General features: G+C 68.6%; 55 protein-coding genes (2 of these 55 only partly in view). 21 read left to right on the top strand and 34 right to left on the bottom strand.

Annotation, left to right across the window (positions count from 1 at the left end; genetic code table 11):
- From flgL to flgB, 12 genes are all read right to left on the bottom strand, one after another.
- Positions 1-981, bottom strand: the 5' portion of a protein-coding gene (gene flgL / locus WS75_RS02760) for a flagellar hook-associated protein FlgL (protein ID WP_059679049.1). It extends 258 nt beyond the left edge of the window; 981 of the gene's 1,239 nt are visible here — the first part of the coding sequence; its start codon is at positions 979-981; its stop codon lies off the left edge, out of view.
- A gap of 23 nt (positions 982-1,004) precedes the next feature.
- The gene (gene flgK / locus WS75_RS02755) at positions 1,005-2,987 is read right to left on the bottom strand and encodes a flagellar hook-associated protein FlgK (RefSeq protein ID WP_059679048.1); all 1,983 of its coding nucleotides are present in this window, start codon (positions 2,985-2,987) and stop codon (positions 1,005-1,007) included.
- 195 nt (positions 2,988-3,182) lie between these two features.
- Positions 3,183-3,938, bottom strand: coding sequence for a flagellar brake protein (locus WS75_RS02750; protein WP_059679047.1), 756 nt, complete (start codon positions 3,936-3,938; stop codon positions 3,183-3,185).
- Positions 3,939-4,173: 235 nt separating this feature from the next.
- Complete coding sequence (gene flgJ, locus WS75_RS02745; protein WP_059679046.1) at positions 4,174-5,172, bottom strand: flagellar assembly peptidoglycan hydrolase FlgJ; 999 nt, start codon at positions 5,170-5,172, stop codon at positions 4,174-4,176.
- Complete coding sequence (locus tag WS75_RS02740; RefSeq protein ID WP_059679068.1) at positions 5,173-6,360, bottom strand: flagellar basal body P-ring protein FlgI; 1,188 nt, start codon at positions 6,358-6,360, stop codon at positions 5,173-5,175. It abuts the gene before it with no gap.
- 5 nt (positions 6,361-6,365) lie between these two features.
- A complete protein-coding gene (gene flgH / locus WS75_RS02735; RefSeq protein WP_059679045.1) occupies positions 6,366-7,055 on the bottom strand; it encodes a flagellar basal body L-ring protein FlgH in 690 nt (229 codons plus the stop codon).
- A 21-nt stretch (positions 7,056-7,076) separates the two neighbouring features.
- Complete coding sequence (flgG, locus tag WS75_RS02730; RefSeq protein WP_014895799.1) at positions 7,077-7,865, bottom strand: flagellar basal-body rod protein FlgG; 789 nt, start codon at positions 7,863-7,865, stop codon at positions 7,077-7,079.
- A 35-nt stretch (positions 7,866-7,900) separates the two neighbouring features.
- A complete protein-coding gene (gene flgF / locus WS75_RS02725) occupies positions 7,901-8,659 on the bottom strand; it encodes a flagellar basal-body rod protein FlgF (RefSeq protein WP_059679044.1) in 759 nt (252 codons plus the stop codon).
- A gap of 20 nt (positions 8,660-8,679) precedes the next feature.
- Complete coding sequence (flgE, locus tag WS75_RS02720) at positions 8,680-9,921, bottom strand: flagellar hook protein FlgE (RefSeq protein WP_059679043.1); 1,242 nt, start codon at positions 9,919-9,921, stop codon at positions 8,680-8,682.
- A 28-nt stretch (positions 9,922-9,949) separates the two neighbouring features.
- Positions 9,950-10,696 carry a flagellar hook assembly protein FlgD gene (gene flgD, locus WS75_RS02715; protein WP_059679042.1) on the bottom strand — a complete coding sequence of 249 codons (747 nt, stop codon included), beginning with the start codon at positions 10,694-10,696 and terminating at the stop codon, positions 9,950-9,952.
- A gap of 67 nt (positions 10,697-10,763) precedes the next feature.
- Entirely contained in the window at positions 10,764-11,189 is a 426-nt protein-coding gene (gene flgC, locus WS75_RS02710; protein ID WP_059448498.1) for a flagellar basal body rod protein FlgC, read from the bottom strand.
- Positions 11,190-11,227: 38 nt separating this feature from the next.
- Positions 11,228-11,716, bottom strand: a complete 489-nt coding sequence (gene flgB, locus WS75_RS02705; RefSeq protein ID WP_059448497.1) for a flagellar basal body rod protein FlgB — start codon at positions 11,714-11,716, stop codon at positions 11,228-11,230.
- A gap of 206 nt (positions 11,717-11,922) precedes the next feature.
- Between flgB and flgA the strand changes: the two genes are divergently transcribed.
- The 3 genes from flgA (at position 11,923) to WS75_RS02690 (ending at position 14,111) form a co-directional block, all read left to right on the top strand.
- A complete protein-coding gene (flgA, locus tag WS75_RS02700) occupies positions 11,923-13,134 on the top strand; it encodes a flagellar basal body P-ring formation chaperone FlgA (RefSeq protein ID WP_059679041.1) in 1,212 nt (403 codons plus the stop codon).
- A gap of 118 nt (positions 13,135-13,252) precedes the next feature.
- Positions 13,253-13,585, top strand: coding sequence for a flagellar biosynthesis anti-sigma factor FlgM (flgM, locus tag WS75_RS02695; RefSeq protein WP_059679040.1), 333 nt, complete (start codon positions 13,253-13,255; stop codon positions 13,583-13,585).
- Between the two features lie 85 nt (positions 13,586-13,670).
- Positions 13,671-14,111, top strand: a complete 441-nt coding sequence (locus WS75_RS02690) for a flagella synthesis protein FlgN (protein ID WP_059679039.1) — start codon at positions 13,671-13,673, stop codon at positions 14,109-14,111.
- 123 nt (positions 14,112-14,234) lie between these two features.
- On the opposite strand, the gene WS75_RS02685 is transcribed toward WS75_RS02690, so the two are convergent.
- Positions 14,235-16,085 (bottom strand): M24 family metallopeptidase, encoded by a 1,851-nt coding sequence (locus WS75_RS02685; protein ID WP_059679038.1) that lies wholly within the window; start codon positions 16,083-16,085, stop codon positions 14,235-14,237.
- Between the two features lie 454 nt (positions 16,086-16,539).
- On the opposite strand from WS75_RS02685, the gene WS75_RS02675 reads away from it, so the two are divergent.
- Positions 16,540-17,358, top strand: a complete 819-nt coding sequence (locus WS75_RS02675) for a helix-turn-helix domain-containing protein (protein WP_059679036.1) — start codon at positions 16,540-16,542, stop codon at positions 17,356-17,358.
- Between the two features lie 45 nt (positions 17,359-17,403).
- Here the strand turns inward: WS75_RS02675 and WS75_RS02670 are convergent, their stop codons facing one another.
- Genes WS75_RS02670 through WS75_RS02655 form a run of 4 tightly spaced genes read right to left on the bottom strand, consistent with a single transcriptional unit; the run spans position 17,404 to position 22,313 of the window.
- Positions 17,404-18,645, bottom strand: a complete 1,242-nt coding sequence (locus tag WS75_RS02670) for a multifunctional CCA addition/repair protein (RefSeq protein ID WP_059679035.1) — start codon at positions 18,643-18,645, stop codon at positions 17,404-17,406.
- Positions 18,642-19,289, bottom strand: a complete 648-nt coding sequence (locus WS75_RS02665) for a glutathione S-transferase family protein (RefSeq protein WP_059679034.1) — start codon at positions 19,287-19,289, stop codon at positions 18,642-18,644. Before WS75_RS02665 ends, WS75_RS02670 begins: the two co-directional genes overlap by 4 nt.
- 54 nt (positions 19,290-19,343) lie before the next feature.
- Positions 19,344-20,303 carry a complex I NDUFA9 subunit family protein gene (locus WS75_RS02660; protein WP_059679033.1) on the bottom strand — a complete coding sequence of 320 codons (960 nt, stop codon included), beginning with the start codon at positions 20,301-20,303 and terminating at the stop codon, positions 19,344-19,346.
- A gap of 57 nt (positions 20,304-20,360) precedes the next feature.
- The gene (locus WS75_RS02655) at positions 20,361-22,313 is read right to left on the bottom strand and encodes a lytic transglycosylase domain-containing protein (RefSeq protein ID WP_059679032.1); all 1,953 of its coding nucleotides are present in this window, start codon (positions 22,311-22,313) and stop codon (positions 20,361-20,363) included.
- Positions 22,314-22,321: 8 nt separating this feature from the next.
- Here WS75_RS02655 and WS75_RS02650 point away from each other — a divergent pair, with 8 nt between their 5' ends.
- Positions 22,322-22,930, top strand: coding sequence for a 5-formyltetrahydrofolate cyclo-ligase (locus WS75_RS02650; protein WP_059679031.1), 609 nt, complete (start codon positions 22,322-22,324; stop codon positions 22,928-22,930).
- A gap of 68 nt (positions 22,931-22,998) precedes the next feature.
- Here the strand turns inward: WS75_RS02650 and WS75_RS02645 are convergent, their stop codons facing one another.
- Complete coding sequence (locus tag WS75_RS02645; RefSeq protein WP_059679030.1) at positions 22,999-23,511, bottom strand: winged helix DNA-binding protein; 513 nt, start codon at positions 23,509-23,511, stop codon at positions 22,999-23,001.
- Between the two features lie 148 nt (positions 23,512-23,659).
- On the opposite strand from WS75_RS02645, the gene pxpB reads away from it, so the two are divergent.
- The 3 genes from pxpB to pxpA are packed head-to-tail and all read left to right on the top strand — an operon-like array spanning position 23,660 to position 26,200.
- Positions 23,660-24,316 carry a 5-oxoprolinase subunit PxpB gene (gene pxpB / locus WS75_RS02640; protein ID WP_059679029.1) on the top strand — a complete coding sequence of 219 codons (657 nt, stop codon included), beginning with the start codon at positions 23,660-23,662 and terminating at the stop codon, positions 24,314-24,316.
- Positions 24,313-25,380 carry a biotin-dependent carboxyltransferase family protein gene (locus WS75_RS02635; RefSeq protein WP_059679028.1) on the top strand — a complete coding sequence of 356 codons (1,068 nt, stop codon included), beginning with the start codon at positions 24,313-24,315 and terminating at the stop codon, positions 25,378-25,380. The genes pxpB and WS75_RS02635 overlap by 4 nt, the downstream gene beginning before the upstream one ends.
- 55 nt (positions 25,381-25,435) lie before the next feature.
- Entirely contained in the window at positions 25,436-26,200 is a 765-nt protein-coding gene (gene pxpA, locus WS75_RS02630) for a 5-oxoprolinase subunit PxpA (RefSeq protein ID WP_059679027.1), read from the top strand.
- Positions 26,201-26,768: 568 nt separating this feature from the next.
- Here the strand turns inward: pxpA and WS75_RS02625 are convergent.
- The 10 genes from WS75_RS02625 to WS75_RS02580 all read right to left on the bottom strand — a co-directional run bounded on the left by WS75_RS02625 (position 26,769) and on the right by WS75_RS02580 (position 38,097).
- The gene (locus tag WS75_RS02625) at positions 26,769-27,914 is read right to left on the bottom strand and encodes a TraB/GumN family protein (RefSeq protein WP_059679026.1); all 1,146 of its coding nucleotides are present in this window, start codon (positions 27,912-27,914) and stop codon (positions 26,769-26,771) included.
- The gene (locus tag WS75_RS02620) at positions 27,907-28,923 is read right to left on the bottom strand and encodes a peptide ABC transporter ATP-binding protein (RefSeq protein WP_059679025.1); all 1,017 of its coding nucleotides are present in this window, start codon (positions 28,921-28,923) and stop codon (positions 27,907-27,909) included. Before WS75_RS02620 ends, WS75_RS02625 begins: the two co-directional genes overlap by 8 nt.
- A complete protein-coding gene (locus tag WS75_RS02615) occupies positions 28,920-29,918 on the bottom strand; it encodes an ABC transporter ATP-binding protein (protein ID WP_059679024.1) in 999 nt (332 codons plus the stop codon). The genes WS75_RS02620 and WS75_RS02615 overlap by 4 nt, the downstream gene beginning before the upstream one ends.
- Positions 29,919-29,920: 2 nt before the next feature.
- Positions 29,921-30,838: an ABC transporter permease subunit gene (locus tag WS75_RS02610; RefSeq protein ID WP_059679023.1), complete on the bottom strand. Its 918-nt coding sequence runs from the start codon at positions 30,836-30,838 to the stop codon at positions 29,921-29,923.
- Between the two features lie 4 nt (positions 30,839-30,842).
- Positions 30,843-31,853: an ABC transporter permease subunit gene (locus WS75_RS02605; protein WP_039354802.1), complete on the bottom strand. Its 1,011-nt coding sequence runs from the start codon at positions 31,851-31,853 to the stop codon at positions 30,843-30,845.
- 110 nt (positions 31,854-31,963) lie between these two features.
- Entirely contained in the window at positions 31,964-33,592 is a 1,629-nt protein-coding gene (locus tag WS75_RS02600) for an ABC transporter substrate-binding protein (RefSeq protein ID WP_059679022.1), read from the bottom strand.
- A 312-nt stretch (positions 33,593-33,904) separates the two neighbouring features.
- On the bottom strand, positions 33,905-35,212 hold the full coding sequence (locus tag WS75_RS02595) for an MFS transporter (protein WP_059679021.1): 1,308 nt from the start codon (positions 35,210-35,212) through the stop codon (positions 33,905-33,907).
- A 187-nt stretch (positions 35,213-35,399) separates the two neighbouring features.
- On the bottom strand, positions 35,400-35,711 hold the full coding sequence (locus WS75_RS02590; RefSeq protein WP_059679020.1) for a high-potential iron-sulfur protein: 312 nt from the start codon (positions 35,709-35,711) through the stop codon (positions 35,400-35,402).
- Between the two features lie 173 nt (positions 35,712-35,884).
- Positions 35,885-36,994, bottom strand: a complete 1,110-nt coding sequence (locus tag WS75_RS02585; protein ID WP_059679019.1) for an NAD(P)/FAD-dependent oxidoreductase — start codon at positions 36,992-36,994, stop codon at positions 35,885-35,887.
- A gap of 122 nt (positions 36,995-37,116) precedes the next feature.
- Positions 37,117-38,097, bottom strand: coding sequence for an AAA family ATPase (locus WS75_RS02580; RefSeq protein ID WP_059679018.1), 981 nt, complete (start codon positions 38,095-38,097; stop codon positions 37,117-37,119).
- A gap of 228 nt (positions 38,098-38,325) precedes the next feature.
- Between WS75_RS02580 and WS75_RS02575 the strand changes: the two genes are divergently transcribed.
- The 9 genes from WS75_RS02575 to WS75_RS02535 all read left to right on the top strand — a co-directional run bounded on the left by WS75_RS02575 (position 38,326) and on the right by WS75_RS02535 (position 47,056).
- Complete coding sequence (locus tag WS75_RS02575; RefSeq protein WP_059679067.1) at positions 38,326-39,045, top strand: nitroreductase; 720 nt, start codon at positions 38,326-38,328, stop codon at positions 39,043-39,045.
- A gap of 146 nt (positions 39,046-39,191) precedes the next feature.
- Positions 39,192-39,680 carry a hypothetical protein gene (locus tag WS75_RS02570; protein ID WP_059679017.1) on the top strand — a complete coding sequence of 163 codons (489 nt, stop codon included), beginning with the start codon at positions 39,192-39,194 and terminating at the stop codon, positions 39,678-39,680.
- Between the two features lie 5 nt (positions 39,681-39,685).
- Complete coding sequence (locus WS75_RS02565) at positions 39,686-40,501, top strand: endonuclease/exonuclease/phosphatase family protein (RefSeq protein WP_059448471.1); 816 nt, start codon at positions 39,686-39,688, stop codon at positions 40,499-40,501.
- A 66-nt stretch (positions 40,502-40,567) separates the two neighbouring features.
- On the top strand, positions 40,568-41,215 hold the full coding sequence (locus tag WS75_RS02560) for a LysE family translocator (protein ID WP_059679016.1): 648 nt from the start codon (positions 40,568-40,570) through the stop codon (positions 41,213-41,215).
- A gap of 226 nt (positions 41,216-41,441) precedes the next feature.
- The gene (locus tag WS75_RS02555; RefSeq protein WP_059679015.1) at positions 41,442-42,212 is read left to right on the top strand and encodes a ferredoxin--NADP reductase; all 771 of its coding nucleotides are present in this window, start codon (positions 41,442-41,444) and stop codon (positions 42,210-42,212) included.
- A gap of 415 nt (positions 42,213-42,627) precedes the next feature.
- Entirely contained in the window at positions 42,628-43,443 is an 816-nt protein-coding gene (rqpS, locus tag WS75_RS02550; protein WP_059679014.1) for a quorum system sensor histidine kinase RqpS, read from the top strand.
- A gap of 7 nt (positions 43,444-43,450) precedes the next feature.
- A complete protein-coding gene (gene rqpR, locus WS75_RS02545; RefSeq protein WP_059448468.1) occupies positions 43,451-44,107 on the top strand; it encodes a response regulator transcription factor RqpR in 657 nt (218 codons plus the stop codon).
- A gap of 197 nt (positions 44,108-44,304) precedes the next feature.
- Positions 44,305-45,711, top strand: a complete 1,407-nt coding sequence (locus WS75_RS02540; protein WP_059679013.1) for an amino acid permease — start codon at positions 44,305-44,307, stop codon at positions 45,709-45,711.
- A 319-nt stretch (positions 45,712-46,030) separates the two neighbouring features.
- Positions 46,031-47,056, top strand: a complete 1,026-nt coding sequence (locus tag WS75_RS02535; RefSeq protein ID WP_059679012.1) for an XdhC family protein — start codon at positions 46,031-46,033, stop codon at positions 47,054-47,056.
- 80 nt (positions 47,057-47,136) lie between these two features.
- On the opposite strand, the gene WS75_RS02530 is transcribed toward WS75_RS02535, so the two are convergent.
- The 6 genes from WS75_RS02530 to fliE form a co-directional block, all read right to left on the bottom strand.
- Positions 47,137-47,871: a PepSY-associated TM helix domain-containing protein gene (locus tag WS75_RS02530; protein WP_059679011.1), complete on the bottom strand. Its 735-nt coding sequence runs from the start codon at positions 47,869-47,871 to the stop codon at positions 47,137-47,139.
- Between the two features lie 265 nt (positions 47,872-48,136).
- Positions 48,137-48,457 (bottom strand): EscU/YscU/HrcU family type III secretion system export apparatus switch protein, encoded by a 321-nt coding sequence (locus WS75_RS02525; protein ID WP_059679010.1) that lies wholly within the window; start codon positions 48,455-48,457, stop codon positions 48,137-48,139.
- A complete protein-coding gene (gene fliK, locus WS75_RS02520) occupies positions 48,454-49,809 on the bottom strand; it encodes a flagellar hook-length control protein FliK (protein ID WP_059679009.1) in 1,356 nt (451 codons plus the stop codon). The genes WS75_RS02525 and fliK overlap by 4 nt, the downstream gene beginning before the upstream one ends.
- Positions 49,810-49,884: 75 nt before the next feature.
- Positions 49,885-50,217: a flagellar protein FliT gene (locus tag WS75_RS02515; RefSeq protein ID WP_059607422.1), complete on the bottom strand. Its 333-nt coding sequence runs from the start codon at positions 50,215-50,217 to the stop codon at positions 49,885-49,887.
- Positions 50,214-50,648: a flagellar export chaperone FliS gene (gene fliS, locus WS75_RS02510; RefSeq protein ID WP_059679008.1), complete on the bottom strand. Its 435-nt coding sequence runs from the start codon at positions 50,646-50,648 to the stop codon at positions 50,214-50,216. Before fliS ends, WS75_RS02515 begins: the two co-directional genes overlap by 4 nt.
- A 221-nt stretch (positions 50,649-50,869) precedes the next feature.
- A complete protein-coding gene (gene fliE / locus WS75_RS02505; protein WP_059448462.1) occupies positions 50,870-51,214 on the bottom strand; it encodes a flagellar hook-basal body complex protein FliE in 345 nt (114 codons plus the stop codon).
- Positions 51,215-51,464: 250 nt separating this feature from the next.
- On the opposite strand from fliE, the gene fliF reads away from it, so the two are divergent.
- The 4 genes in view from fliF to fliI are tightly spaced (each overlapping or abutting the next) and all read left to right on the top strand, a layout consistent with a single transcriptional unit that may run on beyond the window.
- Complete coding sequence (fliF, locus tag WS75_RS02500) at positions 51,465-53,228, top strand: flagellar basal-body MS-ring/collar protein FliF (RefSeq protein ID WP_059679007.1); 1,764 nt, start codon at positions 51,465-51,467, stop codon at positions 53,226-53,228.
- Positions 53,218-54,213, top strand: a complete 996-nt coding sequence (gene fliG, locus WS75_RS02495; protein ID WP_059679006.1) for a flagellar motor switch protein FliG — start codon at positions 53,218-53,220, stop codon at positions 54,211-54,213. Before fliF ends, fliG begins: the two co-directional genes overlap by 11 nt.
- Positions 54,206-54,889, top strand: coding sequence for a flagellar assembly protein FliH (gene fliH, locus WS75_RS02490; protein ID WP_059679005.1), 684 nt, complete (start codon positions 54,206-54,208; stop codon positions 54,887-54,889). The genes fliG and fliH overlap by 8 nt, the downstream gene beginning before the upstream one ends.
- On the top strand, positions 54,883-56,035 hold the 5' portion of the coding sequence (gene fliI, locus WS75_RS02485; protein WP_059679004.1) for a flagellar protein export ATPase FliI. The gene runs 407 nt beyond the window's last position; only the first 1,153 of its 1,560 coding nucleotides appear in the window; it begins with the start codon at positions 54,883-54,885; the stop codon falls past the right edge of the window. Before fliH ends, fliI begins: the two co-directional genes overlap by 7 nt.

The raw sequence follows: 56,035 nt of genomic DNA, 5'->3' as shown, positions 1-56,035 counted from the left end.
CGCGGCCGTGCCCATCGTGTTCGACAGCGCGGCGCCCGCCGCCGGGTTGCCGGTGACGGGCGTCTTCAACGCCGTGATCATCGAATCGAGCGTCGAGAACACGTCGACCCCGCTCGCCTGCGGCGCGGGCGTGACCGAAAAGGTGTCGTTGACCGCCGGCGTGCCCGACACCGCCACCTTCATCCCGCCGCCGAGCGCGATCGCGGTGCCCGACGTGTAGGCCTGCGCGGGCGTGGTCGTCGGCGGCGACGCCGTATTGTCGGTCACCGTGTAGGTCGGCGCGGCCGCCGTGCCGCCGAAGGTGATCGTGAACTGATGCGCGTTCGTCGCGGCCGACGGGTCCGTCACCGTGACGTTGCCGATGGTGGCCGTGCCCGTGTTGCCCGCGCCGGCCGCCTGCACCGGCGAGCTGCCCAGCGCCTGCACCGACATGAACACCGAGAGGCCCGAGTCGCCCTGCGGCACGCTGCGCGAATCGTCGATCTGTACCGTGCGCGTGCCTGTATCGCCGACATAGCTGATGCCGCCGGCCGCGTTCTTCGTGAACGGCGCCGACGAATTCTTGTAGCCGGCGAACAGGTAGTTGCCCGCGCCGTCGGTCGAGTTCGCGAGCGACAACAACTGGTCGCGATAGCCCTCGAGCTGCGTCGAGAGCGCCGCGCGGTCGCTGTCCGCGAGCGAACCGTCGCCGGCGCGCACGATCACCGACTGGATGCTGCCGAGCACGGTGCCGACGTTCTGCAGCGTCTGGTCCTCGGCCTGCAGCGACGCGAGCGCCACGTTCTGGTTCGCCGCGTACTGCGACAGCGTGGCCGACGTCATCGACAACTGCACCGCCTGCGCCGCGCCCACCGGGTTGTCGGCCGGCGTCGTCAGGCTCACGCCGCTCGAGATCTGCTGGTAGAGCTGCGCGAGCTGGGCCTGCTGATCGTTCATCTGGCCGACGTTCAGCTGGTAGAACTGGGTCGTGGAAATCCGCATCGTTTCTATCCTCTCGAATCCGGTCAGCTGAACAGGCCCAGCACGGTCTGGAACAGCGAAGCCGCGGTCTGGATCACTTTCGCGTTCGCCTGGTAGAGCTGCTGGTACTGCATCAGGTTCGCGGCTTCCTCGTTCTGGTTCACGCCCGACACCGACTGCTGCGCGGACGTGATCTGGCCGACCAGCGCCGTCTGTGCCGTGCTCGACGACTTGAGCTGGCTCGCGGCGTTGCCGATGTTGTTCACGTAGTTCGCGTAGGCGCCCGTGAGCGTCGTCGTGCCGCCGCCGAGCGTCTTCGCGTTGACGAGCTTCGACAGCGCGAGCGCGTTGCTGCCGTCGCTCGTGCCGCCCGCGTACGGTCCGATCTTGAACGAATCGCCGTCCGACGGCGTGCCCGACAGCGTGACGGTCACGCCATTCATCGCCCCGGCGGCCGTCCCGGACATCGTCATCGCCGCACCGGTCGACGGGTCGTACGGCACAGAGTCGGTCGGATTGTTGATCGTCACCGAAGTCGGCGGCGTGCCCGGGATCGTCACGGTGGTTCCGACCGGGAAGCCCGACAGCGACTTCGTCGCCGCGTCGTAGGTCAGCTTGGTCGACGGCACCTGGTAGCCGGCGCTCACCCCGCTCAGCGCGATCGTGGCGGTGCCGATGTTGGTGCTCGACGGCGACGTGATGGCCGGCGACGCGGCCGCGATCGCCGAGCCGCTCGTCGTCGCGAGGCCGAAGCCCGACAGCGCGCCGCGCGTCGGAAGCACGGTGAACTGGTCGCCGGCATTCATCCCGCCGGACGAGAACGAGAAGTTCAGCCCGCCGAGCGAAAGCGGCATCGGCCCGGTCTTCTGGTCGACCACAGCGCCGCTCGCGCGGTCGGTCAGCGTGTAGTTCGTGCCGTCGTACGACAGCGTGTAGTCGCTCGTCGTCGGCTGCGACGGGTTGGCGAACGAGACGGAAAGCGACGCGTTGCCGGTATTGCCCTGATTCGAATACACGTCCGGGGCCGCCACCGTGAACAGGTCGCCGCCCGGCTTGCCCGACAGATCGACGCCGAGCGCGTTCTGCCCATTGACCTGCGCGGCGAAGCTGGCCGCGACCGCGCCGAGTTGCGCCTGCGCGGGGTCGAGCGTCTGGCTGCGGAACGCGAGCAGGCCACCGAGCGTGCCGCCCGACAGCGACGCATCCGGCAGCGCCTGGTTCGGGCCTGGCGGATTCGCGCCGGCGATTCCCTGCGACACGACGGTCAGCTCGCTCGGATCCGACGGCGACGTGACGGTCGCGAGCTGATAGCTCTTGTCGGCGAGAACGAGCGGCTGGCCGCCCGCGAGGAACACGCTGTAGCCGCTGTCGCTGCGCACCACCTGCACGCCTGCGAGGCTCGACAGGTTCGACACCGCGAGGTCGCGCTGGTCCATCAGCTGGTTCGGCGGCTGCCCCTGGCTGCTCGCCGCCGAGATTTGCTGGTTCAAGTTCGCGATCTGCGCGGTGTACGTGTTGATCTGCGACACCGTGCTGGTGAGCTGCGTATTCACGCTCTGGCGCAGCGCGTCGTACTGCTGGCCGGCCGCGTTGAGCTGATTCGCGAGGATCTGCGCGTTGCTGATCGCGGTCTGCCGCACCGACGGATCGGCGGCGCTGTTCGCCACGTTCTGCAAGCCGGTGAAATAGCCGGTGATCGCGGTCGAGATCCCGGCCGTCGGGCTGCCGACGTAGTTGTTCAGCTGCGCGACGAGCGAATACCACGTCGACAGCCCGCCGCCCTGCGACTGCGCGCTGTTCAGCTGGTCGCTCAGGTACTGGCTGTACTGCCGCTGCACCGTGGCGGTGTTCACGCCCTGCGGCATGTAGCCGCTCGACGTGTACTGGCCGCTCGCCTCGGCATAGACCGGGCGTTCGACCGAATAGCCGGGCGTCGCGGCGTTGCTGATGTTCTGACCGGTCGTCGTGAGGCCCCAGAGCGCGGCATTGAGGCCGCTGACACCGAGGTTCATGAGTGTGTTGGACATGCGCGATCCTGATGAGCCGGCCGCGCTGCGGCCGCCGGGTTGCGTGACTCCCGGTATAACGGCCACGGATCGGAAAAATTGAGGGAAAAATGCGCATGCGACGCGCGCGTGCGCGTCGTCTGTCGAACGGCCCGGCGGCCGCGCCCGGCACCGGTGCGAAAGCGGCCCCGGGCGGGGCCGCGAGAGGGGCGTGCGTCAGGCCCGCGCGAGCGAGCGGCGCTTCATCTCGAGCTGCGTGATCAGGCGCTGCAGCGTGTTCTCCGCGCTGCCCGGCAGCGACATGAAGCGAAAACCGAGCTGGAAGCGTCGCGAACCGTTCGGCATCTGGGTCGAACGCTGCGACACGAGCCGCAGGTCGAGCGACAGCGTGCCGTGGCCGGTCAGCTCGAGCTCGACGTCCGGCAGCAGCGTGCCGACCTCGAGCGCCTCGACACGCTCGTCGGCCGTGCGCAGGCCGACGCCGCCGAGCGACAGGTTGTGCACCTCGAACACGAAGCGCTCGCCGTCCGGCAGCTTGCCGCGACACAGGAACGGATCGACGACCGGCGCATCGACACGGAAATACTCGCGGCGCTGGATGCACATCAGCACGTCGGGGAAATCGGCGACGAACGCGGGCAGCCCCTCGTAGCGCGTCTCGCGCGGCGTGTTCGTGGTGAATTCGACGCGCACGCCTTCGGGCGCCGCCGCGAACGTGCAATGCGACGCGCCGAGGATGCCGGCGTTCTGCTCGGACAGCGCGCCCCAGTCGAACGTGAACCTGCGCGCGCCGACGTCGACCTCGAGCAGGCGCGTGACGAGCTGGCCGCCCGGGTACTGGACGGTCAGAAAGTCGCCTCGGTTCACGAGGTTGCGCAGCTGCACGCCGATCTCCAGCGGATTGCGGCGGGCGTAGTCAGGCCCGGAATGGCCCGCATCCAGGCTCGGATCGGTCGACGTTTCGATATTCATGGCTAGCCGGTTTCTTTTCATGGGCGCCCGGGCGACCGGGGCGCAGTAAAACCGGGCCAGAACATGGCCCGGTTGCAGGTCTCACACACTTAGCGGCAGTGCTCACCGAAAGTTTAGATCGAAATGCCGGTTTTTTTCGCGCAAACGTTGAAACCGCGCGCGGCTGGGTGCCGGACGCGGTCCGTAAGACTGCAAGAAACGGGCGGCAGGCGGGGCCGTTGCGGCCCCTGCCCCGTCAGCCGATCTGCTGCATGATCGATATCAGCTTCTTCGCGTAGTTCGGGTCGGTCGCGTAGCCGGCCTTCTGCAACCCGTGCGCGAAGCCCTCGACGCTGCGGCTCGCGCTCAGCACGCCCGCGTAGCGCGGGTTGTTCTTCAGCAGGTTCGCATAATCGGTCATCGCGTGCTCGTACGAATCGTACGCGCGAAACTTCGCGACGACGCGGCGCGGCGTGCCGTTCACGTATTCGGTCGTCAGCGCCGACACCGTGCGGCCCGTCCAGCCCTTGTTCGCCTTGATGCCGAACACGTTGTAGCTCGTCGAGCCGTCGGTCGCGCGGATCTCGCGCTTGCCCCAGCCCGATTCGAGCGCGGCCTGGCCGACGATGAAGCGCGCCGGGATGCCGGTGGTCGCGCTCGCCGCCTGGGCCGGGCCGGCGAGCCGGTCGACGAACGCGTCGGCGTCCTGCGCGCCGCTCGCGCCCTTCAGCGGCGGCGTCAGCGCGCTGCCGGCCGTGTAGCCTCGCGCGCCGGCGAGCCCGCCGTTGTTCGCCGCGTTCGCGTAGGCCCTCGCCATCGCGTTCATCGCGGCCAGGCTGCCTTCGTTGCCCGACGTGCCCGAGCCGGCCGCACCCAGGCCGACCGCGCCGAGCCCGGCCGCGCCGGCGTCGGCCGCCGTGTCGCCGCCCGTGCCCTGCCCCGCGTTGCGCAGCAGCTGCTTCATCAGCGCGTCGGCCACGCCGATCCCGCGCTTCGACATCTGCTGCGCGAGCTGCTGGTCGAGCATCGACGTGTACATCTTCGACGTGTGCGAATCGAGCAGCCCGCCGTCGGGCGTCGCGTCGCGCATGCTCTTGAGCATCATCTGCGTGAACATCGCGTCGAACTGGCCGGCGACTGCCTTCGCGCCGGCCTGCGGCGACTGCTTGGCCTGCGCGCGCAGCGCGTCGAAGCCCTGCACGTCGAGTGCGAAGCGCTGCGTCAGGTCGTTCGCGTTCGGAAGATTCGCTGCCATTTAGATGATCTCCAGATCGGCGCGCAACGCGCCGGCCGCCTTCATCGCCTGCAGGATCGACATCAGGTCCGCCGGCGTCGCGCCGAGCGTGTTCAGCGCCTTCACGACGTCGGCGAGGTTCGCGCCGGCCGTCACCATCTTCAGCGCGCCGTTGTCCTGCTTCAGCTGGATCTGCGACTGCTGCGCGACCACCGTCTGCCCGTTCGAGAACGGCCCCGGCTGCGACACCACGGGCTGCGTGTTGACGACCACCGACAGGTTGCCGTGCGCGACCGCGCAGCTTTGCAGCGTGACCATCTGGTTCATCACGATCGAGCCGGTGCGCGCGTTCAGGATCACCTTCGCGGCGGCCTTGTCCGGGCTCACGTCGAGGTTCTGCAGGCGCGCCATGAACGCGACCTGCTGCGCGGAATCCGCCGGCGCGGCGAGCTGGATCGTGCGGCCGTCGAGCGCCGTCGCGGTGCCCGGGCCGAAGCTCGAATTGACCGCGGACACGATGCGCTGCGCGGTGCCGTAGTCCATGTCGTTCAGTTGCAGTTGCAGCACGCCGTTCATCTGCGCGATCGCGTTCGGCACCGCGCGCTCGACGATCGCGCCGCCGACGATCCGGCCGGCCGCGAGCTGGTTCACCTGCACGCGGCTGCCGTTCGCGCTCGCCCCCGCGCCGCCGACCGCCATGTTGCCCTGCGCGAGCGCGTACACCTGGCCGTCCGCGCCCTTCAGCGGCGTGAGCAGCAGCGTGCCGCCGCGCAGGCTCTTGGCGTTGCCGAGCGACGAGACCGTCACGTCGAGCGCCTCGCCCGGCCGCGCGAACGGCGGCAGCGTCGCGGTCACCATCACGGCTGCGACGTTCTTCAGCTGCATGTTGTTCATCGACGACGTGCCGCCGTTCGCCGAGCCGTTGTTGATCGAGATGCCGAGGTTCGCGAGCATGTTCGCGAGCGTCTGCGTGGTGAACGGCGTCTGCATCGTCTGGTCGCCCGTGCCGTCGAGACCGACGACGAGGCCATAGCCGATCAGCGGGTTGTCGCGCACGCCCTGGATCTGCGCGAGGTCCTTCAGGCGCTCCGCATGCGCGGGTGCGGCGCCGAGCGCGCATGCCGCCAGCACGAGCGCGGCGGCGAGCCGCGCGACGGCAGGCACGGGCGACACACGGGACGACAGGCGATGGAAAAGAGACTGCTGCATCGTCATCACCACGGTGCGATGTTGAGGAAGAAGCGCTGCAGCCAGCCCATCGTCTCGGCTTCGTTGATGTAGCCCTTCGCCGAGTATTCGATCCGCGCGTCGGCCACCTGCGTCGAGTAGACCGAGTTCGCGCCCGAGATCGTGTTCGGGTTGACGACCCCGGAGAAGCGCACGAACTCGTTGCCCTGGTTGATCAGCATCTGCTTCTCGCCGCTGACGACGAGATTGCCGTTCGGCAGCACGTTGGTGACGGTCACCGTGATCGTGCCGTTGAACGTGTTCGCCGCGCTGGCGCCGCCGGTCGCCGCGAACTTGTTGTCGCCGGCCGCCGACAGGTTCGCCTTCGCGAACAACCCGCCGAGGAAGCCGGCCGTCGGCACGTTGAAGTCGGTGTTGCCCTGCCGGTTGGTGTTCGCGCCCGACGACTTGGTCGCGTTGATGTTTTCCGCGATCACGATCGTCAGGATGTCGCCGATGTTGCGCGGCCGCTGATCCTCGAACAGCGGCCGGCCCGCGTAGCCCGGGTTGTAGATCGAGCCGGGCGCCTGCATCGACATCGGCATCGGCGGCTGCGCCGTCATCGGCTGCTGGATGATCGGGTCGCGCGGAATCTGCGCGCAGCCGGCGAGCGCGGCCACCGCGACCGCGCACGCGGCGCGGACGGGGGCTGACGGGAGGAGGCGAACCTGCTTCATGGCGACGACGGGACTTTCCGGTTAGCTCTTCATCTGCGTGACGGTCTGCAGCATCTGGTCGGACGTCGTCACGGCCTTGCTGTTGATCTCGTACGCGCGCTGCGTCTGAATCATGTTGACGAGCTCCTGCACGACGTTCACGTTCGACGCCTCGACATAGCCCTGGTTGAGCACGCCGGCGCCGTTCAGGCCCGGCTGCGACACGTTCGGCGCACCCGACGACGTGGTCTCGGCGAACAGGTTCTCGCCCTTCGCCTCGAGGCCGGCCGGGTTGATGAAGGTCGCGATCTGCAGCGAGCCGATCTGCACCGCGTTGCTCGAGCCCGGCTGCGTGACCGACACGACGCCGTCCTTGCCGATCGTCAGCGACTGCGCGTTCTGCGGCACGGTGATCGCCGGCAGGATCTGGTAGCCGCTCGACGTGACGAGCTGGCCTTGCGCGTTGGTCTGGAACGAGCCGTCGCGCGTGTATGCGTTCGTGCCGTCCGGCATCAGCACCTGGAAGAAGCCCGCGCCGTTGATCGCGACGTCCTTCGAGTTGCCGGTCTGCGTGAGGCCGCCCTGCGTGTACAGGCGCTCGGTCGCGACCTGCTGCACGCCGGTGCCGAGCTGCAGGCCCGACGGCAGTTCGGTTTGCTGCGTCGAGTTCGCGCCCGGCTGGCGGATGGTCTGGTACAGCAGATCCTCGAACACCGCGCGCGACGCCTTGAAGCCGTTCGTGCTGGTGTTCGCGAGGTTGTTCGAGATCACGTCCATCTGCGCCTGCTGCGCATTCATGCCGGTGGCGGCGATGTAGAGCGATCGGTTCATGTTGAATCTTCTCCTGGTAGCGAGGGCCGTGCCGCTCAGCTGAAGTTGAGCAGCTGGTTCGCCGACTGCTCGTTCTGGTCGGCCGTCTGGATCAGCTTCGACTGCAGCTGGAACGCCCGTGCGTTGTCGATCATCGCGACCATCGCGGTCACCGGGTTCACGTTGCTGCCTTCGAGCGAATTCGGCGTGACGACCACGCTCGGGTCGGCGTCGGCCGGATTGCCGTCGGCGGTGCGGAACAGCCCGTCGTTGCCGCGCGTGAGTGTGGCAGGGTCGGGGTTCACGAGCTTCATCTGGTCGACGATCGCGACCGCCGTCGGCGGGTCGCCCGGCATCAGCGCGGACACCGTGCCGTCCTTGCCGATCGTCACTTCCGCGTTCGGCGGCACCGAGATCGGGCCGCCGTTGCCGATCACCGGCAGGTTGCTCGCGTTGACGAGCTGGCCGTTTTCGTCGACGTGCAGGTTGCCCGCGCGCGAGTACGCCTCGCTGCCGTCGGCGGTCTGCACCGACAGCCAGCCGGCGCCCTGCACCGCGACGTCGAGCGGGTTGCCGGTGCGCGTGATCGGGCCCGGTGCGTAATCCGCGCCGGGCGTCGACGCGAGCACGTAGGTGCGCGTCGTCGTCGGGTCGATGTTGCTGCCGTCGCCGAAATTCATCGGCACCGCGCGATACGTCGCGAGCTGCGCGCGAAAGCCCGTCGTCGACGCGTTCGCGAGGTTGTTCGCGACGATCGCCTGCTGGTCGAGCGACTGCGACGCGCCCGTCATCGCCGTGTAGATCAGTCGGTCCATGGCTGCCGGTTATCCGCGCATTACAGGTTGATGAGCGTCTGGTCGACGCTCTGCTGCGTCTTGATCGTCTGCGCGTTCGCCTGGTAGTTGCGCTGCGCGGTGATCAGGTTGACGAGCTGCGACGTCAGGTCGACGTTCGAATTCTCGAGCGCGCTGCCCTGCAGCGAACCGTGGTTCGTGCTGCCCGGCGACGAAATCTGCGGCACGCCCGACGCGGACGATTCGGCGTACTGGTTGCCGCCGAGGTTGACGAGCCCGTTCGGGTTGTTGAAGTTCGCGAGCACGATCTGGCCGAGCACCGCCGTCTGGCCGTTCGAGTAGTTGCCGGTCAGCTTGCCGTCGGCGCCGATCGAGAAGGTCGTCAGCGTGCCGCTCGCATAGCCATCCTGCGCGAGGTTGTTCACGCCGTCCTTGCCGCCGTACTGCGTGGTGCCGGTCAGGTCGAGCGTGAGGCTCTGCGGCGACGCCGAGCCGTCGGTGTTCGGGACGGAGAACTGGAACTGGCCGAGCGATGCGGTCGGTGCGGCCGGCGAGCCCGTCGTCGTGCTCTGGATCGCGCCGGACGAGTCGAACGTGACCGTGCCGAGATCCGTCGTGGCGCCGCCCTGCACGCCCGCGTAGGCTTCCCACGTGCCGGTCGCCGACTTCACGAAGTACATGTTGACCGCCTGCGAGCCACCGAGCGAGTCGTACACCTGGATCGACGTCGAGTAGTTGTACGTCGTGGTGTCGGTCGCGCTGAACGGCGTCTTGGCCGGCACCGTGTCCTGCGAGTTCAGGTTGAGCTGGGCGGAGATCTTGGTCGTCGCGGTCGGCGCGATGTTGGTGGTCGGCGCCTGCAGCGGCACGGTCTGCGCGGTGTTGATCACGCCGCCCATGTTGGCCGCGTAACCCATCAGGTTGCGGCCTTGCGAATCGACGATGAAGCCGTTCTTGTCGCGCTGGAACGTGCCGTCGCGCGAGTACGTCGTCACGCCGTTGTTCGACATCTGGAAGAAGCCGTTGCCGTTGATCGCGACGTCCAGCGACGAGTTCGTCGTGTTGATCGTGCCTTGGCCGAATTGCTGCTGCACCGATGAGAGCGCCGTACCGATCCCGATCTGCGTGTTGACCGACGTCGCGACCGAGTTCGCGTACATGTCGGAGAACTGCGCGGTGCTCGACTTGAAGCCGACCGTGTTCGCGTTCGCGATGTTGTTGCCGATCACGTCGAGCGCGTTCGATGCGCCGGCGAGGCCGCTCAGACCCTGTTGATAACCCATTTCGGTCTCCGTTTTCGAGAAAGCTGGATCAGTTGGTGGTGGTCGTGCCGCCGGACGACGACGACGCGGTGTTCGGGAAGATCGACGCGACCTGGGTCAAGCCCACCGTCGTGCCGTTCGACAGCACGAGCCCCGCCGTGCCGTCGGCCTGCTTGATCACGCTCTGCACCTGCGCGGCCGCGAGCACGGTCGGCGCATACGTCTTGCCGTCGGAGCCCGTGTACTGCGCGCTCACGGTGTAGTTGCCGTCGGGCAGCGCGTTGCCGGACGCATCCGTCGGCGTCCAGTTGAACGGCACCGTGCCGGCCGACTGCTTGCCCGCGTCGATCGTGTTGACGACGACGCCCGAGCTGTTCTTCACGGTGATCGTCAGGTTCGACACGTCGCTCGTGAGCGACACGCCGAACGGCGACGCCGCGCCGCTCTTCACCGCGACGCTGTTGCCCGGCGCGAGCACGTTCGTGCCGATCAGCAGCGCGGCCTGCGTCTGCTGCCCGGCCGCGAGCTGCGTCGACAGCGACGTGAGCGACGTGTTCAGCTGCGCGATGCCGCTCACCGTGTTGATCTGCGCGAGCTGCGACGTCATCTGCGAGCTGTCGACCGGGCTCGTCGGATCCTGGTTCTGCAGCTGCGTGACGAGCAGCTTCAGGAACGTCGCCTGCAGGTCGCTCGCCGACGTGCCGGTCGTCGACACGTTGTTGGTGTTCATCGTGTCGGTCGGCAGGGTCGACACGTTGGTGCCGTTGCCGCCGATCGTCGTGCTGGAGGAAGTCATCCTGGGTGGCCTTGTTTCGGAACTGTCGGGTCTGGGTCTCGATGCGGAAACACGCGCTGCGCGCGGCTTACGTGCCGATCGTCAGCGTCTTGAGCATCAGCGTCTTCGCGGTGTTCAGCGTCTCGACGTTGGCCTGGTACGAGCGCGACGCCGAGATCATGTTCACCATCTCCTGCACCGGATCGACGTTCGGCATCTGCACGTAGCCGTTCGCGTCGGCGGCCGGGTTCGCCGGGTCGTAGGTCGACTTCATCGGCGACGGATCGTCGACCACCTTGGTCACGCGCACGCCGCCGACGCCCTGGCCGGACGCGGTGCGCGCGCCGCCGATCGGGTCGGTCGCGAACACGACCTGCTTTGCCTTGTACGGCTTGCCGTCGGGGCCGGTCGCGCTGTCGGCGTTCGCGAGGTTCGACGCGGTGACGTTCAGGCGCTGCGATTGCGCGGACAGCGCCGAACCGGCGACGCCGAAGATGTTCATCAACGAGGGCATGAGGGCTCCTTGTGCTCGGATACGGAAGCGGCGCGCGCTTATGAGTTCGTCGAGATCGCGGCGATCATCGCCTTGATCTGCTGGGTCATCACGGTCATCCCGGTTTCGTAGTGCAGCGCGTTGTTCGCGAACTGCACGCGCTCGACGTCGAGATCGACCGTGTTGCCGTCGAGCGACGGCTGCAGCGGCATCCGGTACTGCGCGCGACCGTAGTCGTCGGCCGGGCCGCCCGTCGGAATCAGCTTCGCGGTGCCGGCCATGTGGCCCGGCGCCGTCGACACCATCGTCATCCCGCTCGTCACGCCGGCCGGCTGCGCCATCGGCAGCTGCGCGGCGTTGCTCGGCGCGAGGCCGCCGCCGGTCTGCTTCAGCGAACGCGCAAGGGTCGACGCGAAATCGACGTCGCGGGCCTGGTAGCCGGGCGTGTCGGCGTTCGCGATGTTCGACGACAGCAGTTCCTGCCGATAGGCGCGCACGTCGAGCGCCTGTCGGCCGAACGCGAATTCGGCATCGAGTTTGTCCAGCATGTGTGCGTCTCTCCGTATGAAGCGCTGCACGCCCCCTTGCGCCGGATGGCGACCCAAGGGGCTTTTTTCCATGACAGCGATGGTAGGCGTCGGGCGCAACCGGCAATCGGACGAATAACGCGGCAAAGGCCCCCTCTATTCATCGTTTGCGCGACGGCCCGGCTCCCTAGAATGCGAATCGGATCAACGGCTTCGAGGACACGGCGATGACAGGCGCACTTCGCGGAAACGACCGACGCGGCACACGCATGGCGCGTGCGTTCGCGCTCGCCGCGGCGCTGTGGTTCGCGGTGCCGCTTGCACACGCGGACGACGGGATGATCGTGATTCCCGGACGCGGCGAGACGGCCGAGACCGCGCTCGCGCATGCGAACGCGGCGAGCGGCGGGCAGTTCGGCGGGAATGCGGGCACGGCTTCGGGTACCGGCATGGCGATGGCGGGTGGCGCCGGCGTGACCGGCGCGGCCTCGGCCGGCTATGCGGCGCAGCCGGCCGGCGCGATGGTCGTGACGAGCGTCCCGCCGCCGGCCGCCGTGCCGGCTCCCGCGCCGCGCCCCGCCTATGCCGCCGCGCGCACGAACGCCGGCTATGACGCGCGGCGCGCCGCCGATCCGGGTGCCGTCGCGACCGTCGTCGCCGGCACGGCCGAACCCGCATCGAATCCCGCGCGAGCGGCCTTCGCCGCGCGCATGGCGGCGGCCCGGGCCGCTTCAGCCGCGCCGGCCCCGCGCGCGCCGGGCGCTGCCGCGAACCCGGCCCAGGCCACCACCGCGTCCCAGCCGGCCACACCGCCCGGCCAGCAGGACCCCGACTCGATCCGGCGCACGGCCCTCGCGTTCCTGCAGCAGCAGGTCGCGGGCCTGCCGGGCAAGACCACCGCGACCGTCGCGGCCGCGTTTCCGCGCGGGCTCGCTGCGTGCACGACGCTCGAGCCGTTCCTGCCGACCGGTGCGCGCCTGTGGGGCCGCACGACGGTCGGCGTGCGCTGCGCCGGCGAGCGGCCGTGGACCGTCTATCTGCAGGCGAAGGTCGCCGTGCAGGCCACCTATTACGTCGCCGCGCGGCAGATCGCGCCCGGCGAGCCGCTCACCGTGGCCGACCTCGTCGCGCGCGACGGCGACCTCACGGTGCTGCCGCTGGCGGTGATCACCGATCCCGCGCAGGCGGTCGGCGCGACCGCGCTGGCCCGGATCTCGGCCGGGCTGCCGTTGCGCCAGGACATGCTGAAGAGTGCCGCGTCGGTGTCGGCCGGCCAGACGGTGCGTGTCGTCGCGGCCGGACCCGGTTTCACGATCTCGGCCGATGGCAGCGCGCTCGCGAATGCGGCGCCGGGCCAGTCGGTGCGGGTCAGGATGGCGGCGGGCCAGATCGTCACGGCGATCGTCAAGGACGCCGGGACCGTGGAAATTCCGCTATAGGGGCGGATCGCGCCGCAAGATTGTAAAGAATTGTTTATTCGGAGGATTTCGGGCTCACGATGCTAAAGTTCGGGCCGACCCGGCCGTTATCTGGGTCATACCGTACAGGAAACCCATCGTGAAAATCGATTCCACTCCGAACCCGAGCCCCCTCGCGTCGACCGGCAACGGCGCGACCCGCGCGCAATCCGGCGCGGCTTCGTCGTCGTCCGCGCAGGCGGCCGACGCAGGATCGACCGGCGGCGACACGACCGTGAACCTGTCGGGCCTGTCCGGCCAGCTGCGTTCGCTGTCGGCCTCCGGCAGCGCCGACATCGACACGGCCCTCGTCCAGTCGATCAAGGACGCACTGAGCAACGGCACGTTGACGATCGACGTGAACAAGATCGCCGACGGCGTACTGAATACCGCCCGCGACCTGCTACAAAAGCAGCGCCCGCAGGGCAACTGAGCCGGTCCGGGGCCCGTCACGCCCTGACCGGTCCCCTGGATTGCCGGCATGCGGACACGCGTGCCGGCGCGACGAGCATGACGCGATGAGAGAAGAGCTGCTGGCCACGGTCAACGACGAACACGCGACGGTCGAAGCGTTCGCGTCCCTGCTCGCCTACGAGGAAAAGGCACTGACGACGCCGGAGCCGCTTGAAATGCTGCCCGGCATCGTCGAGAAGAAAAGCGCGCTGATCGACCGGCTTGCGCAGCTCGAGCGCACGCGCGACACGCAGCTGTCCGCGCTCGGATTTCCGGCCGGCAAGAAAGGGATGGACCAGGCCGCCGAGCGCGATGCCCGCCTCGCCGGCCGCTGGCAGTTGCTGCTGCAGGCCGCCGAACGCGCGCGTCAGGCCAATGCGACCAACGGGATGCTGATCCGGATCCGGATGGACTACAACGAGCGCGCGCTCGCGGTGCTGCGCTCGGCGCCCGCGCCGGCCGGGGTCTATGGCCCGGACGGGCGCGTGTCGGCGCTGGTGCGTTGATGCACCGACTGCACTGATTGCACCGACTGCCCCGATCCCACTGACGTACCGCTCACGCCGGCGCACCGACGCGCCGGCTGCGCATCGCGCGGCCCTGCCGCGGCCGCGCGCGCCTTCCCCGCCTTAAAGCAGCGGACACGCAGTGACCTGCGTGCCGCGTTCCACGCAAAGCCGTTCGTAGTCGCGCAGGTACGCGCGCTCGTCGTCGTTCAGCAGATCGACGTCGATCAGGTCCCAGTCGTAGCCGACCGTGACGATGTTCTCGAACGCCACGGTGTCCGATGCTTCGTCGTCCGCGCGCACGATCACGATGTTCTCGATCCGCACGCCGCCCTTGCCCGGCAGGTAGATGCCCGGCTCGACCGAAATCACCGCGTTCGGCACCAGCCCGTACTGCGCGCCCGGCGCGAACCGCACGCCGCCCTCGTGCACGTGGATCCCGACGCCGTGCCCGGTGCCGTGGCCGAAATCGTAGCCGTGGTCGCGGCACACCTGGCGCACCGCCGCATCGACGTCGCCGCCCGTCGCCGTCTTCGGGAAGCGCGTGACGAGCCCCTTGATGCACGCCTTCAGCGCGACCGTGTAGATCTCGCGCTGCCACGGCTGCGCGACCGTCTCCGGCTGCGTGCGACGCAGCACGACGCGCGTGCAGTCCGTCGCGAAACCGGCGTCGTAGTAAGCGCCGCTGTCGAGCAGCACGAGCTCGCCCTCCGTCAGCTCGACGTCGGCGCTCGCCGCCGTGTAGTGCGCGAATGCGCTGTTCGCGCCGTTCGCCGCGATCGACGGGAACGTCAGCGCGACCGCCGAGCGGGCGCCGTACGCGTCGTTGATCGTGCGGGCCAGGTCGTACTCGGTATGGCGCCGCCCCGGCTCGCCGGCCTTCGCCCAGCGCATCGTTTCGGCGATCGCCGCCGAACTGCGCGCGAACGCGTCGCGGAACCGGTCGAGCACCGCCGGCGTCTTGCCGGCCCGCAGCGCCTCCACCGGGTTGAAATCGGCGTGGCGCGCGTGCGGCCACACGCGGCGCACCGACTCGACGAGCGCGCAGTTGACGGATTCGAACCCGTAGCACACGTGGTCGACCGCGAATTGCGCGAGGAAGCGCTCGAGTTCGGCGAAGTCGCGCCGGATCACATGCAGCGCCGGATACGACGCCAGTTCGACCGGGCATCGGTCGCAGCCTTCCGGCAGGAACAGCGCGACCTGCTCGCCGACCGCGAACAGGAAGCCCAGGTGCGACGATGCATTCGGGATGTGATAGCCGCGGCTGTTCAGCAGGTAAGCGAGATCGTCGGACGCGCATGTGAAGAACGCGGTCTTGCCGGGCGCCGCGCCGGTGTACGCGGCGAGCCGCCGGTTCAGCGCGTCGACGTTGTGCGCGACGCTCGCGCCGGTCATCGCGTCCGGCAGTTCGAAGATCGGCCGCTCGACCACCCAGCCCGGCAGCGCGATCGCGCGGTCGATTTCGCGCTCGACGAGGCTCGTCCAGTCGAGCGACGCCGCCTGCGTGCGCTCGACCAGCCGGTCGCGCTGCGCGACGCTGATCCGCAGCGCGTCGTAGCCGACCCGCGCGAGCCGGCTCGCGTGCGCGAGCAGCCAGTCGGCCAGCGCCTGCCAGATCGTCACGTTCATCCCGAGCTTTTCGATGCGCACGCGCGCCGGGTCGCACTGCTGTTCGGCCTGCAGGTGATAGCGGCCGTCGACGAACAGCACGAACGGCGGCACGCCGAGCGCCTGCGCGGTCGCCGCGCTCAGGAAAATCCCGCAGCCGGCCGAGCCGTCGAAGCCCGACAGCGCGTAGCGCGGGTTGTTGCGGCGCGGCAGGTATTCGGTGATGTACTCGTCCTGCGACGTAACCACGACCGCGTCGAGCCGGGCGGCGTCGAGCAGTCGCGACAGGCCGGCCTGCGTGTCGGCGACGGACGCGTCGTACGAGGGAAGGCCGGAGAAGCTGTATTTCAGTCGATCGATCATCGGATACCCGTTATTGATTGTTGTCGGCGGCCGGCGGCGTCACGCGCCGGCGCATGCCTGGCGCGGCACGCCGCCCGTGCGGGGACGAAGCGCGGCCCGGCAGGCAGCCGCGCCGCGGTGTCGTTCCATCGACGAATTTTCGGGGAAATTTTTGTCTCACTTAACTTTGTTTGATGCGAGCGACAGAATCTAGAGCACGCCGAAATCGAGGTCAAGCCAAAATTTTCGTAGGGCTAAAATTGCCGGGACCGCGCGCGACGCCGGCGCGGCCCCACGTGGCCCTGCCTGGCGCGGGGCGCGGAGCGTCCTGGCGTCCGGGCGCCGGCGTGCGCGGTACAATGCGCCGGCATCGTCGTCCCGACGGCCGTGCTTCGTGCGATTCGCGGAAAGCCGCATCCCGGCGACGGCACCGCCCCTCCGCTCGCCTTGCGACTCGTTGCCACGAAAGAGATTCATGGATTCAGACATCATGCGTATCGGCCAGCGCATTCGCCGCCTGCGCCGGGAAGCGAAGAAGACGCTGCTGGAAGTCGCGACCGAAGCGAACCTGTCGGTCGGGTTCCTGTCGCAGGTCGAGCGCCACCTCACCGGCATCTCGCTGTCGTCGCTCGTCAACGTCGCGAAGGCGCTGAACGTGCCGCTCGGCACGCTGATCGACCAGCCGCGCCAGGCGCAGCCCGACTCGCACGCGGGACACCGCGAACCGTATGCGGTCGATGCCGCGTCGCAGTGGTACGAGCGGCTGTCCACCACCTTCGACGGCAGTCAGATCAACGCGCTCAAGGTCCGGGTGATGGAGGGCTACCGTTCGGAATGGGTCGCGCATGGCGGCGACGAGTTCGTGTACGTGCTGACCGGCCGGCTTTGCTACACGATCGGCAAGAAGGATTACCCGCTGTCTGCCGGCGACTCGCTGCACTTCGACGCGAGGAAGCGCCACCGCGTCGCGAACGTTGGCGACGGGCCCGCCGAAATGATCGCAGTCGGCACGCTGCCGCTCTTCGACGACAACGGCGCCGAGCTGGGATCCGAGGCGATGAAGATCAGACTGCTCGCACGCGATGCCGGCGCGGCGCCGGGCGAACCGCGCGTGAGCCGCCGCAAACCCGCACCGAAGCGCGAGCGCGACGCGGATTCGAACGCGGCCGCGCCCGTCGACACGCCGGCCCGCGCGGCGGCCAAGCCCGCGGCCGGGAAGCCGCGCGCGGCCGCCGGCAAACGTCCGGCTGCCGCCACCCCGGCCCGCCGCGCCACCGCCCGCACGAAGCAATGACGGCAGGCGGCCGGGCGGCGCGCCACGCCACCCGGCGCTTGCGCACTATTCCCCGATCGCCAGTGCCTGCTTGACGGCCTCGATGCGCGCGCGATGCACGGCGTCCTTGATCTGCATCGCATCGTTGGCGAGGCCGCGCGCGATCGCGCCCGCGTCGACGCTGCGCGCCGCCACCAGCGCCACGCGCAACCGCTCGGCCTGCGGATACGGCTGCGTGTCGAGCCCGAGCCGGCCGCGCGCATCCGATTCGCACGCCTGCAGCATCTCGGCGAAGCGCGCGGGCTTGCGCAGCGCGTCGCTGCGCTCGAAGAGCCGCACCAGCGCGGCTGCGCCCATTTCCATCACGCGATGCAGGTTGCCGTGCTCGCGCGCGACCACCAGCGCGAGATCGCGGCACTCGTTCGGCACGCGCAGCCGCTCGCACAACGGCTTGATGAGATCGACGCTGCGGCCTTCGTGGCCGACATGGCGCGGCAGCACGTCGGCGGGCGTCGTCGCCTTGCCAAGATCATGCGTGAGCGCCGCGAAGCGCACCGGCAGCGAGTAACCCTGCTTCGCTGCGTAGTCGACGACCATCATCACGTGCACGCCCGTGTCGACTTCCGGGTGGTAGTCCGCGCGCTGCGGCACGCCCCACAGCGCGTCGACCTCGGGCAGGATGCGCGCGAGCGCGCCGCATTCGCGCAGCACCGCGAACATCCGCGACGGCTTCGCCTCCATCAGCCCGCGCGCGATCTCCTGCCACACGCGCTCGGGCACCAGCGCGTCCGCTTCGCCCGCGTCGACCATCCGCCGCATCAGCGCGAGCGTATCGTCCGCGACCGTGAAATCCGCGAAGCGCGCGGCAAAGCGCGCGATCCGCAGGATCCGCACCGGATCCTCGACGAACGCGTCGCCAACGTGCCGGAACACGCGTGCACGCAGGTCGGCCTGTCCGTCGAACGGATCGATCACCGGGCCGACCAGCTCGCCCTCGGGGCTCACTTCACGCGCCATCGCGTTGATCGTCAGGTCGCGCCGCGCGAGGTCCTCCTCGAGCGTCACGTCCGGCGCGTAGTAGAACTGGAAGCCGTGATAGCCGGCCGCCGTCTTGCGTTCGGTGCGCGCGAGCGCGTATTCCTCCTGCGTATCCGGATGCAGAAACACGGGGAAATCCTTGCCGACCGGCCGGAAGCCCTGCGCGGCCATCTGCTCGGGCGTCGCGCCCACCACCACGTAGTCGCGGTCCTGCACCGGCACGCCGAGCAATTCGTCGCGGATCGCTCCGCCTACTGCGTAGATGTTCATGGCGTCGGTTCGTATTCGGCGATCACGTGGGTCTCGCGGCGTGCGGCATCGATCCAGCGCTGCACCGCCGGCAGCGCCGTCACGCGCGCGGCATACCCGGCCGCCTCCGGCGACAACTCCGGTGCATATGTGTTGAAACGCATCACGACGGGCGCATACATCGCATCGGCAATCCCGAATTCACCGAACAGGAACGGTCCGCCCGATGCCTCGATGCAGGCGCTCCACAGCGCGTCGATGCGCGCGACGTCGGCGAGCGCATCGGGCGTCGCGCCGCGCCCCGGCATCGACGCGCGCACGTTCATCCCCATCTGCGTGCGCAGCGCGGCGAAGCCCGAGTGCATCTCGGCCGAGATGCAGCGCGCATGCACGCGATCGAGCGGATCGGCCGGCCACATCGGGAACTGCGGATAGCGCTCGGCGAGCGTCTCGGCGATCGCGAGCGAATCCCAGATCGCGACGCCGTGGTCGTCGATCAGGCACGGCACCTTGCCGGTCGGCGAATACTCGCGGATGCGCGCGGCCGTGTCGTCGCGGTGCAGCTCGATGGCGATCTCGTCGAACGGGATGCCGAAATGCGCGAGCAGCAGCCATGGCCGCATCGACCACGACGAGTAATTCTTGTCTCCAATGATGAGTTTCATGAGGGGGTTCCGAAAGGCGCGAAAGTGAATGGCGGAAGCGACGGCCCGCGACGCCTAGCGGCGCGAGCGGAACCAGTCGAAGCGGGAGCGCCGCGCGGCGTGGCCGAGATACGCGGGCGCGATGCTCTCGAGACTCGCGGGCGCGATCCCGAGTTCGGGCGCGAGCGGCCCGGACAGCACGTTCGGCACCGACATCGACGCGAGATTGTCGCGCGTGATCACCGGCTCACCGGGCAGGCATTCGAACACGCTCGCCTGCAGCCGCGCGAGCGCGTCGGGCAGGCGCACGATGCGCGCCTGACGGCCGACCAGCGTGCCGCAATAGCGCACGAGTTCCTCGAGCGTGTAGACGGTGGGGCCGCCGAGTTCGTAGGTCTTGCCGTGCGCGGCCGCGAGATCGAGCGTGTTGACGAACGCGCGCACGACGTCGCCGACGAACACCGGCTGGAAGCGCGCGTCGGGCATCGCGAGCGGCAGCACCGGCAGCGTGCGCTGCAGGTTCGCGAACGTGTTCAGGAACGCGTCGCCGGGGCCGAACACGACCGACGGGCGGAAGATCGTCAGCGCGAGCGAATCGGTCGCCGCGACCGCATGCAGCGCGGCCTCGCCGTCGCCCTTCGAGCGCTGGTACATGCTCGGGCCGTGCGAATCGGCGCCGAGCGCGCTCATGTGCAGCACGCGCCGCACGCCGACTTCGACGCACGCGGCGGCCAGCGTGGCCGGCAGCGCGACGTGCGCGCGCTCGAACCCGGGCCCGTACGGCGTGCCGCGGCCGCCGTGCAGCACGCCGACGAGGTTGACGGCCGCATGCGCGCCGGCAACGAACCGCGCGAGCGTGCGCGTATCGAGATCGCCGAGCTCGACGATCTCGACCGGCAGCATCTGCAGATGGCGAGCATGCTCGCGCCGCCGCGTGCCGATCCGCACCTGCTTGCCGGCGTCGATCAGCGCATTGACGAGCCGGCTGCCGATGAAGCCGGTGCCACCCAGCAGCGCGACGGTCTGACGATCCATGATGGTGTCCTCAAAAGCACACTGCCGCGTCTCGCGCGGCAGTGTGAAGATGGCGGATCAGGGCGAGATCATGCCTAGGCGTTTCTTCAACGACTGCGGTTTGCCCTCGAAGAGCGCCGCGTAGTAGACGGTATTCGACAGCACGTTCTTCACGTACTCGCGCGTCTCGTTGAATGGAATCGTCTCCGCGAAGATCGCGCCTTCGACCGGCTGCGTCAACACCTGGCGCCACTGGCGCGGCCGGCCCGGGCCCGCGTTGTAGCCGGCCGTCGCCAGCACCGGCGAGCTGTCGAAGTTGTTGTAGATGTCCGACAGGTACCAGGTGCCGAGCTGGATGTTCGTATCGATGTCATGCATCTGCGCACGCGTGATCGTGCCCATCCCGAGCTTCTTCGCGACGAGCTGCGCGGTGGCCGGCATCAGCTGCATCAGCCCGCCCGCGCCGACCGACGAACGCGCGTTCGTGATGAAGCGCGATTCCTGGCGGATCAGCCCGTATGCCCATTCGATGTCGAGGCCGCTCGACTGCGCGTAGCGCTCGACGATGTCGCGGTACGGCGACGGGTAGCGCAGCGTGAAATCGTGCTCGGCCTTCGTGCGGTCGGCCGTGTTGACCGTGCGGTCGAGCAGGTCGATGCGCTTGCCGTATTCGGCGGCCGCGAGCAGCTGGCGATCGGTCATCCCGCGCAGCGGCCAGTTCCATTCGCGGTTGCCTTCGAGGCGCAGGTTCAGCCCATAGAAGCGTTGCGCGAGCGCGAAGCCCGGGATCTTGCTCATCGCGTCGACGTCGGCGTCGCTCACCTTCGTGCGCGGCGGGATCGACGTGCGCTGGCCGAGCTCCTCGCCGGCGAGCTGTCCGTAGAAGTTGAACTGGCCCGCGACCTGCTCGAATTCCTGGTTCGCCTGCAGCGTGTCGCCGCTCTGCTTGAGCGCGCGTGCATGCCAGTAGATCCACGCCGGATCGCTGCGCAGCGACGGCGGCATCTGTTCGATCGACCAGCGCACCATCGGCCAGTTGCCGGCGAGCAACGCGGCGCGCGTGCGCCATTCGTAACCCGGGTTCGACAGCGGCGCGTTCGCGGATTTCGCATACCAGACCGACGCGAGCGCCGAGCGCTTGATCGCCCCCTGGTAGCCGATCGCGCCCCATGCGATCGCCTGTTCCTGCTTCGTCAGCGAGCCGGCGATCGACGTCAGCATTCCCGCCGCGGCGTCCGGATCGTTGCGCGCCATGCGGCCGAGCGCGATCAGCGCGAGCTGGTGCGATGCAGCGTCGGGGCCGACGCCGCGCGCGAGGTACAGCGGCGGCGCGCTGGTGGCCTGGTCGAAGCCGACCGGCCGCGGGCCGAGCGCGTCGACGATCTTCCCGCCGAGTGTCGTGTAGTTCTGCTCGTACGCGAGGCGTGCCTGCTGCCACACGTCGTCGCTCGTGAACTGCTGGTTGACGGTGAGCGCCGTAATCAGGTCGACACAGGCGTCGCCGTAGTATTTCGGCTCGACGAGCAGCGCGCGCGCCGCCTCGGCGACGTTCTCGCCGCGCGCCGCGCGCGATTCGAGCGCGTAGCACTTGACCTGCGTGTCGTCGTCGAGCACGAAGCGCTTGTACTGGTCGTCGAAGCTGCGCCAGTCGTGGCGCGCGCCGAGCACGAGCAGGTAGTCGTTGCGCAGGCGGTCGGCGATTGCCTGGCCGTCGTAGCGCTGCAGGAACGACTGCACGGGGGCGTCGGGGGCGTCGACACGTGCGCGGCCCGTCGAATCGAACAGTTGCGGCTTGATCTGGAAATACTCGACGTAGGACGGGACCGGATAGTTCGGAATCATCGCCGCGAGCTGCGCGGCCTTCGCGGCGTCGTTGCGGCGCGCGGCTTCGCGCAGCTGCACGAAGATCTGATCGTCCCCGGCGAGCGTGTCGTCGTTCGGTGCGGCACAGGCGGCCGTGCCCGCGACGAGCGCGGCGGCCGAAAGCGCGAACGCGACCGCGCGATATACTCGGAAAAGGCTGTTCGACATCGTTTTGAATGGAGCACGAAGTGAGCGAAAGCATAGCATGCAACCCTGTGCCGAACCCGAAGGGTGCACTGCGCAAAACGCTGTCCGGCGCGCGTCGCGACGCCGCGTCGCAGCCCGCCGCGAATGCCGCGCTCGACGCGCGGCTGCGCCTGTTGCTCGAACGGCTCGCACCGCGCACGGTCGGCTTCTACTGGCCGCTGCCGGGCGAATTCGACGCACGCGACGCGGTGCTCTCGTGGTCCGCGGCAGGCTCGGGGCGCCGCGCCGCGCTGCCGGTGATCGGCGAGAAGCACACGCCGCTCGCGTTCCATGCGTGGGATGCGCACACGCCGATGCGCGAAGGGCATCACCGGATTCCGGAGCCGGCGTCCGGGGTCGTCGTCGTGCCCGATCTGTTGCTGATTCCGTGTGTGGGATTCGATCTGCAGCGCTACCGGCTCGGCTATGGCGGCGGCTATTACGACCGCACGCTCGCGGTGTGGCCGGGCGAGACGCTGCCGGTGACGGTCGGCATCGCGTATGAAGCGTGCCGCGTGGATGCGCTGCCGGCCGAAGCGCACGATCTCGCGATGCGCTGGATCGTGACCGACGGCGCGCTTTACCCGGCCGCCGGATGACGGGGCGCGCGACGCGGCGTCTGCGGCATGCCGCGCGTCACCGCGTCGACCGTCCTGTCCGCAATCGTTTACAGCGAGGCCGCCGCGCGCGCGGCGGTGTCGTAGAGGCCCGATGCGTGGCGCAGCAGCTGCGCCGCGTCGCCGATCTGCTCGTTGGTGAGGCCGCTGTCCTTCAGCGTCTCGATCAGGCAATGCTCGCGCACATCCCGATACTTCATGCACAGCTCGCGGCCCGCGTCGGTCGCGAAAAAGAACACCTCTTTGCCGCTCTTCTCGCTTTTCACGTAGCCGCGCGCGATCAGTTTTTTCAGCGCATAGGTCGCGACGTGCGTATCCTCGATATTGAGCACGAAGCAGATGTCGGCGAGCTTCTTCTTGCGTTCGCGATGGCTGACGTGATGCAGCAGCGACACCTCGACCGCCGTCATGTCCTTCGCGCCCGCGGCCGACATGCAGCGCACCATCCAGCGGTTGAAAGCATTGCCGGCCATGATGAGCCCGTATTCGAGTTCCGACAGCTCCGCGCTCGAATCGGAAACGAGGTGTTCGGATGACACGATCTTGGTCGGGGGACGCTTCATGGAAAGGCGGCGCAAGCAGGATGTCAGGGTGTGCCGAGTGTACGTCAGAAGCCCGGGTATACGGGCTAGGCGAAAACGCTTATTGGTAAGTTATCGATATCTTATTGACAATGTGCGCTAACATTGCCGTCCGAACCGTGCCAGTCCGATGACGCAACCCCGCATTTATCCGCTCGGCGATGCCGCCCTCGTCTGCGAGGTGCCGCCGCCCGCCACGCTCGATTGCCAGCGCCGCGTCTGGGCCGTCGCCGAGGTCGCGCGCGCATGGCCCGACGTGATCGACGTCGTGCCGGGCATGAACAACCTGACGATCGTGTTCGACGCGCTCGCCGCGACGGCCGAGTCGCTCACGCCCGCGCTGCGCGACGCATGGGAAACCGCCGACGTCGAGCATGCGGACGGCCGCGAGATCGAGATCCCGGTCGAATACGGCGGCGCGGCCGGCCCCGACCTGGCGGCCGTCGCCGCGCATACCGGGCTGCCGGCCGACGAAGTCGTCGCGCGACATGCAGCCGGCGAATACGTCGTGTTCTTCGTCGGCTTCCAGCCGGGCTTCGCCTATCTCGGCGGCCTCGATGCGTCGCTGCACACGCCGCGCCGCGCGGCGCCGCGCCTGGAAGTGCCGGCCGGCTCGGTCGGCATCGGCGGTGCGCAGACGGGCATCTACCCGGCCACGTCGCCCGGCGGCTGGCAGCTGATCGGCCGCACGTCGCACGTGCTGTTCGACCCGGTGCGGCCGCAACCGACGCTGCTGCTGCCCGGCGACCGCGTGCGCTTCACCATTGCCGGAGTCGACGCAACATGAGCCAGAACACCGCACCGGGCACGATCGAGGTGGTCCGCGCCGGCCCGCTGTCGACCGTGCAGGATCTCGGCCGCCGCGGCATGCGCCATCTCGGCGTCGCGCAGGGCGGCGCGCTCGACGGCCTCGCGCTCGAAGTCGGCAACCGGCTGGTCGGCAATCGCCCCGACGCGGCGGCCGTCGAAATCACGATCGGCCCGGCCGCATTCCGCTTCACGCGCGCGACGCGCATCGCGATCACCGGCACCGAATTCGGCGCGACGCTCGACGGCAAGCCCGTGTATTCCTGGTGGAGCCTGCCGGTCGAGGCCGGGCAGACGCTCGTGCTGCCGGCCGCGAAACGCGGGATGCGCGGCTATCTGTGCATCGCGGGCGGCATCGACGTGCTGCCGATGCTCGGCTCGCGCAGCACCGATCTCGCATCGCGCTTCGGCGGCCTCGGCGGCCGCGCGCTGCGCGATGGCGATCGGCTTCCGGTCGGTGTGCCGCCGGCCGGCGCCGGATGCCTCGCAGCCGATGCGCCCGAATTCGGCGTGAAGGCGCCTGCGTGGTGCGCGTTCGTGCGTGTCGACGAACCGCCGCGCCGCCACCGGCCCGCGCATGCGCCGTGGGCGATGCCCGTGCGCGTGCTGCCGGGCCCCGACTACGCGTCGTTCGCGGCCGATTCGCAGCAGGCGTTCTGGGACGAGGAATGGCTCGTCACCGCGAACAGCAACCGGATGGGCTATCGTCTCGCCGGCGCCGAGCTCGTGCGCGAGCGGCCGGTCGAGCTGCTGTCGCATGCGGTGCTGCCGGGCACGATCCAGGTGCCGCCGAACGGCCAGCCGATCGTGCTGATGCACGACGCGCAGACTACCGGCGGCTATCCGAAGATCGGCACGGTGATCCGCGCGGATCTCTGGAAACTCGCGCAGGCGCGGCTCAACCTGCCGATCCGCTTCGTGCGCACGACACCCGAGGCCGCGCGCGCCGCCCTGACCGCGGAGCGCGCCTATCTCCGGCAGATCGACGTCGCGATCGAGATGCGCGAGGAAACCCTCCGCCGCGTTCAATCGCGCGCGGCGTGACAATGGCGGAAGCAGGACGAAGCACGCGCCACGCCACCAGTGGACGAGGAACATCATGGAAATCGATCTGAATGCCGATCTCGGCGAAGGATGCGGATCGGACGAGGCGCTGCTCGACCTCGTCACGTCGGCGAACATCGCGTGCGGCTGGCATGCCGGCGGCGCCAATGCGATGCGCGACTGCGTGCGCTGGGCCGTGCAGAAAGGCGTATCGATCGGCGCGCACCCGAGCTTTCACGACCCGGAGAATTTCGGCCGCAAGGAAATGCAACTGCCGGCCGGCGACATCTATGCCGGCGTGCTGTACCAGCTCGGCGCGCTGTCGGCGATCGCGCAGGCCGAGGGCGGCCGCATCGCGCACGTGAAGCCGCACGGCGCGCTGTACAACCAGGCCGCGCGCGACCCGATGATCGCCGACGCGGTGGTGTCCGCGATCCACGACTTCGATCCGTCGCTTGCCGTGTTCGGGCTGGCGAACAGCGTGTTCGTCGCGGCCGCGCGGCATGCGGGGCTCGCCGCGGTGGAGGAAGTGTTCGCCGATCGCGGCTATCGCGCGGACGGCTCGCTCGTGCCGCGCAGCCAGCCCGGCGCGCTGATCGAGGACGAGGAAGCGGTGCTCGCGCGCACGCTCGACATGGTGCGCGATCGGCAGGTGCAGTCGGTGAGCGGCGAGTGGGTGCCGCTCAATGCGCAGACCGTCTGCCTCCACGGCGACGGCCCGCATGCGCTCGCGTTCGCGAGGCGGATCCGCGCGGCGCTCGAGGCGGCCGGTATCGATGTCGTCGCCCCGGGCGCGCTGGAGGCCGACGAAGGCGCCTGACCGGCGCGCACGCCGCGCTGCCGCCAGATGAAAACCGCCGCACCAAAGAAAAAAGCGCCCTCGTGGCGCTTTTCTGTTGGCGCAATCGCCGCGGACTTCGCCGTCTGTCGATTCGCCCCCCGAAACCGTCTGTCGACGGCGACCGGAAAAATGCTCCGGACTAAAAAAACGTCCGCCGCCACCCGATTGCTACTTCCCCCGGTCGGACGACGGAACGTCGCTTATCCGCAAGTCTGCCGCATGCATTTGTTGTACCGACGATGTTTGGCCCCGCCGTGCATGCAGACACTGCGCCGCCGGCACGACATCACGTGCCGGCTACGCTAACCCCGCGCATTGTTTTCTGCTACCCCGTAGAACTTTTTCTATTCTTTTCATTTTTTCAACTTGTGGGGTGAAGAATAGAGATTGGCAGAACGGGATGTCAATCGTTTTAAACGCTATTTCCTGAGGATTCAAGGGTTTTCCTTATCGAATCGCGCGGCGGCACGGGCACCCGCAGGCACCTCGCAGCGCGTGCGTGTCGTCGATCAAACAGGGGAGGATCGGTGCACGGCGCGCGGCGCGATCAGTTCGCGTCGACCTGATACCCTTGCTGGCGCAACAATTCGAGCACCCCGCGCGGGCCGCCCAGATGCAGCGCGCCGATGGCGACGAATACCGGCCGGTTCGGCGCGGCGATTGCCGTCATCCGCGCAACGAAGCGCCGGTTGCGTTCGTACAGGATCTTGTTGTCGATCGACGCCGACAGCGCCTTCGAACGGGCCAGCCGCTCGCTCTTCGCGACCGCCCACGCCGAGATCGCATCGGCGTCGCCAATTTGCCACAGCCGGTGCAGCGCCTTGATGTCGTCGGCGTTCTGCGCCGGCGTCTGCACCATGTCCTGCGCGAGCATCTCGCGCTGCTCGGCGAGCGTCAGCCCGGTGAACGCACGCATCTGCTCGGCGAGCGTCTCGAGCCCGATCACCCGGCCGCCCTTCTTCTTCAGGAACACGTTCTGCAATTGCGCCTCGGTGCCGTACTCGGTCTGCAGGCCGGCCGACAGCGAGTCGTAGGTCTCGACGACCAGCGCCGCGAGCCATGGCCGCATCTTGCGGATCTCGGCGAGCGCGGCCGGATTGCCGCGCAGGCGCGCCGCGAGCCGCTGCCACAGCGGCTCGGGCAACAGGCGCTGCAGGCACGGGTAGCGGCATATGCCGTATTTCGACACGTCGTCCTGCGATTCGAGCAGATCGTCCGGCGACAGCTCGAGCGCGAGCGTCGGCGACGCCGCGAGCGCCCCGAGGATGCGCGGCCGGAACGGCTGCGCGGGCGGATAGTCGGACGGGTCGCCCGTATGCAGCGTGCCGAGCACGTAGAGCGTGACCTTGCCCTTGGTCGCAACGTAGAACGGCATGCGCGCGGGCTGCACGCGCACGGTGCCGCGCGACACCGTGCCGTCCGACACGGCGGGCGCGTGGAAGCCCGGCAGGCTCATGCCGGGCGGCGGGACTTGCGACGGATGGATCGGTGAAGTGGCCGGCGCGCGCCCTTCGGCGCGCGCGCATTCGACGGGAACCGCAACGCTGGCCGCCACGCACGCGCCGGCCAGCGCCGCGCCCGTGACGGTACGCACGCTCCAGCGCCGCGCGTAGCGGTACGCGCGCATCACGCGCGCGCTGCTTGCCCCCGAACGGCGCACGCCGGACGCGCGCGCCGCCAACGCTTCAGGCATTCGCCTCCCCTACCTCCTCGGCCCGATGGCAGGCTACGCGCCGGCCGTCCACTTCGCGCAGTTGCGGCTCCTCGACGCGGCAGCGCTCGACCGCGTACGGGCAGCGCTGGTGGAACGCGCAGCCCGACGGCGGATTGAGCGGCGACGGCAGCTCGCCCTGCAGCTTGATCTGCACGCGGCGGTCTTCCTCGAAGATCGCCGGCGTCGCCGACATCAGCGCACGCGTGTACGGATGGCGCGGCCGCGCGTAGATCGTCGCCTTGTCGCCGAGCTCGGCGACGCTGCCGAAGTACATCACCATCACGTCGTCGGCGACGTGCTCGACCACCGACAGGTTGTGCGAGATGAACACGTAGCTCGTCTTGAACTGCTCCTGCAGATCCATGAACAGGTTCAGGATCTGCGCCTGGATCGACACGTCGAGCGCGGACACCGGCTCGTCGGCGACGACGATGCGCGGATCGAGGATCATCGCGCGCGCGATCGCGACACGCTGGCGCTGGCCGCCCGAGAACATGTGCGGATAACGCTTCGCGTGCTCGGGCCGCAGGCCGACCGTGCGCATGATCTGCGCGATGCGCTGCGCGCGTTCGGCGGCCGTCAGGTTCGCGTTGATCTCGAGCGGCTCGGAAAGCGTCTGCTCGACCGTCTTGCGCGGGTTCAGCGACGCGAACGGATTCTGGAACACCATCTGCACACGGCGGCGCAGGTCCGCGACCGTCTCGCGGCTGGCACCGGCGACGTTCTTGCCGTCGATCGTCAGGCTGCCCGAGGTGGGCGTCTCGATCATCGTGAGCTGGCGCGCGAGCGTCGACTTCCCGCAGCCCGATTCGCCGACGACGGCGAGCGTCTTGCCGCGCTTCAGCGAAAACGACACGCCGTTCAGCGCCTTCACCGTGCCCTGCCCGAACATCCCGCGCTTGACCGTGTAGTGCTTCGCGAGCTGGTCGGCGACCAGCACCGCTTCCTCGTCGTGCGGCGTGGCACGCGTTTCGTGGACTGCATTCATCGTGCGCCTCCCGTCAGGTCGAGGTTGGAAACATTAAGTGGCTTGATGCAGCGCGCACGCATCGCGTCGTTGCCCGACACCAGCGTGTCGAGCGCCGGCCGCGCCTTGCGGCAATCGTCGACGACGTACTTGCAGCGCGGCGCGAACAGGCACCCGGACGGGCGATCATCGCGGCCCGGCACCATGCCCGGCAATGCGGCGAGGCGACGCGCCCCCTGATTGTGCTCGGGAATCGCCGCGAGCAGCGCTTCGGTGTACGGATGATGCGGCGCACGGAAGATGTCCGGCACGCGATTGGTCTCGATGACCTCGCCCGCATACATCACCGCGACGCGCTGCGCGACCTCCGACACCACGGCCAGATCGTGCGAGATCAGCACGAGCGCCATCCCGCGCTCCTTCTGCAGCTTCACGAGCAGGTCCATGATCTGCGCCTGGATCGTCACGTCGAGCGCGGTGGTCGGCTCGTCGGCGATCAGCAGCTTCGGGTTGCACGCCACCGCCATCGCGATCATCACGCGCTGGTTCATCCCGCCCGACATCTGGTGCGGGAACGCCGTGATGCGGTTCTTCGCGTCGGGAATGCCGACCTGGTCGAGCAGTTCGAGCGCGCGCCGGTGCAGCGCGTCGCCGCGCAGGCCCTCGTGCAGCTTCAGCACTTCCTTGATCTGGTAGCCGACCGTGTAGCTCGGATTCAGGCTCGTCAGCGCGTCCTGGAACACCATCGCGATGTCCTTGCCGACGATCTTGCGGCGCGCCTTCGGCGACGCCTTCAGCAGATCGACACCGTTGAACGTGACTTCATCCGCCGTCACCTTGCCCGGCGCGTCGATCAGGCCCATCAGCGCCATCATCGTCACGCTCTTGCCCGAGCCCGATTCGCCGACGACGCCCACCACCTCGCCCGGCGCGATCGACAGGTTGATCCGGTCGACGGCGGGCAGGCCGTTGAAGTTCACCGCGAGATTGCGGATGGTCAGAAGATCTTGGCTCATGTTCACGCCATCCGTTTCAGTTTGGGATCGAGCGCGTCGCGCAGCCCGTCGCCGAGCAGGTTGATCGCGAGCACCGAAATCAGGATCGACAGGCCCGGCATCGTCACGATCCACCACGCGTTGTCGATGTAGTCGCGCGCGGACGCCAGCATCGCGCCCCACTCGGGGGTCGGCGGTTGGACGCCGAGGCCGAGGAAGCCGAGCGCGGCCGCGTCGAGAATGGCCGACGAGAAGCCGAGCGTCGCCTGCACGATCAGCGGCGCCGTGCAGTTCGGCAGCACCTGCGAGAACATCAGGCGCAGCGTGCCGGCACCGGCCACGCGCGACGCCGTCACGTACTCCTTCTGCAGCTCGCCGAGCGCCGACGCGCGCGTGAGACGCACATAGGCCGGCAGCGCGACGATCGCGATCGCGAACATCGTGTTGGTGAGGCCCGGGCCGATGATCGCGACGACCGCGACCGCGAGCAGCAGCGACGGCAGCGCGAGCAGCACGTCCATGATGCGCATCACGGGCGTGTCGGCCCACTTCTGGAAGAACGCGGCGACGAGACCGAGCACGATGCCGGGGATCAGCGCGAGCACGACCGATACGAAGCCGATCCAGAACGACATGCGCGCGCCGAACATCAGGCGCGAAAGAATGTCGCGGCCCGCTTCGTCGGTGCCGAGGATGAATTTCCAGTTGCCGCCGTCGAGCCATGCGGGCGGGATCTTCACGTAGTCGCGGTATTGCTCGACCGGGCTGTGCGGCGCGATCAGCGGCGCGAACAGCGCGACCAGGATCAGCACGAGCACGACGATGCCGGCGCCGACGGCGCCGCGGTTGCGCGAGAAGTTGGCCCAGAACTCGCGCAGCGCGAGCGCACGGCCGCCGGCCGGCGCGGATTCGCTCGGCAGGGTGTTTTGCAGATTGCTCATGGAATTACCTCGTGTGGCGGATGCGCGGATTCAGCACGCCGTACAGCAGGTCGACGACCAGGTTCACGACGATCACGAGCGTCGCGATCAGCAGGATGCCGCCCTGGACGACCGGATAGTCGCGGCGGCCGATCGCATCGATCAGCCACTTGCCGACACCGGGCCACGAAAAGAGCGTCTCGGTCAGCACGGCGCCCGCGAGCAGCGTGCCGATCTGCAGGCCGATCACGGTGACGACCGGGATCAGCGCGTTGCGCAGCGCATGCACGACGACCACGCGCGCGGGCGACAGCCCCTTCGCGCGTGCGGTGCGGATGTAGTCCTCGCGCAGCACTTCGAGCATCGACGAGCGCGTCATCCGCGCGATCACCGCGAGCGGGATCGTGCCGAGCACGATCGCGGGCAGGATCAGGTGGCTGACCGCCGACTTGAACGAGCCTTCGTCCGGCGCGAGCAGCGCATCGATCAGCATGAAGCCCGTCGGGTGCGGGAAGTCGTATTCGACGGCGATGCGCCCCGACACGGGCGTCCAGCCGAGGTATGACGAAAACACCATGATGAGGATCAGCCCCCACCAGAAGATCGGCATCGAGTAGCCGGTGAGCGCGGTGCCCATCACGCCGTGGTCGATGACGGAGCCGCGTCGCAGCGCGGCGATCACGCCGGCCGGCAGCCCGACCGCGAGCGCGAACACGAGTGCGCACAGCGACAGCTCGACGGTCGCCGGGAAGCGCGCGAAGAACTCGCCCGCGACGCTGGTGTTGGTGATGATCGACGTGCCGAGGTCGCCATGCAGCGCCCGGCCGATGTAGTGGATGTACTGCATGGGCAGCGGCTGGTCGAGCCCGAGGCGTTTCATCGCCTCCGCATGCATCGCGGGATCGACGCCGCGCTCGCCCATCATCACTTCGATGGGGTCGCCCGGTATCAGGTGAATCAGCGCAAACGCCAGGATGGTGATGCCGATGAAGGTCGGGATCACCATCCCCACGCGGCGCAACACGAATGTGAACATGATGCGTCTCGTATTTTCTTGTGGGAAATGTGCGACCGGCGACGGGAAGCTTTTGGCCTCCCGCCGCCGGATGAGTTAGCCGGTCTTCTCGACAGCTTACGACAGGCGCGTTACTTCACGCCAACCCCGTCGAAGCGTGCATAGCCGAGCGGCTCGATGCGCATGTCGACCACGTTCTTGCGGACCGGCTGGTAGACCGTCGAGTTCGCGATCGGCGAGAACGGCAGCTGCTGCGCGAAGATCTGCTGAGCCTGCATGTAGATCTTCGTGCGCGCGTCCTGGCCCGTCGTCGTGCGGCCCTTCTGGACCAGCTCGTCGAACGGCTTGTAGCACCAGTGCGAGAAGTTGTTGCCCTTGATCGCCTCGCAGCCGAGCAGCGTGCCGAGCCAGTTGTCGGGGTCGCCGTTGTCGCCCGTCCAGCCGATCAGCATCGTGTCCTGCTCGCCCGTGTGCGCGCGCTTGATGTACTCGCCCCACTCGTACGTGACGATCTTCGCCTTCACGCCGATCTTCGCCCAGTCGGCCTGGATCATCTCGGCCATCAGGCGGGCGTTCGGGTTGTACGCGCGTTGCACCGGCATCGCCCACAGCGTGATGTCGAAACCGTTCGGATAGCCTGCCTTCGCGAGCAGCGCCTTCGCCTTCTCGGTGTCGTTCGGCGCCATCTTCAGGTTCTTGTCGTAAGACCATTGGGTCGGCGGCATCGGTGCGCTGGCGGCCTGGCCCGCGCCCTGATAGACGGATTCGAGGATCGCCTTCTTGTTGATCGCCATGTCGAGTGCCTGACGCACTTCGAGCTTGTCGACCGGCTTGTGCTCGACGTTGTACGCCAGGTAGCCGAGGTTGAAGCCCGGCTGCGACGGCATGTCGATGCCCGAGTCGGCCTTCAGCGTCGCGATGTCGGCCGGACGCGGGTAGCTCATCACCTGGCATTCGTTGCGCTTGATCTTCTGCACGCGCACGCCCGGGTCGGGCGTGATCGAGAAGATCAGCTTCGAGATCTTCACCGCGCCCTTCTTCCAGTAATCAGGATTGCCGTCGAAACGGATCGTCGCGTCCTTCGTGTAGCTGCGGAAGATGAACGGGCCCGTGCCGATCGGCTTCTGGTTGATGTCGGCGGCCTTGCCTGCCTTCATCAGCTGATCGCCGTATTCGGCCGACAGGATCGACGCGAATTCCATCGCCATGTTCTGGATGAACGGCGCGTTCGGCTCGGCCAGCGTGAACTTTACGGTGTACGGATCGACCTTCTCGACCTTCGTGATCAGCTTGTCGAGGCCCATGTCGGTGAAGTACGGGAACGACACCGGGTAAGCCTTGCGGAACGCCTGGTTCGGATCGAGCATGCGCTCGAACGTGAACACGACGTCGTCCGCGTTGAATTCACGCGTCGGCTTGAAGAAGTCGGTCGTGTGGAACTTCACGCCATGGCGCAGGTGGAAGGTGTACACCTTGCCGTCGGACGATACGTCCCACTTCTCGGCGAGGCCCGGCTCGACCTTGGTGCCGCCGCGCTCGAATTCGACGAGGCGGTTGTAGACGGTGAATGTGGCGGCGGTGAAATCGACGCCGGTGGTGAATTGCGCGGAATCGAAACCCGCCGGGCTGCCTTCTGAGCAGTAGACGAGCGTTTTGTTCGGGATCTGTGCGAATGCAGAACCCGCGACGCCGAGCGATGCCGCTGCCACGCCTGCAATGGCGGTAACACGCAGGGTGTGCAACAGACGGTTGTATTCCATGTTTCCTCCAGGTCTCCAGATCGGAACCGGTCCCCCCAGGGGCCGGGTACGCGGATATTACTTGAGCTAGCGATTTTGCAACAAGCAGGAGAAAAAACTCTTCTAGACGCATTCCCGCGGGTTTTTGCGGATGTCTCGCGCACGCGAAAAGTGCGTCCGCGCGCACGGGCGACGAATTCGTTCATCCCGCGCATGTTTCCTTCGACAACTAAACAATTCGTGCGCGAACGCGAACGATCGTCGCGCCGATTTCGGGGCCAAGGCCCGCATCGTTGCGGCCCTCTAAACGAGGGTCGCGCTGCGATGCAGCCGTCAGGCCGGCGCGTCGAGATCCGCGCTGCGCGCGGGCACGAACGCGACCGCGACGATCGACAGCGCGAGTCCGGCCATTACATAGTAGGTCGGCGCCAGCGGCGAACCCGTCGCCTTGATCAGCCACGTGACGATGAACTGCCCGAAACCGCCGAACAGCATCACCGCGACGTTGTACGCGATCGACAGCCCCGTCGAGCGCACGTTGGCCGGGAACAGCTCGGCGATCATCGCGCCGAACGGCCCGTAGTAGCCGGCGAGCGTCACCGACAGCACGGCCTGCACCGCGATCAGCCGCCCGATGCTCGGCGCCGCGTCGAGCCACGCGAACAACGGATACATCAGCGCGAGCGTCAGCACGAGCGACCACAGCGACAGCCCCTTGCGGCCGATGCGATCCGACCACGCGCCCGCGACCGGCGACAGCACCATCAGCAGCAGGTTGCCGACGATCACCGCATAGAACGATTCCGCATACGGCAGCTTCAGCTGCTTCACCGCGAAGGTCGGCAGATAGCTGATCAGCACGTAGATCGTCACCGTCAGCGCGATTACCGAGCCGAGCCCGCACAGCACCTCGCGCGGATGGCGCGTGAACACCTCGCCGAGCGTCGCGCGGCGTGCGCTTTGCTGCGCATGCAGGAACGCTTCGGAATCCGCGAGATGGCGGCGGATGTAGAAGCCGATCGGGCCGATCACGAGCCCGAGGATGAACGGCACGCGCCAGCCCCAGCTGCGCAGCGCATCGGGCGACAGCCCGCGTGTGACGGCCGCGCCGACGAGCGCGCCGATCAGCAGCGCGGCCGCCTGGCTCGCCATTTGCCAGCTGCCGTAGAAACCGCGCTTCGAGAATGGCGCGGCTTCGATCAAGAGCGCGGTCGCGCTGCCGAATTCGCCGCCCGCCGAGAAACCCTGCAGCAGGCGGCCAAGCACGATCAGGAGCGGGCCGCCGATGCCGATCGCCGCATAGGGCGGTGCGATCGCGAGCAGGAAGATGCCGGCCGTCATCAGCAGGATCACGAGCGACAGCGCGGCCTTGCGGCCCGCGCGGTCGGCGTACAGGCCGAACACGATGCCGCCGATCGGGCGCATGAAGAACGCGACGCCGAACGTCGCGGTGGTCAGCAGCAGCGACGAGTATTCGCTGGAGGTCGGGAAGAACAGCTCGGCGATCACGACCGTCATGAAGCCGAACACCGTGAAGTCGTACCACTCGAGCGCGTTGCCGATCACGGCCGCCACGACCGCGCGCCGGTTCAGCGCACGCTCGGGCCGGATCGTTTTCGTTGAATTCGCAATCGTCGCCATGCGTGCCTCATCCTCGTGAATTCGCCGTCTCGGGCGGCGCGGCGAAGTGGGCCGCGGCGCGCTGGTTTGCAGCGAGTGTAGAAAGCGACGGAACCGATTTCAAGCAATAAAAACGCCCGCCATCTTTCGACGGCGGGCGTTTTGCGGTTTTCGCCACATTGCGGCATCGCACGATGCCGCACGGGCCTCAACCCATCTTCGAGAATGCGCTGCACCAGCCCTTCGCCGACACCTGCTTGCCGGGGAAGGCGCCGCACGGGCCCGAAGCCGAACCCTTCTTGCCCTGGTACAGCATGCAGGCCGCGCAATCCTGGCCCGCCGCGTATTTCGGATACTTCGCCTTGTCGACCTTCGTGGCATCGGCCTTGTAGCCGAGCGCCACCGCGGTCGGATCGGTTTCCGACAGCATCGGCGCATCGGCCAGCGCTTCGCGCGAAAGCGCCAGCGCGGACACGGCACCAATGCTCGTAATCAGGAAACTCCGACGGGATGTTTTCATGGGGGACTCGCTCCAACGTTATCGGTTTGAAAGCTGCTCTGGCGACAGCCGTTCGACAGAATAACGCTCAAGCGAATAAATGTGCGCGCCGAAATGCCGGAGATAAGGGATTTCACACGGGGGGCTCACACGGCATTCACACGGCGGGTCCGCACGCATGCGGGCCGCGTGCGTCACCCGTGCGACGTCATGTCGCCGACGCGCTGCGCGAGCGCGAGCGACGCGGTCAGCCCCGGCGACTCGATGCCGAACAGGTTCACGAGCCCGCGCACGCCGTGCTGCGCCGCGCCCTGTACGATGAAGTCGGCCGGCGGCTCGCCGGGCCCCGCGAGCTTCGGCCGGATCCCCGCGTAGGCCGGCTGCAGTGCATCGTCGGGTATCCCCGGCCAGTATGTGCGGATCGACGCGTAGAACGCCGCTGCGCGCGCCGGATCGACTTCGTAGCGCAACGCATCGACCCACTCGACGTCCGGGCCGAAACGGGCCTGCCCGGCCAGGTCGAGCGTGAGATGCACGCCGAGCCCGGCGCGGTCGGGCATCGGATAGACGAGGTGCGAGAACGGCGCGCGCCCGGACAGGCTGAAGTAGTTGCCGCGCGCGAGATAGAGCGGGGGCACCCAGCGCGGGTCGAGCCCGTGCGTGCGGCGCGCGAGCGCCTGCGCGCCGAGGCCCGCGCTGTTGATCACGCACGCGGCCTCGATTTCGGTCGGCGCGTCGCCGCCGGTACGCACCACGAAGCGGCCGCCGCGCAGCACGTCGATCGATTCGACCGGGGATTTCACCACGCACATCGCGCCGTCGCGCTCGGCGTCGCCGAGCAGCGCCAGCATCAGCTGGTGACTGTCCACGATACCGGTGCTCGGCGAGAACAGCGCCTCCGCGCATTCGAGCGCGGGCTCGAGCGTCTGCGCCTCGGCACGCGTGAGCGGCATCAGGTCGAGCACGCCGTTTTCCGCCGCGCGCGCGGCGATCGCCTTCAACTGCTTCACCTGCGCGGCGCTCGTCGCGACGAGCAGCTTGCCCACGCGCCGGTGCGGCACGTGACGCGTCTCGCAGAACTCGTACAACAGGTCGCGCCCGCGCACGCACGACAGCGCCTTCAGCGAACCGCGCGGGTAGTAGAGCCCCGCATGAATCACCTCGCTGTTGCGCGAGCTCGTGCCCGTGCCGATCGCATCGGCCGCTTCGAGCACGATGGTTTCGCGCCCGCGCGCGGTCAGTTCCCGCGCAATCGCAAGACCGACGACACCCGCGCCGATCACCACACAGTCCGTCTGCTCCATGGCGTTTCGCGCCGCTTGCGCATCGAGGGGAGAGAAGGGAATTGTACGTCCCGGTTCGCCCGCTTGCCGAACGTCTCCGTATCGGCCTGCGGGCGTCACGCGGCGACGCGCGCGCCGCCGGCTCAGAATCCGATCGGCCGGCGCTTCGCCGCGCCCTCGTCGGCGCGGATGTCGGACGGCGCGATCACGTCGCGGCCGCCGAGCCGCGCGGCGCCGAACGCATGCAGCAGCGCACGGCGCATCGTGCGCGGCGGCGTCGCGGCCAGCACGTCGAGCGCGTCGTCGTCGAGCGTGTCGGGGAAGCGCCGCCCCCACGCGTGCGACGTGCGGATCTCGTCGTAGATCGTCTGCGCGATACGGCGCGCGCCGGCCGCGTCCGGCGGCGCGATCTCGTACACGTTCATCCGGTTCAGCAGCGGCTCCGGAATCGCCTGCGCATCGTTCGCGGTCGCGACCCAGATCACGTTGCCCGCATTGATCGGCACTTCGGCGAATTCGTCGACGAACGCGCGCGCGGTGTCGTGCTCGAGCAACGCATACAGCGCGCCGAGCGGATCGTATTGCGCGTCGCTGCCGGCCTTGTCGATCTCGTCGACCGCGATCACCGGGTTCGCATAGCTGCCGTTGACGAGCGCCTCGAACACCTTGCCGGGCTTCGCGTTCTTCCATTGCGACGACGCGCCCGACAGGATCCAGCCGGCCGTCAGCGAACTCATCGGCACGTAGTGATACGCGGTGCCGAGCAGTTGCGCGAGCGCCTTCGCGAAATGCGTCTTGCCGATGCCGGGCGGCCCGAGCAGCAGGATCGGCATCAGTTCGAGCCGGTCGTCGGTCTCGAGGCACAGCGCGACCTGCTTGCGCACGTCGTCGAGCGGCTCGGTGAAATTGGGCAGCGCGTCGCCGAGTTCGTCGAATGACGGCATCCGGTTCGGCTTCACGCAAAAGCGCAGATTGCCGGTCTTCAGCATCCGCTCGTAGGTGGCGCGCAGTGCGTCGCTCGCGCTCTCGTTCAAGTCGTTCAACGCGGTCTCGACCTGCTCGAGGTCGTACACCGTGCTCAAGGACGCTACCGCCAGTTCCTGTTTCACCATCGCCGTCGTCATACCAACCTCGCTACCGCTGCTGTCACACGATCATCAGACCCTTACGATTTCAGTGTAGCGATCCCGCATCGGCGTGCAAGCAAGCAGCCGCCCCGGTCTGCTGCTAACACCACGGGCACACTGCAGCGCCGCGCGGTGCGGCGTATGATCGATGGTTCACCGGCCGCCGCGCCGGCCCTGCCACGGCGCCCGTGCGGCGCCGTGCGCTTCGATTTCGAAGGTATGCCGATGTCCGTCCCTGCTGCCGTCCCGCGCGTCGACACCGATGCGATCCACGCCGTCGACGCCGCGCTCAAGTCGCGCCGCGCGATTCGCGCGTTCCTGCCGACGCCCGTGCCGCGCGACACGCTCGAGGCGATCCTCGAAGCCGCGAGCCGCGCGCCGTCGGGCACCAACATCCAGCCGTGGCACGTGTACGTCGCGACCGGCGCGACCCGCGACGCACTCGCCGCGGCGCTGAGCGCGGCGTACGACGATCCGGCGCGCGACGAGAAATACGTCGCCGAGTACGACTACTATCCGCGCGAATGGGTGTCGCCGTACATCGACCGGCGCCGCAAGGTCGGCTGGGACCTGTATGGTCTGTTGAACATCGGCCGCGACGAAAAAGCCCGCATGCACGCACAGCATGCGCGCAACTTCCGCTTCTTCGATGCGCCCGTCGCGCTGTTCTTCACGCTCGACCGCGTGATGACGCACGGCGCATGGCTCGACTGCGGCATGTTCCTGCAGGGCGTGATGACGGCCGCGCGCGCACGCGGCCTCGACACCTGCCCGCAGGCCGCGTTCGTGCCGCTCCACCGGATCGTCGCCGAGCATCTCGGCATACCGCCCAATGAGCAACTCGTCTGCGGGATGTCGCTTGGGCATGCGGACCCGGACGCGATCGAGAACCGTCTCGTCACCGAGCGCGCGAGCGTCGCCGAGTTCGCGCGCTTTTTCGCTTGAAAACGCGTGACGCGGACCTACCTTTCGATCAGGACCGGATCGTGCTGCGAACCTGCGGCGATACGTCCTGTCACACCACCGTCCAGATCCATCGAGCGTAAGATGTGCGTCCGTTCCCCGCTACCCCGCGTTTCCGGAGAAGTTTCATGCTGAAACACGGCCTGGCCGTCCTGCTCGCGAGCGCCGCGCTCGCGGCCCATGCGCAGAGCCCCGCACCGGCCGTCGTCGCGTGGGAGATCCAGGTGGTGCGCGACGGTCAGACGATCGACACGTTCCAGCAACGCACCACCGTGGGTCAAACCCGTACCGACACCCATCGCTATCCGTCCGCCGTGCCCGTCGGCTGCGGCAATGCCGCGCGCGTCGTGCCGACCGAGCGCTCGCGCTCGGTGACGGTCGCGCCGCTCACCGTCGACGACGCCGCGCACACGGTGTCGCTCGCGCTCGACGTGCAGGAAACCCTCGACGACGAAACCGCGACGCGCAGCGATCCGTGCCTGCCCGCGTCGCCGCGGCAGATCGTCGCGAGCCATCCGGGGCTGTCGGTCGGCGGCGACGCATGGACCGACTGGACGCTCGTCGAGCAGCGCCCGCATCTCGTCTACCGCGTGCGCGCGCACGTCACGAAGGACTGAGCGCCATGTCCGCCGACGCCCTGTCCTTGCCGTTCGCCGAACCGCACGCCGCGCCCGACGAAATCACCGCGGTCAGCTGGAACCTGCACAAGGGCCGCTCGCCGCTCGGCTTCACCGCATGGAACGCGATGCGCAACTGGATGCAGTCGACGCACGCCGACGTGTATTTCCTGCAGGAGGCGATGGCGCGCCGCATGCCGCGCCCGATGCTCGCCCCCGGCTTCGGCGCGCCGATGGACGACGCGGTCGACGACGTGTGGCACTGCCAGGCCACCGAGATCGCGCAGGCGCTCGACTGGCAGATCGCGCTCGGACCGAACGTGTTCAAGCCGTCGTGGCGGCACGGCAACGCGATCCTGTCGCCGCATCCGCTCGACCTCGGCGGCCGCTGGGACATCTCCGCGCACCGCTTCGAGCGGCGCGGGCTGCTGGTCGCGCGCGCGACGCTCGCGGGCGCACGGCCCGTCACGCTGCTGTGCGCGCACCTCGCGCTCACGCGCGCGGCGCGGCTGCGCCAGATGCACTGGATCGCGCACTGGATCGTGCGCAACGCGGGCGATGACCCGCTCGTGCTCGCCGGCGATTTCAACGACTGGCGCAACGATTCGGTCGCGCTGTTCGGCGAGATCGGGCTGTCCGAGGTCGCGACGCTGCTCGGCCAGTCGGGCCGCACGTTCCCCGCGTTCTCGCCGGCGCTCGCGCTCGACAAGATGTTCGTGCGCGGGCTGACGCCGCTCGAATGGCAGGCGCCGTCCGGCGAAACCGCGTGGCTGTCGGACCACCTGCCGTATATCGCGCGGCTGCGCCTCGATCCGCAGTGACGCCGTAGCGCGGCAGCAGGGCTGCGCGCTACAGTAGCGATTTGCCGGCCCGCCGCTGCACCCGCCATGAGCTACTTCCCGATCCTGCTGCAAATCGCCGTCGTCTACCTGGTCGCGGCGATCACGCCCGGCCCGAACTTCTTCATGATTTCGCAGTTGTCGCTCGCGGGTCGGCGCAGTCTCGGCGCCGCGTCGGCGCTCGGCGTCGGCACCGCATCGGTCGCGTGGGCGACGTTCGCGATGCTGGGCCTCGCGGCCGTGCTCCATCAGGTCGAATGGCTGTACGAGACGATCCGGATCGGCGGCGCCGTCTATCTCGTCTATTTCGGCATCAAGCTGCTGCGCGCCGGCGTGCGCCGCGACCCGGCGCCGGCCGACGCGCCTCACGCACACGCGCCGTTGGCCGCGCCGCATGCCCGCGACTACCTGCGCGCGTATCGCGGCGGCCTGTTGACCTGCCTGACCAACCCGAAATCGTGCGCGTTCTGGACCAGCGTGTTCGCGGCGATGCTGCCCGCGCACGTGCCGCTGTGGTTCAACGGCGCGGTGCTGGTGACGATCGGCGTGCTGTCGGCCGGCTGGTATTCGTGCGTCGCGTTCCTGTTCGCGAGCCCGCGCGCGCAGCGCGGCTATCGCCGCGCGCGGCGTCCGCTCGACGCGCTGTGCGGCGCCGCGCTCGTCGGCCTGGGCGCGAAGCTCGCGGCCGATCGCTGAAAGCTGATTGCAAGACTTCGTTGCGCCAAATCCGCGCAGCCGCGCGGGTCAAGCCCGCATCTGCCCCAAGCAGGGTAAAATAACCAGTTCCTCAATCGTCTGTCATCGAGAAGGCGCGTGTCCGACGCGCCGGCCGGCCGATCCGCGATCAGGCCGACGCACTCGGTTTTTTGCCCGTTTTTGGGCCCGTTACACGCGTCCGCTACGCGCGTCCGTTTTCAAAGCCATGAGCAAATACGACACCGCCATCGTCCAATCCGTCCATCACTGGACCGACACGCTTTTCAGCTTCACCTGCACCCGTGAGCCGAGCCTGCGCTTCAACAACGGCGAATTCACGATGGTCGGCCTCGAGGTCGACGGCAAGCCGCTCGCGCGCGCCTACTCGATCGTCAGCCCGAACTACGAAGAGCACCTCGAATTCTTCAGCATCAAGGTCCAGAACGGCCCGCTGACGTCGCGCCTGCAGCACCTGAAGGTGGGCGACTCGGTGCTGATCGGCAAGAAGCCGACCGGCACGCTCGTCGCCGACAACCTGCTGCCCGGCAAGACACTGTGGATGCTGTCGACCGGCACGGGCCTCGCACCGTTCATGTCGATCATCCGCGACCCGGACATCTACGAACGCTTCGACAAGGTCATCCTGACGCACACCTGCCGCCTGAAGGGCGAGCTGGCGTACATGGACTACATCAAGCACGACCTGCCGGGCCACGAGTACCTCGGCGACATCATCAAGGAAAAGCTCGTCTACTACCCGACGGTCACGCGCGAGGCGTTCGACAACGAGGGCCGGATCACCGACCTGATCGCGACGGGCAAGCTGTTCACGGACCTCGGCGTGCCGGCGTTCTCGCCGGAAAACGACCGCGTGATGCTGTGCGGCAGCACCGCGATGCTGAAGGACACGACGGACCTGCTGAAGCAGGCCGGCCTGGTCGAAGGCAAGAACAGCGCGCCGGGTCACTACGTGATCGAACGCGCATTCGTGGACTGATCGATCCCCGAATTTGTGCTGCATCAAGAACCGGAGCAAAAGCTCCGGTTTTTTTTCGCCCCTGCTTGGCGAATTCGTAACAAGCCACGATCATTTCATGTCAAATCGTTACATTTGGATACGCACCATCCAGGTGCTTCCGTGTCGGTGTTTTTCCTACAACAGGTTCACGACAATTATTCACATTTACCCTTAAATGTCCGCCTGGCATGACGTTTCCCAAATTTTTGAGATATTATTCGCCCCGCGCGGTCGCCGATTCGGTGACCATTGGAGGGTCGGACTCAAACGTTACAAAATGTAACTTTTGTTACTTCGGTACAGGGCGATTCTCTGGCGGCAGCCGTCATCGAAACGGCAGCCGATCCAGGCAGCCAGCCGGTGTCCGAACCGCTTTCTGATAGCAGGGAGAGTCATGGTTACGTCGCTCAATGCGCCCACGGGCGCTCACGCCCCGTTCCCGTCGCAGCCGCTCGTGCACGACTGCGACGCAGCCGCGCCTGTGGCCGAAGCCCTGCCCGAACACGACACGTCCGCCGCCCGGATCGCGGCGCTGTCCCTCCAGCTGATGGTTGCCGACGAGGCGGCCCGGCGCCATCTCGCCGGCGAACTGCATGACGGACTCGGCGCCGAACTCACCGCCGCACGTTTCGCACTGGCAAACGTTCAAACGTGGCTGCCGGCCGATGCGCCGGACGGCTGCCTGCGGGCGCTCGAGCTCGCGCAGCAGGCGCTCGACTCCGCCACCGACGCCAACCGCCGGCTGATCGACGAGCGCGACACGCCGGCACTCGACGGCGGCGTCGTCGGCGCCCTGTCGGCGTGGATCGACAGCCACACGGCCCGCACCGGCCTGCGCACGAGCTTCGTCTGCGCGGCCGACGCGCGGCTCACGCAACTCGGCGGCGCCGGCGCGCTCGCCATCTTCCGCGTCGCGCAGGAAGCGCTGTCGAACGTCGCGAAGCATGCGCGCGCGACTTCCGTCGACGTGCAGATCGATACCGACGACTCACATATGTCCCTGATCGTCACCGACGATGGGACCGGTTTTGCACGTAGCCGGCGCACCGGCTACGGTCTCGCCGGCATGCGCGCACGCTGCGAGGCGTTCAGCGGCAGCTTCGACGCGAGCGCACCGGAAGCGGGCCGCGGCACGCGCGTCACCGCGCGCTTCGCGTGGGACTCGCTGTTCGCGGTGCCGGCGGCCGCGCGCCGCGCATCGATTTCGTGAGGCCCTCATGAGCCTGAACATCCTGCTCGTGGACGATCACGCGATCGTCCGGCAAGGGATCCGCCACCTGCTGATCGACCGCGGCATCGCGCGTAACGTGACTGAAGCCGAGACCGGCAGCGATGCGGTGGCCGCCGTCGAGCGCGAGGCCTTCGACGTGATCCTGCTCGACATCTCCTTGCCGGACACGAACGGCATCGAGGTGCTCAAGCGCATCAAGCGCAAGCTGCCGGGCGCGCCGGTGCTGATGTTCTCGATGTATCGCGAGGACCAGTACGCGGTGCGCGCCCTGAAGGCCGGCGCGGCCGGCTACCTGTCGAAGACGGTGAATGCCGCGCAGATGATCGGCGCGATCCAGCAGGTCGCGGCCGGCCGCAAGTACGTGAGCCCGGCGATGGCCGAGGCGCTTGCCGAATACGTGTCGTTCGAGAACGAACCGCTGCCGCACGAGAAGCTGTCCGACCGCGAATACCAGACGCTCTGCATGCTGGCGTCGGGCAAGCGCCTCACCGACATCGCGAACACGCTGTCGCTGTCGGTGAAGACGGTCAGCGTGTACCGGTCGCGGCTGCTCGAGAAGATGCGGCTGTCGAACAACGCGGAACTGACGTTCTACGTGATGAGCAACCGGCTCGTCGACATGGCTCCCGCGTCGGGCGCCTGATTCATCGTCCTCGCGGCGCCGGCCGGCGCCGCGCCGGGCCCGGTGCGCCGAACGCCGCACACAAGCGCTTGTTTTATCGGACGATTCCCGAGCGCGCCGCTGCGCCGCAGCGGGTCTTCCACGCCAAATCGGCTAAAATTACGGGTTTTCACTCACTCGGCGCCGCCGCGCTCGCGCGCGCTGGAGACTCATCCGCAATGTCCCTCTTCCGCAAGAAAAACGTCGATCGCATGATCGCCGGCGCAACCGGCGCCGGGCTCAAGAAAGCGCTCGGCGCAATCGACCTCACCTTCCTCGGCATCGGCGCGATCATCGGCACCGGCATCTTCGTGCTGACCGGCACGGGCGCCGTGCAGGCCGGCCCCGCGCTGATGCTGTCGTTCGTGATCGCCGCGATCGCGTGCGGCCTCGCGGCGCTGTCGTACGCCGAATTCGCGTCGACGATTCCAGTCGCGGGCTCGATCTACACCTACTCGTACGCGACGCTCGGCGAGCTCGTCGCCTGGATCATCGGCTGGGACCTGATGCTCGAATACGGCCTCGCGGCGTCGGCCGTGTCGGTCGGCTGGTCGGGCTACCTGCAGTCGCTGCTGCAGGGCTTCGGGCTCACGCTGCCGACCGTGCTGACGGCCGCGCCCGGCGCGATTCCGGGCGTCGTCACGTGGTTCAACCTGCCGGCGTTCCTCGTGATGCTGGTGATCACGACGCTGCTGTCGATCGGCATCCGCGAGTCGACCCGCATCAACAACATCATGGTGTTCATCAAGGTGTCGGTCGTGCTGCTCGTGATCGCGGTCGGCATCTTCCACGTCACGCCCGCGAACTGGAAGCCGTTCATGCCGCACGGCTGGAACGGCGTGTTCGGCGCGGCGGCCGTGATGTTCTTCGCGTTCATCGGCTTCGACGCGGTGTCGTCGGCGGCCGAGGAAGTGAAGAATCCGAAACGCGACCTGCCGATCGGCATCATCGCGTCGCTCGCGGTGTGCGCGGTGCTGTACGTGACGGTCGCGGCGGTCGCGACCGGCATCGTGCCGTCGGCGCAGTACGCGAACGTGTCGCACCCGATCTCGTATGCGCTGCAGATCGCCGGCGAGAGATGGGTCGCGGGCTTCATCGATCTCGGCGCGGTGCTCGGCATGCTGACCGTGATCCTCGTGATGAGCTACGGCCAGACGCGGATCATCTTCGCGATGTCGCGCGACGGGCTGCTGCCGGCGGCGCTGTCGCGCGTGCATCCGCGCTACGCGACGCCGTTCCTGACGACCTGGCTCGTCGGCCTGTTCTTCGGGCTGATCGCCGCGCTCGTGCCGCTCAACGTGCTCGCCGAGCTGATCAACATCGGCACGCTCGCCGCGTTCTCGATGGTGTCGATCGCGGTGCTGGTGCTGCGCCGCACGCACCCGGAACTGCCGCGCGCATTCCGCTGCCCGGGCGTGCCGGTGGTGCCGATCCTCGCGGTCGGCGCGTGCCTGTTCCTGATGCTGAACCTGCAACCCGTCACGTGGGCCGCGTTCGGCATCTGGCTCGTCATCGGCCTCGTGATCTACTTCCTGTATTCGCGGCACCACTCGAAGCTCGCGCACGGCCAGCACGACGCGCATTGACCGCCGTCGCTGCGCGCGCACGCCGCGCGCAGCGGCACGACGCCACGCCGGGCCGTCACCGGCCCCGTGCGCGCCCCCTCCCCGCCCGAACCTGCCCGGCCATCGGCGCCCCTCAAGCGCGGCGCACCACACGCACCACATGCGCCGCCGCGCCCCGCCCGCACGCGATCGCTGCCCGATCGTCGCGATTTCTTGCCCGATCGTCCGGATTTGCGCGCACGATTTGCACGCTGCCAGCACGCGCGCGCCGGGCGGTTCATAATCCGGCCATCGAACGACGGCCCGGCCCGGCGGGCCGTCCGGCAACAGGAACAGAATGATGGAAAGCGTCGATCTCGATGTACTGAAATCCAGCGCGCGCTGGCTCGACGAAGGGCGCCGCGTGCTGCTCGTGACGGTCGTGAAGACGTGGGGCTCGTCACCCCGCCCCGAGGGCGCGATGCTCGCGGTACGCGAGGACGGCCTCGTGGTCGGCTCCGTGTCAGGCGGCTGCATCGAGGACGACCTGATCGCCCGCGTGCATGCGAGCGGGATCGCGGCCGATGCACGCCCGGAAGCCGTCAAGTACGGCGTGACGGCCGAGGAAGCACACCGCTTCGGGCTGCCCTGCGGCGGCACGATCCAGCTCGTGCTGGAGCCGCTCACGCCCGACAGCGGGATCGCCGCGCTGTGCGCGGAAGTCGAGGCCGGCCGCCTCGTCACGCGCACGATGACGCTCGCGACCGGCCGCGCGTCGCTGTCGCCCGCGCAGGCGACCGACGGGCTCGCGTTCGACGGCGATAGGCTCGTGACGATACACGGGCCGCGCTACCGGATGCTCGTGATCGGCGCGGGGCAGTTGTCGCGCTATCTGTGCCAGATCGCGGTCGGGCTCGATTATCAGGTGACGGTCTGCGATCCGCGCGAGGAGTACACGGATGCGTGGGACGTGACGGGTACGCGCGTCGTACACACGATGCCCGACGACACCGTGCTCGACATGAAACTCGACGCGCGTTCGGCCGTGATCGCGCTCACGCACGACCCGAAGCTCGACGATCTCGCGCTGATGGAGGCACTGAAGACGCCCGCGTTCTACGTGGGCGCGCTCGGCTCGCGGCGCAACAACGCCGCCCGACGCGAGCGGCTGCGCGAATTCGACCTGAGCGAGGCGGAACTGGCGCGGCTGCACGGGCCGGCCGGCATCTACATCGGCAGCCGCACGCCGCCGGAAATCGCGATCTCGATCCTCGCCGAGATCACGGCCGCGAAGAACAACGTGTCGCTGCCGACGATCCTGCAGGTCGAGGGCGCGAAGGCCGCCCGCGAGATCGCGGCGAACAGCGGCGCGACCTGCGGCCTCTGAGGCCGGTTGCCCGCGTGGCGCACGGCCGTGCCGGAGGCCGTCATGCGCCGGCGGAAAACCGGCGCACGTCGATGGTCAGGTCAGGCGAGACCCGCGGCGAGCGCCGCGGCGACTGAGCCGACCACCAGCACGACGCCGACGGTGCGGCGCTTGTTCAGCTCCGTCCACAGCAGCACGCCCGTCAGCGACAACAGGATCAGCGAACCGGCGATCGTGTCCATCAGCAGCACCCAACCGAGATTCATGCCAACGCCGCGATGCAGGTTGTTCAGCGTGGTCAGGAACGTATTGCCGGTGCGCTTCACCGATACGTAGCCGTTGCCGACCCAGTATTCGGCCTGCAGGTTCTGGTGCGGACCGAACAGGCCCATCTGCCAGTGCTCCGGCTGCATCACGCGCTTGTCGCCCCAGGCGACCGGCTGCGCAGGCTCCTTGCGCACGCGGCCCGGCCGGCCGTCGAAGTGCAGTTCGTGCTGCAGCCACTTCGTCATCGCGGCCGGCGACTTCGGCGCCGGATCTGGCAGCGCGATCTGCATCTGCTCGACCTGCGGTTCGCCGGTCGGGATCTTCAGCGGCGGCGCACGGTGGTTGAGCAGCACGCCCGTCACGCCGAACAGCAGCCCGAGCACCGCGCCCCAGAGCCCGACCCAGCCATGCACCTTGCGCAGCCATTTGATGAAGGTCGCGCGGCGCGAGCGCTGGCGGCGCGCCGCCAGTTCGGCGTCGCTCAGGGGCCGTGCGGCCGGATGCAGCATGGTGACGCCCGCTGGGGGCCTGCCCGCCTGCGGCGGGGCGATCGTGTCGGGCGCGTTCACGCGAGAGTATCCATTCGTTCAAAGCAACGGGCAGCGCACGAAAAACGCGCGCCGCCCGGATAACATGAAATGAGAATGGATATCATTACACAAATGGCGCGGCCGCTCAAATCCGACGGCGAACGTCGGCCGACAAGAAAATCCGGCGATAACCGACGAAGCGCGCGAATTGCACGCCGATCCAGGTCAATCAAAGAGAAATGCCGGCGAAATGATCGCGAAAGACCGAGACAGCATTTCGCAAGAAAAACGGGCCGGCGAACGCTCAGCGGCGCAGCGGCGGTAGCGGAAAATGCGGGGCGACGTCGCCCGGCCCGGGCTCGGTCCGATCGAGCGCGTACAGCCATGCCAGCAGATCCGCGACGGCCTGGTAAAGCTGCGGCGGAATCCGGTCGTCGAGATCGACCTGCATCAGCAGCGACACCATCTCCGGCGCGGTATGCACGTAGAGCCCGGCATCCCGCGCACGAGCGACGATCATCTCGGCGAGCAGGCCGTACCCCTTCGCAACCACGCGCGGCGCGGTATCGCCCCCCTTCGGATCGTAGACGAGCGCGGTCGCGCGCTTGCGGGACGCCGTGCTCATCGCGGCACCTCGTCGTCGGCGCCCGGCGTGCCGCCGGCCGCGCTGCGCGCATACGCGGCGGCTGCCGCCTGCGCGACGAGCGGGTCGAGGCCATCCGGTTCGTCGCCGACCGCACGGATCGACAGTCCGCCGAGCTGCAGCCCCGATCCCTCGAAACGCTGCCGCAGCGCGGCCTCGTTCCGCGTGAGCCGGTCGGCGCCGGCCGAATTCGCGCGCAGTCGCGCGACGAGTTGCGCGCCATTCAGCACCAGCTCCGCGTCGACCGTGCCGAGCGACGGTAACGTGAGCGTCAGCCGCGTGCGCCATGCGATCCCGCTCCCTGCATCGTCGCCGCCGCGCGACGCGTGGCCGCCCGGATCGTCGGGCTCGATCGTCCAGTCGAGGCGCGCCCCGGGCCATGCCTCGCCCGCCCAGCGGAACTGGTCGGTCGCGAGCGCATCGAGCTGCTGCCGGACGATCGGCACGGCGGCAGGATGTACGGGAGCCGGTGCCTGCGCCTGCGGATCGGCCGACGCGGCGGCCAGTTCGGCGCGCGCGGGCGTCCAGCGCGTGTCGGGGCGGTCGCCGAGCGGGTCGGTCGTCGCGGCCGTGGCCGACGCCGCACCTTGCCGAGCGGCGGCAGCCGCGTTCTGTGCAAGCTCGCGCGGCACCGCACCGCCCGACGCTGGCGTGCCCGGCTGCGTGGCCGTTCGCGCCGCCGTCGGTAGCGCCAGGCGCGGCGCGAGCAGTTCGTCGAGCACGTCGGGCGCGTCGTGCTGCGCGGCATCCGGGGCGGGCTGCACCGGCGCGTTCGTGAGCCGCGCCTGCGGTTCGCGCATCAGCGCGGCGAGCGGGCGCTGGCCGGCCAGCCACTGCGCAAGATGGGATTCGTAAAAGAGGCCGCTTTCGCTCACGGCCTGCGCGAGCGCCGCACGCAGCGTCGCGACGGGTGGCGCGGCCGCCGCATCGCGCGCGGCCGCGACGTCAGACGCAGGCGTGGCGGTGGAAGGCGTGGCGGCGGACGCAGCCGGACCGGCGGCCGGCTGCCCGTCCGGCGGCGCGGCCGCCGCCGTGCTCAGCAACACGGCCGGATCGGCCAGCAGCGGCGCGCGTCCGGCGATCACGGGCGTCGCGATGCCGCCCGAGCGCGAGATCGCGTCGAGCACGAGCGCGACATCGGACAGCGCGGTCTGCGCGGATGCCGGTGGTGCCGCCGGCGGGGCCCCTGTCGAAGCCGGCGACGACGCGCCGGCGCCCGGCGTGCCGACCTGCGCGGTCGCGCCGCCGCCAGCGGGCGCCGTCACGGGGCCGGTCAGCAGGCTGTCGAGGCGACTCGCCAGGAGGGCGGCCGCAACGGAGTCGATACCGGTCATGATCGGAGCCTGCTCACCTCAGCCACATCGTTGGAAAGCCGGGCATGCGGCAACCGCCGCCCCGGCATACGGGCACTACCCGCGAGCGCGGTAAAGATCGGTCAATACCTGGGTCGAGCGCCGCGCCTCGAACAGCGCGGACAGCCGGGCGACTTCCGGGCTCGCGAGATCGCGGATCGCGGCGTCGTCGGCGAGGATGCGCCGGATCAGCCCGAGCTTGCGACCGAGGTCGGCCTGGTCGAGCGCGACGCCCGGATCGGCCTCCTTCAGCCCGTCGACGAGACGCAGGAATTCGGCCTGCAACTCCGGCAGCGCGCTCCACTCCGCGCCGCGCGCCGCGGACAGCATGCGGCCCGAAACGGCCGCGAGCGCCTCGTAGCGAGCGAAGTATTCGGCCTTGAGATTCATCGTGCCGCGCCCGCCGCCTGTTGCGCGGCCATGCGCGCGACTTCCGGAGCGATGCCCGTCCACGCTTCCTCGAGCGTCGCGAGCAACCCGTCGACCTCGACCAGCATCGCATCGCTCGCGTTCATGTTGGCTTCCAGCAGGCGCCGGCCGATATACGCGTACAGCGCATCGAGGCGCATGGCGATCTCGCCGCCCGCGTCGAGGTTCAGCGACGCCTGCAGGCCGCTCTCGACGATCCCGATCGCCTTGCCGATCGCTTCGCCGCGTGCGGGCACGTTGCCCTGCTGCAGATGCATGCGCGCGAGCGCGATGGCTTGGCGCGCGCCCTGGTACAGCATTGCGATCAGCCGGTGCGGCGCGGCGCCCATCACCCCCGTCTCGACGCCGACACGCGCGTATGCACTGGCTCCAGCGTGTCCTGGGGAAAACATGCGCTTCTCCTTGTATTGCGTTGGCTATGCGGTGGCCGCCGCCCTGCGATGCATGACGCGGCCTTGTTCCAGAGTTATCGGAAGGGAATTGAAAAGCTTTAGGCGCACGGCCCGCTGGCCGGAGCGGCAGGCCGCTCACCGGGCGCGCTGCCGGTCGGCCGCCCGCGGCTGCCCATCGCCGGCTGGCCGTTCCGGGTTGCCGTCCCCGGTTGCCGGGCCCGTCACACGGACATCTGCATGATGTCGTTGTAGGCGCTCACGAGCTTGTTGCGGACCTGGAGCCCGAACTGGAAACCGATGTTGGCCTTCTGCATGTCGACCATCACGTCGTTCAGCGACACGTTCGCCGCGCCGACCTCGAACGCCTGCGCCTCGCCGAGCGCGTGCTTCTGGTCGCCGCTGATCTTGTCGAGCGACGCCTTCATCGCGCTCGCGAACGTGCCGGCCGTCGCCGCGCCCGAACCGGCGAGCGCCGCCGTCGGGCTCGCGACGCCGCCGCTCGCCTGCGCGGCCATCGCCTGCATCTGTTGCAACACCGAACCGATTCCGCTGACGTTGGCAGCCATGCTGTCCCCAGACCTATGAGAGTAGAGACCCGGACGCACCGGGCGCTCCGACGGCGCCGCACGACGCGCACCATGCCGGATCGCGAAAAAGAATAGCAGCGCGGCGCGCGCCAAAGCCGCGAAAGTACGGGGGAAACCCCGCTCTTTTCAGTCGATCGGAGTCGGGCCCCAGTCCCGATAATCGCATCGTGTCATTGTCCGTCCGCTCGTCCGAGCGGCTCAGTCGTCCCGCTCCGGAGAAATTCCACGCATGGATTCGCAGGCCAACTCGCTGATCAACCCCGACGCCCGCACAGGCCTCGCCAGCCCGGTGCCAGGCGCCACCGCGGCCGCCGCGTTGCCGGGAGCAGGCGGCGCCGGCGCGGACTTCGGGTTCGGCGGCTTCGCGGAACGCATCCCCGGCATCACGCGGATGAAGGGCAACCCGAAACTGCCGTTCGTGATCGCCGTCGCGCTCGCCATCGCCGCGATCACCGCGCTCGTGCTGTGGAGCCGCGCGCCCGACTATCGCGTGCTGTACAGCAACCTGTCGGACCGCGACGGCGGCGCGATCATCACTGCGCTCCAGCAGGCAAACGTTCCCTACAAGTTCGCCGACGCCGGCGGCGCGATCCTCGTGCCGTCGAACCAGGTACACGAAACGCGCCTGAAGCTCGCCGCGATGGGCCTGCCCAAGGGCGGCTCGGTCGGCTTCGAGCTGATGGACAGCCAGAAATTCGGCATCAGCCAGTTCGCCGAGCAGGTGAACTACCAGCGCGCGCTCGAAGGCGAGCTGCAACGCACGATCGAGTCGATCAACGCCGTGAAGACGGCGCGCGTGCATCTCGCGATCCCGAAGCCGTCGGTGTTCGTGCGCGACAAGGAAGCGCCGAGCGCATCGGTGTTCGTCGACCTCTACCCGGGCCGCGTGCTCGACGAGGGCCAGGTGCAGGCGGTCACGCGGATGGTGTCGTCCGGCGTGCCCGACATGCCGGCCAAGAACGTGACGATCGTCGACCAGGACGGCAATCTGCTGACGCAGACCGCGTCGGCCACCGGCCTCGACGCGAGCCAGCTCAAGTACGTGCAGCAGGTCGAGCACAACACGCAAAAGCGCATCGACGCGATCCTCGCGCCGATCTTCGGCACCGGCAACGCGCGCTCGCAGGTCAGCGCGGACATCGATTTCTCGAAGCTCGAGCAGACCTCGGAAAGCTACGGCCCGAACGGCTCGCCGCAGCAGGCCGCGATCCGCAGCCAGCAAACCAGCAGCGCGACCGAACTCGCGCAGGGCGGCGCATCGGGCGTGCCGGGCGCGCTGTCGAACACGCCGCCGCAGCCGGCCTCCGCGCCGATCGTTCCCGGCAACGGCCAGAACGGGCCGCAGTCGACGCCCGTCAGCGACCGCAAGGACCAGACGACCAACTACGAGCTCGACAAGACGATCCGCCACGTCGAGCAGCCGATGGGCAGCGTGAAGCGGTTGTCGGTCGCCGTCGTCGTCAACTACCAGCCGGTCGCCGACGCGAAGGGCCACGTGACGATGCAGCCGCTGCCGCCCGCGAAGCTCGCGCAGATCGAGCAGCTCGTGAAGGACGCGATGGGCTACGACGAGAAGCGCGGCGACTCGGTCAACGTCGTGAACAGCGCGTTCTCGACCGTCAGTGACCCGTACGCCGACCTGCCGTGGTGGCGCCAGCCGGACGTGATCGCGATGGCGAAGGAAGCCGCGAAGTGGCTCGGCATCGCGGCGGCCGCGGCGGCGCTCTATTTCATGTTCGTGCGCCCGGCGATGCGCCGCGCGTTCCCGCCGCCCGAGCCGGCCGCACCGGCACTGGCGGCGCCGGAGGATCCGGTCGCGCTCGACGGCCTGCCCGCGCTGGAACAGTCGGACGAGCCCGATTCGCTGCTGCTCGGCTTCGAGAACGAAAAGAACCGCTACGAACGCAACCTCGACTACGCGCGCACGATCGCCCGCCAGGATCCGAAGATCGTCGCCACCGTCGTGAAGAACTGGGTGTCCGATGAACGCTGAAGGCCTGACCAAGAGCGCGCTGCTGCTGATGTCGATCGGCGAGGAAGAGGCCGCTGAAGTATTCAAGTTCCTCGCGCCGCGCGAGGTGCAGAAGATCGGTGCCGCGATGGCCGCGCTGAAGAACGTCACGCGCGAGCAGGTCGAGGAGGTGCTGCACGAGTTCGCGAAGGAAGCCGAGCAGCACACCGCGCTGTCGCTCGATTCGAGCGAGTACATCCGCTCGGTGCTGACCAAGGCGCTCGGCGAGGACAAGGCCGGCGTGCTGATCGACCGGATCCTGCAGGGCAGCGACACGAGCGGCATCGAGGGCCTGAAGTGGATGGACTCGGGCGCGGTGGCCGAACTGATCAAGAACGAGCATCCGCAGATCATCGCGACGATCCTCGTGCACCTCGACCGCGACCAGGCGTCGGAGATCGCGTCGTGCTTCACCGAGCGGCTGCGCAACGACGTGCTGCTGCGGATCGCGACGCTCGACGGCATCCAGCCGGCCGCGCTGCGCGAGCTCGACGACGTGCTCACCGGCCTGCTGTCCGGCAGCGACAACCTGAAGCGCAGCCCGATGGGCGGCATCCGCACCGCGGCCGAGATCCTGAACTTCATGACGAGCAATCATGAGGAGGGCGTGCTCGAAAGCGTGCGCCAGTACGACGCCGACCTCGCGCAGAAGATCGTCGACCAGATGTTCGTGTTCGAGAACCTGCTCGACCTCGAGGATCGCGCGATCCAGATGGTGCTGAAGGAAGTCGAGTCGGAAACGCTGATCATCGCGCTGAAGGGCGCGCCGCCCGCGCTGCGCCAGAAATTCCTCGCGAACATGTCGCAACGCGCGGCCGAACTGCTCGCCGAGGATCTCGACGCGCGCGGCCCGGTGCGCGTGTCCGAAGTCGAGACGCAGCAGCGCCGCATCCTGCAGATCGTGCGCAACCTCGCCGAGAGCGGTCAGATCGTGATCGGCGGCAAGGCGGAAGACGCGTATGTCTGATTCCGCGCGCGAGCTCGCCGGCACCCTCACCGCGTACCAGCGGTGGGAGATGGCGTCGTTCGATCCGCCGCCGCCCCCGCCGCCGCCCGACGATGCGGCAGCGGCGGCCGCCGCGCTCGCCGAGGAGCTGCAGCGCGTGCGCGACGCCGCGCACGCCGAAGGCCATGCAGCCGGCCACGTCGAAGGCCAGGCACTCGGTTACCAGGCCGGGTTCGATCAGGGGCGCGAACAAGGCTTCGAGGCCGGCCAGGCCGAAGCACGCGAACAGGCCGCGCAGCTTGCGGCGCTGGCCGCGTCGTTTCGCGAGGCCGTGGCGGGCGTCGAGCACGATCTCGCGTCCGAGCTCGCGCAGCTCGCGCTCGACATCGCGCAGCAGGTCGTGCGCCAGCACGTGAAGCACGATCCGGCCGCGCTCGTCACGGCCGTGCGCGACGTGCTCGCCGCCGAGCCGGCGTTGTCCGGCGCGCCGCATCTCGTGGTGAATCCGGCGGACCTGCCCGTCGTCGAAGCCTATCTGCAGGACGATCTCGATACGCTCGGCTGGAACGTGCGCACCGACGCGTCGATCGAGCGCGGCGGCTGCCGCGCGCACGCCGCGACCGGCGAGGTCGACGCGACGCTGCCCACCCGCTGGCAGCGCGTCGCCGCCGCGATCGGCAAGGTGAGCGCATGGTGACGCCCACGCCCGAATCGGTGCTGCACGACGGGATGACACCGCTCGAGCGCGAGCTCGCACTCGCGTCGTTCGGCCCCGACGCGTCGTTCGGCCTCGAAGCGGCGCAGGGCTCCGCGCACGGCACGCACGCACCCGCGACGGATGCCGCCGGCGATGCGCCGCGCGCACCGCACAATCCGCACCTCGCGCACTGGCGCATGCACCTGAACGGGCTCGCGGCCCGCAGCCACCGCGCGCTGCCGCTGCGCCCGTGCGGGCGCCTCACGCGCGCCGCGGGCCTCGTGCTCGAGGCGATCGGGCTGCGCCTGTCGGTCGGCGCCGAATGCACGATCGAATTGCCGCCCGGCAGCACGCTGCCGCACGCGGAAGCGGAAGTCGTCGGCTTCGCCGGCGATCGCCTGTTCCTGATGCCGACCACCGACGTCGCGGGCGTCTTGCCCGGTGCGCGTGTGTGGCCGCGGGAAAGCGCGCCCGTCGCCGATCCGCTCGCCGGCGCGAAGCGGCTGCCGGTCGGCTGGGAAATGCTCGGGCGCGTGGTCGACGCGTCGGGCCGCCCGCTCGACGGCCTCGGCCCCCTCGCGTCGAAGGTCGACGCACCGCTGTCGGCGCCGTCGATCAACCCGCTCGATCGCGAGCCGATCCATCACGTGCTCGACGTCGGCGTGCGCGCGATCAACGGGCTGCTCACCGTCGGCCGCGGGCAGCGGATGGGCCTGTTCGCCGGCTCCGGCGTCGGCAAGTCGGTGCTGCTCGGCACGATGGCGCGCTACACCAGCGCGGAAGTGATCGTGATCGGGCTGATCGGCGAACGCGGCCGCGAAGTGAAGGAATTCATCGAACAGATCCTCGGCGAGGACGGGCTCGCGCGCTCGGTCGTCGTCGCCGCGCCGGCCGACGTGTCGCCGCTGCTGCGGATGCAGGGCGCGGCCTACGCGACGTCGCTCGCGGAGTATTTCCGCGACCAGGGCAAGCACGTGCTGCTGCTGATGGATTCGCTGACGCGTTACGCGATGGCGCAGCGCGAGATCGCGCTTGCGATCGGCGAGCCGCCCGCGACCAAGGGCTATCCGCCGTCGGTGTTCGCGAAGCTGCCCGCGCTCGTCGAGCGCACCGGCAACGGGCCCGAAGGCGGCGGCTCGATCACCG

Source organism: Burkholderia sp. FL-7-2-10-S1-D7 (assembly GCF_001524185.1).
Taxonomy (GTDB): Bacteria; Pseudomonadota; Gammaproteobacteria; order Burkholderiales; family Burkholderiaceae; genus Burkholderia; species Burkholderia diffusa.
Note: the sequence above shows the minus strand (reverse complement) of the source record. Positions and strands in the feature narration are given on the sequence as shown.

Bases quoted from the DNA above. Each gene is read 5' to 3' on its own strand.
- WS75_RS02635 (WP_059679028.1), top strand. From the start codon at position 24,313: ATGAGCCAGAACACCGCACCGGGCACGATCGAGGTGGTCCGCGCCGGC.
- WS75_RS02650 (WP_059679031.1), top strand. From the start codon at position 22,322: ATGGAGCACGAAGTGAGCGAAAGCATAGCATGCAACCCTGTGCCGAAC.
- fliG (WP_059679006.1), top strand. From the start codon at position 53,218: ATGAACGCTGAAGGCCTGACCAAGAGCGCGCTGCTGCTGATGTCGATC.
- pxpB (WP_059679029.1), top strand. From the start codon at position 23,660: ATGACGCAACCCCGCATTTATCCGCTCGGCGATGCCGCCCTCGTCTGC.
- fliH (WP_059679005.1), top strand. From the start codon at position 54,206: ATGTCTGATTCCGCGCGCGAGCTCGCCGGCACCCTCACCGCGTACCAG.
- flgA (WP_059679041.1), top strand. From the start codon at position 11,923: ATGACAGGCGCACTTCGCGGAAACGACCGACGCGGCACACGCATGGCG.
- WS75_RS02615 (WP_059679024.1), bottom strand. From the start codon at position 29,918: ATGAGCCAAGATCTTCTGACCATCCGCAATCTCGCGGTGAACTTCAAC.
- WS75_RS02560 (WP_059679016.1), top strand. From the start codon at position 40,568: ATGAGCTACTTCCCGATCCTGCTGCAAATCGCCGTCGTCTACCTGGTC.
- flgJ (WP_059679046.1), bottom strand. From the start codon at position 5,172: ATGGCAGCGAATCTTCCGAACGCGAACGACCTGACGCAGCGCTTCGCA.
- WS75_RS02605 (WP_039354802.1), bottom strand. From the start codon at position 31,853: ATGTTCACATTCGTGTTGCGCCGCGTGGGGATGGTGATCCCGACCTTC.
- WS75_RS02670 (WP_059679035.1), bottom strand. From the start codon at position 18,645: ATGAACATCTACGCAGTAGGCGGAGCGATCCGCGACGAATTGCTCGGC.
- WS75_RS02575 (WP_059679067.1), top strand. From the start codon at position 38,326: ATGTCCGTCCCTGCTGCCGTCCCGCGCGTCGACACCGATGCGATCCAC.
- WS75_RS02620 (WP_059679025.1), bottom strand. From the start codon at position 28,923: ATGAATGCAGTCCACGAAACGCGTGCCACGCCGCACGACGAGGAAGCG.
- WS75_RS02740 (WP_059679068.1), bottom strand. From the start codon at position 6,360: ATGCAGCAGTCTCTTTTCCATCGCCTGTCGTCCCGTGTGTCGCCCGTG.
- flgC (WP_059448498.1), bottom strand. From the start codon at position 11,189: ATGCCCTCGTTGATGAACATCTTCGGCGTCGCCGGTTCGGCGCTGTCC.
- WS75_RS02570 (WP_059679017.1), top strand. From the start codon at position 39,192: ATGCTGAAACACGGCCTGGCCGTCCTGCTCGCGAGCGCCGCGCTCGCG.
- fliK (WP_059679009.1), bottom strand. From the start codon at position 49,809: ATGACCGGTATCGACTCCGTTGCGGCCGCCCTCCTGGCGAGTCGCCTC.
- WS75_RS02600 (WP_059679022.1), bottom strand. From the start codon at position 33,592: ATGGAATACAACCGTCTGTTGCACACCCTGCGTGTTACCGCCATTGCA.
- flgE (WP_059679043.1), bottom strand. From the start codon at position 9,921: ATGGGTTATCAACAGGGTCTGAGCGGCCTCGCCGGCGCATCGAACGCG.
- WS75_RS02665 (WP_059679034.1), bottom strand. From the start codon at position 19,289: ATGAAACTCATCATTGGAGACAAGAATTACTCGTCGTGGTCGATGCGG.
- WS75_RS02675 (WP_059679036.1), top strand. From the start codon at position 16,540: ATGGATTCAGACATCATGCGTATCGGCCAGCGCATTCGCCGCCTGCGC.
- flgD (WP_059679042.1), bottom strand. From the start codon at position 10,696: ATGACTTCCTCCAGCACGACGATCGGCGGCAACGGCACCAACGTGTCG.
- WS75_RS02625 (WP_059679026.1), bottom strand. From the start codon at position 27,914: ATGCCTGAAGCGTTGGCGGCGCGCGCGTCCGGCGTGCGCCGTTCGGGG.
- WS75_RS02610 (WP_059679023.1), bottom strand. From the start codon at position 30,838: ATGAGCAATCTGCAAAACACCCTGCCGAGCGAATCCGCGCCGGCCGGC.
- flgB (WP_059448497.1), bottom strand. From the start codon at position 11,716: ATGCTGGACAAACTCGATGCCGAATTCGCGTTCGGCCGACAGGCGCTC.
- pxpA (WP_059679027.1), top strand. From the start codon at position 25,436: ATGGAAATCGATCTGAATGCCGATCTCGGCGAAGGATGCGGATCGGAC.
- WS75_RS02685 (WP_059679038.1), bottom strand. From the start codon at position 16,085: ATGATCGATCGACTGAAATACAGCTTCTCCGGCCTTCCCTCGTACGAC.
- WS75_RS02690 (WP_059679039.1), top strand. From the start codon at position 13,671: ATGAGAGAAGAGCTGCTGGCCACGGTCAACGACGAACACGCGACGGTC.
- flgH (WP_059679045.1), bottom strand. From the start codon at position 7,055: ATGAAGCAGGTTCGCCTCCTCCCGTCAGCCCCCGTCCGCGCCGCGTGC.
- WS75_RS02525 (WP_059679010.1), bottom strand. From the start codon at position 48,457: ATGAGCACGGCGTCCCGCAAGCGCGCGACCGCGCTCGTCTACGATCCG.
- WS75_RS02645 (WP_059679030.1), bottom strand. From the start codon at position 23,511: ATGAAGCGTCCCCCGACCAAGATCGTGTCATCCGAACACCTCGTTTCC.
- flgK (WP_059679048.1), bottom strand. From the start codon at position 2,987: ATGTCCAACACACTCATGAACCTCGGTGTCAGCGGCCTCAATGCCGCG.
- flgG (WP_014895799.1), bottom strand. From the start codon at position 7,865: ATGAACCGATCGCTCTACATCGCCGCCACCGGCATGAATGCGCAGCAG.
- fliS (WP_059679008.1), bottom strand. From the start codon at position 50,648: ATGTTTTCCCCAGGACACGCTGGAGCCAGTGCATACGCGCGTGTCGGC.
- WS75_RS02595 (WP_059679021.1), bottom strand. From the start codon at position 35,212: ATGGCGACGATTGCGAATTCAACGAAAACGATCCGGCCCGAGCGTGCG.
- WS75_RS02750 (WP_059679047.1), bottom strand. From the start codon at position 3,938: ATGAATATCGAAACGTCGACCGATCCGAGCCTGGATGCGGGCCATTCC.
- WS75_RS02580 (WP_059679018.1), bottom strand. From the start codon at position 38,097: ATGACGACGGCGATGGTGAAACAGGAACTGGCGGTAGCGTCCTTGAGC.
- fliF (WP_059679007.1), top strand. From the start codon at position 51,465: ATGGATTCGCAGGCCAACTCGCTGATCAACCCCGACGCCCGCACAGGC.
- rqpS (WP_059679014.1), top strand. From the start codon at position 42,628: ATGGTTACGTCGCTCAATGCGCCCACGGGCGCTCACGCCCCGTTCCCG.
- WS75_RS02655 (WP_059679032.1), bottom strand. From the start codon at position 22,313: ATGTCGAACAGCCTTTTCCGAGTATATCGCGCGGTCGCGTTCGCGCTT.
- WS75_RS02555 (WP_059679015.1), top strand. From the start codon at position 41,442: ATGAGCAAATACGACACCGCCATCGTCCAATCCGTCCATCACTGGACC.
- WS75_RS02585 (WP_059679019.1), bottom strand. From the start codon at position 36,994: ATGGAGCAGACGGACTGTGTGGTGATCGGCGCGGGTGTCGTCGGTCTT.
- WS75_RS02535 (WP_059679012.1), top strand. From the start codon at position 46,031: ATGGAAAGCGTCGATCTCGATGTACTGAAATCCAGCGCGCGCTGGCTC.
- fliE (WP_059448462.1), bottom strand. From the start codon at position 51,214: ATGGCTGCCAACGTCAGCGGAATCGGTTCGGTGTTGCAACAGATGCAG.
- rqpR (WP_059448468.1), top strand. From the start codon at position 43,451: ATGAGCCTGAACATCCTGCTCGTGGACGATCACGCGATCGTCCGGCAA.
- WS75_RS02540 (WP_059679013.1), top strand. From the start codon at position 44,305: ATGTCCCTCTTCCGCAAGAAAAACGTCGATCGCATGATCGCCGGCGCA.
- flgF (WP_059679044.1), bottom strand. From the start codon at position 8,659: ATGGACCGACTGATCTACACGGCGATGACGGGCGCGTCGCAGTCGCTC.
- WS75_RS02590 (WP_059679020.1), bottom strand. From the start codon at position 35,711: ATGAAAACATCCCGTCGGAGTTTCCTGATTACGAGCATTGGTGCCGTG.
- WS75_RS02565 (WP_059448471.1), top strand. From the start codon at position 39,686: ATGTCCGCCGACGCCCTGTCCTTGCCGTTCGCCGAACCGCACGCCGCG.
- WS75_RS02660 (WP_059679033.1), bottom strand. From the start codon at position 20,303: ATGGATCGTCAGACCGTCGCGCTGCTGGGTGGCACCGGCTTCATCGGC.
- WS75_RS02515 (WP_059607422.1), bottom strand. From the start codon at position 50,217: ATGAATCTCAAGGCCGAATACTTCGCTCGCTACGAGGCGCTCGCGGCC.